The sequence below is a fragment of the Microbacterium jejuense genome (assembly GCF_019511665.1).
Classification (GTDB): Bacteria; Actinomycetota; Actinomycetes; order Actinomycetales; family Microbacteriaceae; genus Microbacterium; species Microbacterium jejuense_A.
In genome coordinates, this window is the sequence record NZ_JAEUAW010000006.1 from 225457 (window position 1) to 281327 (window position 55871).

Here is a 55871-nt window from a genome sequence, read left to right on the forward strand (position 1 = left end):
GTCCGCGCGGACGCAGGGCGAGGTCGGCGGCGATGGCGGGCGCGCCGAGCTCTTCGAGCGAGTACACCCTGTCGGGGATGTACCGCAGGGCGATCGCGATCGACCCGAGCTGGCGGAAGACGTTGGTGCGGAACCGGCCGATGCCCGGGGTGGCGTGGGCGAGGTCGACCTCACCGTTCTCCAGGAACTCCCGACGCTGCTGCTCGCTCATGAGGTCGAACGCCGTGCGCTCGACCCACTCCGCCGAGAGCGCCTCCGGGTAGCCGGGCACCGGCACGAGGTCGCCGTCGATGCGCAGCAGGGGCGGCGCGCCCGCGGTGACGTGCACGTCCGACGCCCGGTGGCGCGCACCCCGCGCCAGGAGAGTCTCGAAGTCGAGGTCTTCCATCGTCATCGCCCTCCTTCCGAGCTGCTCACGCCGTCCACGTAGGTCAGCGCCGTGATCTGGAGGGCCACCGTGCCCTCGCCCGACTGCGTCGAGGTGGCGGTGATGCTCGACAGCAGGCGGGGTCCGGCGCGCAGCGCGTCGAGGAACGCGGTCGCCTGCGCCATGTCGCCGGCGGTGGCGCTGATCGTGAAGTCGACCTGCTGCCGCGAGTCCGTGGCCGTCGGGGGCGCCGGGGTGGCGGCATCCCCCGTCGCCGTCGTGTCGGCGGCGGCGTCGGTCGCGGCGGGCGTCGGCTCGGGGGCCGGCGTCGCGGCGGCGTCCGGATCTTCGACGCCGGTGCGTGCGACGAAGGCCACCTGCTCTCCGGCGGTGACAGCGGTGAGCTGCACGCCGGTGTCTTCGGCGGCGCGTCCGACGACCTCGAAGACGTCGTCGAGCTGGCCGTCGGCCGGGATCTGCGCGCGCAGCTGCGCGACGTCGGCGTTGATCTGGTCGAGGTTCTGCTGCTGCTCGGTGAGGCTGTCGACCTGTGCCTGATAGATCGTGTTGGTGTTCGCGACGGTGGCGGTCTGCGCGTCGACGCCGACCGCCTGGAAGTACAGCGGCAGGGCGACGAGGAACACCCCCAGCGCGATGACGCCGAGCGACACGATGAGGCCGATGGCGGTTACCAGGTGCTTGGGCATCACTCGCCTCCTTCCGTCGCCGCGTACTCGTTCGAGTACACGGTCTGGTCGAACTGCACGGTGAGCTGGTACGCGTACCGGCCTTCGGAGATCTGGCTCGAGGTCACCGACTGGCCGTCGGCGAACAGCACGCCCTCGACATCGCGCAGCGACCGGATGATCGCGACGATGTCGAGCGGTGTCGCGCTGTCGATCGAGATCGTGCCGACAAGGCCCTGCTCGGCGGCGGGATCATCGCCCTGCGGAGCGCCCCCGACCGCCAGGTCGAAGCCCGTGAGGGTGGCGTCTGCGGGAAGGATGCCGGTGACCTCGGCGATCACCGGCGACCAGGCGAGGTCGGCGGCCATGGCCTCGGCCCGGAACTCCGTGAGTTCGGACTGCGTCGACAGCGCCTGGCTGACGTCCGAGAGGGCGGCGATCTCGCCGAGGAGCGCGTTGGTCTTGGTCTGCTCGGCGACGAGCCGCTGGTCGGCCACGAACTTGAGCGCGAACGCGCCCGCGATGATGAGCAGGGCGACGACGATCGCGCCGAGCACGATCCACACCCAGAGGTTGACGAGCTTGTCGCGTTCGCGTCGGGCGACCTCGCTGCGCGGCATGAGGTTGACGCGGGGAGCGCCCGCGAACGGAACAGGGATGGCGGTCATCAGTGCACCTCCCCCAGTGCGATGCCGACGGTGCCGACGAGGTTGAGGGCGACTTCGCCGGCGGGCGGCGGCGTCGACATCGAGATGACATCGCCGACCGACACGACCTGCAGGGGTGTGTCGATGGCGGCGGACAGCGCCGGCATGACGCCGTCGACGATGGCTCCTCCCCCGGTGACGAACACGCGCGAGAGTGGCTCCGACGTGGCGCGGCCGGCGAAGAAGGCGAGCGTCGAGCGCAGGCGGGCAGCGAGGTCCGAGACGCCCGGCGGCGTGTTGGCGCGGATCGCGCCGCGCGTGCGGCCCTGCGTCGCGAGCCCCGCGCCGTTGCCTGCGGGGCTGCCGACGGTGCCGCCTGCGGCTGCGCCGGCGACTCCGCTCCCGACTCCACTCGCGACGGTGGCGAGCTCGAGTTCGGGAGTGGATGCCGCCACCGTGTGCCTGCGGACGGCCGCGGTCGCCACGTCGATGGGCAGCAGGCGCACGAACTGCGGTACGCCGCGGCGCGAGATCACGACCTGCGTCGTGTGGTCGCCGATGTGGACGGTGGCGACGGTCTCTTCGGCTGCCGCGAGCGGCGCCGTGACGCGGGCGAGTCCGAACGCGGCGAGGTCGACGGCCTGCGCCTTGACCTTCACCTTCGAGAGCGTCGAGATGATCTGCTCGATGTTCTCCGACACGGCGGCGACGAGCAGGCCCGACACCTGGTCGCCGGTCTGCGAGAGCGGAAAGAAGTCGAGCACGGCCTGGCTCGCGGGCACCGGGAGGAGGTCCTGCACCTGATACGGAAGCGCTTCGCGCAACAGGTCGGGGCGCATGGCCTGCGTGGTGTACTCGCGGACGAGGATGCGTCTGCTGGCGACGCCGAGCACGGCATCCTTGCTCTTGAACTTGGCCCCGGTCCACAGCTGGCGCAGGGCGACGGCGACGGCACCGGCATCCAGCACTTCGGAGTCCTTCGCGGCGTCAGCCGGCAGCGGCACCTCGCCGTAGGCGATGAGCTGGGGTCTGCGGCCGAGCGAGAGTTCCGCTGCGCGGACGCTCTCTTCGGTCACCTCCAGCCCGACGATCGTCTTCCCCATGATTTCCCTCTCCCCAAGGTTCGCCGGTCAGGTCCCGACGAAGAGATCCACGTACCATCGCCCGACGGCTTCGCCGGCGAACACTCCCGTCCAGGCGCCGAGGATCATCCACGGTCCGAACGGGATGGCGGTCTTGCGTCCGGCACGGCGCAACAGCATGAGCGCGATGCCGAACACTCCCCCGTACAGGAACGCGGCGAACGCTCCGACGGCGAGTGCGCCCCAGCCGATCCAGCCGAGGTAGATGCCGACCACGCCGGCGAGCTTGACGTCGCCGCCGCCCATGCCGCCCGGCCGGGCGAGGCGCAACAGCGCGTAGAACGCGTAGAGCACGGCCATGCCGATCGCCGCGCGCAGCAGGGATCCCCAGTCCCCGGTGAGTGCAGCCGCGACCGGGAACAGGATGCCGGCGACGAGGTAGCTCGGAAGCACGATGCTGTTCGGCAGCCGGTGCGTGTCGAGGTCGATCAGCGTGAGGACGATCGAGATGGCGGCGAAGTACAGGAACGCGACGATGATGAGCGCGAGCGCGATGCCTTCGGTCGTCGAGCCACCGACGGTCTCGGTCGTTGAGCGACCGACGAAGGAGGAAGACGAAACGCCCAGGACCGCCGGATACGTCAGTCCCACCCACGTGATGAGCGCGAACGCGACGCCGGTGACGGCTTCGACGATCGGGTAGCGCGGCGAGATGGGCGCCTTGCAGTTCGCGCACCGCCCGCGGAGGACGATCCACCCGACGACGGGGACGTTGTGCCACGGCTTGATCGCCGCGTCGCAGTGCGGGCACCGGCTCTCACGCATCAGCGACACCTTCGCCGGTACGCGATACGCGACGACGTTGAGGAACGACCCGATGAGGAGGCCGAACACCCCGGCGATGACGACGAGGAAGATGATGAAGGACTGCATCCGCTACTGCTCTGACTGGTAGACGAGGTCGCCGAGACGGTACACCTTGACGGTCTCGGTCACGACGTCGTCACCTTCACCGCGCACCTTGCACCCGAGTTTCTCGAATGCCGGCGGCCATTGCATCAGTGCGCATGTGTAACTCGCTGCGCCGATGAATGTCACGCCACTCGTGTCGTTTGAATAAAGCTGTCCCTTGAAGCTTGTCTTCACGTTGCCATTCAGGCCGCAAGGCGAATAAATCATAAGACGGGCGTTGAGCGTGAGGCCCGCGTCGACATCGAAGTTGTCACGCTGATTCCCGTTGCCGCACGTGGGTGCGGTGTCTCCCGCGACGAGATCGCGGCTGTTGTCTTCGTGGAGGAAGACGAGCTGACGATCACCCGCGAGACTACCCTTGACTGTGATGTTCGAGACTTTCGCTGGGGGCATGAGGAAAGCCGCATCGCGCAGCAAGTCGTAGCTTCCCGTCGGCAGCGTGACATTCGTATGGACGGACGAGCAACCCGTGTAATCGAACACGACGGGATCCGCGCTGCCCGCCGCCGTGAGTCGGCTCATGATGTCAGCTGAGGTCAAGGAACACGCCACGACGGGACTGGCGCTCCAGCCTGAGGCGCGGTCTAGGTCCATCCAAGCGGTCACCGTCCGGATGAATTCGAGTGTCGGATCGAAGGCCGGTGGGGCAGTGGAGGGCGACCGAACCGCTGTCGGATCCACGACCCACTTGCTGCCGACGGAGATTGTGCCGCCCGCCGTCATGTCGCCCCAGACGTGCCCGTCCGTCGAGCCCGTGTTGGTCAGACTGATGTTGCGGCTCGCTTCGATCTTCCCGGAGTCCGGATCTGCCGAGGTGCCGATCGTCGTCCCGTTGGCGGTGAACGTGACGTCTGCAGGGTGGGTGCCGCCCGTCACCGCACCGCCGGCCTTGACGTTGCCCGTGATCGTGATCCGTTGCGAGGACCCGTCAACGTCGCCGTACGTCCAGACGTCGCCCAGGACAGTGCAATCTCGACTGAATGTGGCGGTGCCTCGCGTCACGTAAAGGTCGCCGTTCAAGGTGCCGTCGGCCGCGCACGTGTAGTCACCGCTGCGGACCACGATGTCACCCGCGTACGTACCCCGGAGACTCACGCCGTTGGCGTAATAGGCCAGCACGCCGCCGGCTTGCTGTTCCCAGGACACAATCCACGGGTACACAGAGTCGATGGTCGCGGTCGACCCGTCCAGTCCGGTGCCGATCGAGCGGATGACGACCCAGCTGTTCTCGGTCGGGCACGCAGTCCCCGTGATGCTGTCGTAGTCCGTCGGCTGTGTCCCTGTCGACGTACGAACTGCATAGGTGAACTGCGGTGTCGAGCCCGACCCCGACAGGTCAGTCGCGACGCACCCGTCCTTCAGCGCCGCAACGGCGGCATCACGGCCGGATTCGGCGGCGATGAAGGCCTGCGTGTTCGACTTGTTGTCCGCATTCGCCCGAATCGAGAACAGCACAGTGGCGGCAATAATAGTCGCGACGACGAATCCCACCAGCATCACGACCACCACCGTGACCAGCACGGCGCCTGAGTCATCGCTCGGGCGGCGCGACGGCGATCGGAAGAATCTCACCAACATGGGTTGTCGGCCTCCGCTCCTGGAGTTGACCGCACAGACGCTTCTCCATTGAAGCGAACCGGTGCGGATTCCGTCCTGATATCGAACGTGTATGTCACCGTCTTGCCAGGCACGGTTTCCGCGAAGACGGCGACAGGACCGGCCCCACCACTGCGCTGAACTACATCCTGTTCCCACGAAGCCCATGACGACGATGCGCCGAGCGGTCCGGCACCTTCGCTCATGAGCGACTCTCCCGGGGCCAACCGAAAGCCCTGACACGAACGCGCTCCGCCAAGGGACGTCCACACCCAAAGCTCGGTCCCGCCGGATCCGGCGACCTTGAATCCCAGCGCGTTTCTCATCGCTTTCTCAATGCTCGAGCCGATGAGTTGCCCGCGGGTGGTGGCCTCCGATGTCGTCGTCACGTCCTCCTGCGCGAGCCACGCGTTGATAAGGACAGTCCCGACGCCCGTGAGCACCAGTAACGAAACCGTCATCGCCACGATCAGTTCGATGAGACTGAGGCCGCGCTGGTCATTGGTCATGAGCACGTGAGTGCCGCCTTTGCGCCATCGACGAAGATCAAGGCGTCGACGGCTGCCAGCTCACGCCCCGCCTGAACCGCCGCCAGGTGAAGCGAGATCGTCGTCCCCGCCGCGTCAGGACAGCTGACGCACAACCCCGGTGTACCCGAAGTGGTGAAGTCTCGGCCACCGCCATCTTGGTACACATGGCTACCGGCTGCGGCGCCGATCGAGGTGCAGGACCCACCGTCGCGCGCCTGCTCGACGAGGGCGTTGAGTTGACGAGTCGCCGTCGCGACTGTCGACTGTTGCGAGGAGAAGACGATCCCCTGCCAGAGCACGGGAATGAGCGCAATCGCAATGATTCCCAGAATCACCATCGCGATCACTACTTCGACAAGGCTGAACCCCGCAGCGTCCGCGCTACGACCCCTCATCCGCCCACCTCCCCAAGTGGCAGAATCCCCAATCCCCGTCATGCCTCTGGGGCCGAAGGGTCAGCGCCCTCGGCCCCAGGGTGAGCGGGACTAATTCAGTCGCAGCCTGGACCGCTAGAAGCTTCGACTGCCGCGTCGTCGACGCTTGTGGCGGTCACACACAGCGTGTCGAGGTCATCGCCCACGATTTCGAAGGTGAACTCATCGTTGTTCAGGTCGGCTGCCACCGGAAGTGTTTCATCATTAGCGATCGCCGACGCCACTGACGTCGCGCCGTTCGCGGCTGCGGCGGCCGTCGCGTTGACCAGTGCGGTGTGCTGAAGGTTGCCAATGATCGGGATGGCGATCGCGACAAGGATGCCGAGGATCACCACAACGATGATGAGTTCGATAAGCGAGAAGCCGCCGTCGCGACCCTCCTCCTCGCGGCGAGCGCGCTCAGCCTCGAGGTAGTTCTTGATAGTTGCACGCATGGCGTGTCTCTCCCCAGTGTGAGTTGATTGGTCAGCTCTAACCGACCGGCACCCCAAGTGACGGTCCCCAAACACCCCAGTTACAAATCCCAGACTCTGTTAGAGCTGGGCTTGAGACACACGCGCAGGCGTGAATCCCCTCCCACGTCAGAGCATCACGGACGCTGTGCCGCAAAGTCAATGACGACGCATGCAGTCTTCCCTCAAGACTTGCTCAAGGGGCCCGTCGCCGGCTCGCGCGGGCACCCGCCTGAGCGCGGCTTCGCCGGCAGGTACGAATCGCACATACCCGCGAATGTCGGAGGCCCGGCGTACCTTGGACTTGTGAGTATTTCATCGAACCACGAGGACGACCTCGAGTGGCGCGCCGAGCATTCTCACGACTGGATGTACGCTCCCGATCCCCGAGAAACCGCGCCCACGCACCCCGACGATGCCCTGTTCGCGCTGGAGTCAAGCGGCGAGGCGCACGTCGTCGCCGCGGTCGCGCTCGAGGGGCTGAACGTGCGGGCACGCGTGCTCATCGCAGACCAGTTCGCGGCGATCGCAACGATCCTGAGGGATGCCGCCGCCTGCCCCGATCCGTGGGTCGGACCCGATCCGACCCTTGATCCCGCGTGGCGCGACCCGCAGGAGCGGACGCCGGCGCAGGTGCGCGCCGAGCGCAGCGACATCGCCGTGCGCGCGGCTGCGCTCGACCTCTCGGTGAGGCTGGGACTGTCGGAGGCGACCATCCGCAGACGCGCGCACGACGCCGACACCCTGCAGCAGCGCTGTCCGAAGGTGTGGGCGGCCTTCCGGTCGGGCGCCGTCACCGACCAGAACGCGACCACGGCGGCCCAGCACGCCGCCACCCTCCCCGCCGACGACGCCTCCAGCTGGAGCGCGTTCGACGAAGCCGTCGAGCAATCCGCCCGCACCTCGACGCCGGCGCGGTTCCGTCTGCGCGCGAGGATCGTCCGCGAACGCGTGCACCCCGAGCACATCGATGTGCGCCACCAGCGCGCCGCCGCCGATCGCACCGTCTGGCTCACCGGCGAGCCCGACGGCATGGCGACGCTCAGCATCTTCGGCACCGCTGCCGACCTGCACCGTTCGCACCAGCTCATCGACGACCGCGCACGGCACCTGCGCGCTCAGCCCGACGAACAGCGCACGCTCGCGCAACTGCGCGCCGACGTCGCCGTCGACCTCCTGCGGGACGGCGACATCGAGGCCGCCGGCATCCCAACCGGAGCGATGGATGCCGCCGACCCGAGCCGCGACGACTCCTCGAGCGCCTCCCACGCCCGCCCGCGCCCGCGCGACGCGACCCGCCCCGCAGGCCGCCGGCGCGACGGTGTGTCGGTGGCGATCACGATCCCCGTCATGACGCTGCTCGGCCACAGCGACGAACCGGCCACGCTGCACGGCTACGGTCCGATCGACACCCAGACGGCGCGTCGGCTCGCCGGCGAGGCATCCAGCTGGGTCCGGATCCTCACCCACCCGATCACCGGAACGGTCCTCGATGTCGACCGAACCACCTACCGGGTGCCCAAGGCGCTCCGGCGATGGTTGGGCGTGCGCGATCCGGTCTGCATCTCACCGGGATGCACACGCCTCGCCCGCGACTGCGACATCGACCACCGCCTGGACTGGCAGTACGGCGGAACGACCGCCGACACCAACCTCGCGCCCCTGTGCGAACGACATCACGTCGTCAAGACGAAGAGCAGGATGAGGCTCTACCGCGACGACGTCACCGGAGCACGGTGGTGGGTGACACCGACCTCGCTGACCGTGCCCGTCGAACCCGCGCCGTTCTGAACGTTGACGCCTGACCGCGCTGATTAACGTTAGTGCTGTTAAAGTTAATTTGACCCCGAGGAGCACGACGGTCAGGAGGTGCGCACATGCCCACGTACGTCGAGCGCCTCTGGGACGCGCGCGATGCCACCCACCTCGGCCGCCGCGATCGCGCGGCCGGGCGCTACCTCGCGTTCGTCCCCGACGAGCTCGGACGCGAGCTGCCGCCCGTCGGTCCCGAGGCGCAGGCAGCGGCCGAAGACGCCCTCACCGTGCTCGCCCGCGCCGACGAGCGCATCGGCGCGCACGGCGCGTACCTGAACCACCTGCTCATCCGTTCCGAGAGCATCTCGTCGTCATGGATCGAGGGCAACCGCATCACCCCGAAGCGGCTCGCCATCGCCGAGACACTCGACACCGGCACGCGCGTCGCCCTCGACGTCATCGGCAACGTCCGCGCCACCGAAGCGGCCGTCGCCGCCCTCGCCGACCGCGAGCGCGCCGTCACCGCCGACGACATCGTCGCGCTGCAGCACGTCATCGAGCCGACGCTGCCGCCCGGCCTGCGCACCCAGCAGAACTGGGTCGGCGGCCCCGGCTGGAGCCCCCTGCGCGCAGACTTCGTCCCGCCGCCCGAGACCGAGGTGCGCCGACTCGTCGACGACCTCGCCGCCTTCGTCACCGAGACGACCGGCAACCCCGTCGTCCGCGCCGCCATCGCCCACGCCCAGTTCGAGACGATCCACCCGTTCATCGACGGCAACGGCCGCACCGGCCGAGCGCTCATCCACACGGTCCTGCACCGCGCCGACGCGCTGCGCGGCATCCTCATCCCCATCAGCACCGTCTTCGCCGGCGACACCGACGCGTACATCTCGGGACTCACCGCGTTCCGCGCCGACCCGCCGCGCCTCGACGACTGGATCATCGGGTTCGCTCAGGCCACAGAGCGCGCCGCGTCGAACGCCGTGCAGCTCGCCGCCGACGTCGCCCGCCTCGACGAGCAGATCCTCGCCGAACTCATCGCCTACCGCCGCAGTCGCGGCGTCTCACCGGCCGCCCCGCGCCGCGACGCGGTCGTGCTGCGCATCCTCGCCTCGCTCGCCGCCGACCCCGTGCCGACCATCGAATCGGTCGCGCGCACGCACGGCGTCTCGACCGTCGCCGCGCATCGCGCACTCACCGAGCTGGCGGATGCCGGCATCCTCGGGCGCACGAAAGACCAGCGCGGCCGCCTCATCTGCTGGACGGCCGACCGTCACCTCGCGCTCGTCGCCCTCACCGAGCGCAGCAACCGCGTCGGCGGCGGCGACACGGACCATCACCGCCCCACCGGCGGGCCTGCTGTCCCCGACGCCGCACACGTCGGACGGCTGCGCTGACGACCGGAGGCACCCCGGCGCGCCCTCCCCGGATCAGCCGTCGAGCACTTCCAGCCGCACCGACACCGGACCACCGTCGACCAGTCGTTCAGCCGTGCGCACGGCCTTCTTGAGCGGCAGCACGTACTCCCCCGACGAACTCGGGAAGATCGACGTCCGCCACTCGCTCCCGCCGATGCGCGCCTGCACGCGCACCGAGCCGAACCCGCGGAACGGCCGAGGGATCTCACGGATCTCGGCGCTCAGCTCCTGCGGCACCGCCGTGAAGAACCACGCGGCGTCCTCCCGAGCCGCCCACCGGAACACGTCGCCGTCGAACTCGACGATCACTGCAGCCGCTCCCCCGGCGCACCGCCGTGCCGGTCGACGAGTCGCTGCAGGCAGTCCGCCCAGCCCTCCACGTGGTTCTGACGTTCCGCCGCCGTGGCGAAGCCGCTGTGACGCACGATGACGCGCGTCGCGGAGTCGGCGGCGGGTTCGAGCGCGATGCCGACGTCGGTGGCGGCATCCTCCCCCGCCCAGCGCCACTCCAGTCGCAGCGAGCGCGGCGCATCCACGGCGAGCACGACGGCTTCCACGGCGATGCCCGCCGGCTCGGACCGGACCTGCCAGCGCCCCAGCTCGCGCAGCTCGACGAGGGCGGTGGGCTGCATCCGCGCCGGCCAGAACCATTCGGCCAGCGCCCCTGAGCGGGTCAGGTCCCGCCAGACCTCGTTGACGGATGCCGCGACCAGCGCCTCTTCGGTCAGCTCATGCATAGCGCAAACCTACGCCGCGCCGCCGACACCGGCGACCTGGTCAGCTGCCGTACTCCGGCGTCCATTCCTCGCCCTCGGAGCCCCATTCGCCGGCGGCATCCACTCGGCCGCGCTGCTCGCCCTCCAAAGCCGCGCGGCGCCACGCGGCGCCCTCCGGCCAGCTCGCGGCGAAGGTCGAGGCCACCTTGAACACGCGGCGCGAGAGTCCGCCGAGGGTCTGCACCGGGCGCGCCGACACCGGCATGCGCAGCTGCGGGTCGTACCTCACGCCGTCCGACGAGCGCAGCCGGATCGTGAGGTCGAGATCGTCGTGGATCTTCGCGTTGCCCCGATCCACCTGATCGCGCACCCTCTGCCAGACCCGCGTGCGCATCGCGAAATTCGAGCCGAACACGAGCGGGATGCCGAGCCATTTGCGGATCCAGTAGTGCCCGCCGCCGATGTACCACCGCTCGCCGAGATAGTTCTGCAGCGGCGAGCCGCCGTAGAACTCCGCACCGCCGGTGAGCACGCCGAGCGTCGGATCCGACACGAACGCCCGCACGAGCCGCGCCACCCAATCGGGATGCGGGCGCGAGTCGGCGTCCAGACGCGCGATGATGTCGGCGCCCTCGAGCGCCTCGTCGTAGCCGCGGGCCGCCGCCGGCCAGATCCCGACGGCCGGCTCGCTCACGACGACCGCGCCGAATCGCCGCGCGACGTCGGCGGAGGCATCCGTGCTCGCATTGTCGACGACGATCACACGATCAGCGGGGTGGGTCTGCGCGGCCAGCGCGGCCAGGCACGCTTCCAGGTACTGCGCATCGTTGCGGCACGGAATGACCACGGCGACACGAGGGGCGAGGGGCACAGCGACACCCTACTCCCGACCGCGCGGGACCTCGGGGAACCAGCAAGCGCTCTCCGCGAATTGCCTCTTGAGACCGCTCTCACGTTTGGTTACAGTCCGGTAAGTAAGCGGCACGGACGCCGCCCCACCTCGACGGAGAGGACTTCGCATGCCCACCCCCGTTCGTCGCCGGACCCTGCGGCTCGGCGCACTCACCACCGGCGCCGCACTGATCGCGAGCGCCCTGCTGGCGGCACCCGCCGTCGCCGCGCCACCACGCGCGGTCGATCCGCTCCACCCCGACTTCGGGCCGAACGTGACGATCTACAGCCCCGACACGCCGGTGTCGCAGATCCGCACCGAGCTCGACGCCCTGCACGCGCAGCAGGTCGACGCCGAGATGAGCACGGTCCGCAAGGCCGTGTACTTCCTTCCCGGCCAGTACGGTACGGCCGCCGACCCGCTGCAGGTCAAGGTCGGCTACTACACCGAGGTCGCCGGACTGGGCGCGTCGCCCGACGACGTCACGCTCACCGGCGGACTCGAGGTCTACAACCGCTGCCTGGCCGACGGCGGCACCGGCAACTGCCTCGCGCTCGTCAACTTCTGGCGGACGATCTCGAACCTGCACGTGGCCGTCGCCAAGGCCGGCCAGGACGGCTGCCGCCAGAGCGCCAACTTCTGGGCGGTGTCACAGGCCGTCTCGATGCGCCGGCTCGACATCACCGGCGCCAACCTGTCGCTCATGGACTACTGCACCGCCGGTCCGCAGTACGCCAGCGGCGGGTTCATCGCCGACTCGAAGCTGCCGTACGTCGTCAGCGGCTCGCAGCAGCAGTGGCTCACGCGCAACAGCGAGGTGGCCGGCTGGTCGAACGGCGTGTGGAACCAGGTGTTCTCGGGCGTCGTCGGCGCCCCCGACGACGCCGGGTTCCCGAACCCGCCGTACACGACGATCGGTCAGACTCCGATCAGCCGTGAGAAGCCGTACCTCTACGTCGACGCCGACGGGCGCTACAACGTCCGCGTACCGGACGCGCAGCGCGACAGCAGCGGTGTCAGCTGGGCGGACGGGCAGACGGCGGGCCGCAGCATCCCGATCACCGACTTCTTCATCGCGAAGCCCGGCGACTCGGTGCAGCAGATCAACAACGCCCTCTCGCGCGGGCAGAACCTGATCCTCACGCCCGGCGTGTACGACATCGCCCAGACCATCCAGGTCAAGCGCCCTGGCACCGTCGTCCTGGGCCTCGGCCACGCGACTCTCACCGCCGTCGGCGGCGCCGTGCCGCTGGAGGTCAAGGACAACGACGGCATCGTGATCGCCGGCGTCACGATCGACGCCGGCGCCGCGCTCTCGCCGGTGCTGCTGCGCGTCGGCGCCGCCGACAGCGACAAGGTGCTCGACGCGGACGACCCGATCACCCTCAGCGACGTGTACTTCCGCGTCGGCGGCCCGCACATCGGCAAGACCACGACAGCGCTCGAGGTCAACGCCGACGACGTGCTCATCGACCACATCTGGGTGTGGCGCGGCGACCACGGCGTCGAGGGCTTCGACCCGAACGACGGCGTGAACGGCGACAACCAGCGCTGGGCGACCAACACCGGCACCAACGGCGTCATCGTGAACGGAGACAACGTGACCGCGACCGGCCTGTTCGTCGAGCACTTCCAGCAGTACAATACGCTCTGGAACGGCGACGACGGCCGCGTGATCCTCTACCAGAACGAGCTGCCCTACGACCCGCCGACGCAGGCCGACTGGACCCAGCCCGACGGCACGCTCGGCTACCCCGGGTACAAGGTGGCCGACGGCGTCACGACGCATCGCCTGGACGGCGCCGGCGTGTACGTGTTCAACCAGAACAACCCGTCGATCCTCACCGCGAACGGGTTCGAGGTGCCCGAGACGCCGGGGGTGCGGCTGCATCACATCATGACGGTCAACCTGTCTGCCGGCACCGTGCAGCACGTCGTCAACGGCGTGGGCGGCCAGGCCGACAACTCCAACACCGGCACGCCCCAGTTCGTCGTGGACTACCCCGCGCCGTGACGGAACCCCCGGTCGTTGAGCGAAGGGCGCTCTAGCGCCCGAAGACGAAACGCGCCTGACTTCCTCGAGAGGTCAGGCGCGTTTCGTCTCGCTTCGCTCGCTCAACGACCGAGGGCCCGTTCACCAGAGCGGGTGGATCGCCTCGCGCAGGTCGCGGTCGTAGACCTCGTGCACGACCCGGTCGAATGCGGCGACGTCGAAGTCGGAGCCGCCCTCGCCCGCCAGCAGCGCCGCCGCGGCGGCGTTGGACTCCGCCTGCCGCACGTTGCGCGCACCGGGGATGACGCTCGTGACGCCCGGCTGCGACGCGATCCACGCGAGCGTGGCGGCGGGCAGCGACACCCCTTCGGGCAGTGCGACTCCGAGCTCGGCGGCCGCCGCCAGGCCGACCTCGAAGTCGACGCCCGAGAACGTCTCGCCGCGGTCGAACGCCTCGCCGTGACGGTTGTACGTGCGGTGGTCGTTCTCGGCGAATGTCGTCTGCGCCGAGTACTTGCCCGACAGCAGGCCCGACGCCAGCGGCACGCGGGCGAAGATCGCGACGCCGGCCTCCGCGGCCGCCGGCAGCACGGCGTCGAGCGGCTTCAGGCGGAACGGGTTGAAGATGATCTGCACGTTGGTCACGTTCGGGCGCGCGATCGCGGCGAGCGCCTGCGCACACGTCTCGACCGAGACGCCGTAGGCCGCGATGGCGCCCTCTGCCACGAGGGCGTCCAGCGCGTCGTACGTCGCATCGGCCTCGATGACGGCGCTCGGCGGGCAGTGCAGCTGCACCAGGTCGAGCGTGTCGACGCCCAGGTTGCGGCGCGAGCGGTCCGTCCAGGCGCGGAAGTTCTCGGGCGTGTAGTTGTCGGGCTCCTGCTCGAGGCGACGGCCCATCTTCGTCGCCACCGTGATGCCGTGATCCGGCCGGTCCGCGAGGAAGCGGCCGATGAGCGACTCGCTGCGTCCGTCGCCATAGACGTCGGCGGTGTCGAACAGGGTGACGCCGCGCTCGGCGGATGCCGCGAGCACCGCCTCCGCATCCGCTTCGCTGACGGCGCCCCAGTCCGCGCCGAGCTGCCAGGTTCCGAGTCCGATCGCCGACACCGTGCGTCCGGTGCGGCCGAGTGCGCGCTGTTGCATGAGCCCCAGCATCCCACGCTCCGCGGCTCGCGCTAACCGAGGTGGACCCCCGGCGCAACCCGCATAGGTGAGATCGCGCCGGCGGCTAGTTTGGCGGCGAGGGAGGACCTGTGACCGCTGAGCGCACCCCACCGCTGCGCCGCGCCGTCTCGTACACAGCGCGCCTGGCGAACCAGCCGCGCGTGCTGCTGGCGGTCAAGACGTCGCTGGCCGCCGTGCTGGCCTGGTATCTCGCGCCGCTCATCCCCTTCACCGAGGACCAGTACTCGTACTACGCACCGCTGGGCGCACTCGTCACGATGCACCCGACGATCGCGCGGTCGGCACGCGTCGGAGGCCAGGTGCTGATGGGGCTCGCCCTCGGCATCGGCGTCAGCCTGTGCGGCATCGCGGCCTTGCACCTCGGCGTGCCCGGCGGTGTCGTGCTCGGCATCGTGATCGGAGTCGGTGTGCTGCTCGGCGGCCTGCGCTGGCTGGGGGCCGGCGGCGACTGGGTCGCGCTGGCGGCCCTGTTCGTGCTGCTCGCGGCGGGCGGCGACCCCGAGGGCTTCTCGATCTCGTACCTCGGCACGACCGCGTTCGGCGTGCTCGTCGGCATCGCCGTCAACCTGCTGATCGTGCCGCCGCTGTATCTGCGGCGCGCGAGCGAGCGCCTGTCTGCGCTCCGCGACACCGTGACGGACGTGCTCACCGACGTCGCCGACGCCGTCGCCCGCGACGAGATCGACGCCGAGCGCATGACCCGCGCGCTCCAGACGCTCGACGAGACCGGTGCTGCGGTCGCGGGCGATGTCGACGAGGCCGAAGAGAGCGCCCGCGCCAATCCGCGACGGCGGCGGCACCAGCACGTGCGTGAGCAGAACGCGCGCCGCATGCCGGCGCTGGAGCGCACCGCCTTTCTCACGCGCGACCTCATCGACCTGCTGATCGAGCTCCACGCCACGGATGACGGCACCCTCGCATCGGCGGTGCGCGACGAGCTCGCCGAGGCGATCCGGCGCGCTGCCGACCTGGTCGCCGCGCCCGTCGGCGACGCGCGGGCGCCCGAGCGGCTGCGCGCGGCGGACGACGCGCTCGGGGCGTACCAGCGCGCTCTGGGCGATCCACGCCCCGGGCACCGGGCCGACGTCGCCACCGGCGCCGCCGTCGAGCTGTGCCTGCGCCGCATCATCGACGTGTCGCGGCCGTTCGTCTGACGGAACGGCAGCGTGACGACATCCATTCATTCAAGGGAATGGATGCCGTCACGCTGCGGTTGAGCACGACATGAGCGAGATCGAGTTCGGGCTGGACACCTTCGGCGACGTCCCCGAGGGCGACGACGGCACGCTGCTGACGTACGGCCAGGCGATCCGGCAGGTCGTCGACGAGGCCGTCCTGGCTGACGAGCTGGGCGTCGACGTGTTCCTCGTCGGCGAGCACCACCGGCCGGAGTACGCCATCTCGGCGCCCGAGACGGTGCTGGCGGGCATCGCGACGAAGACCGAGCGCATCCGCCTCGGCTCCGGTGTCACGGTGCTGAGCTCGGACGACCCGGTGCGGGTGTTCCAGCGGTTCGCGACCGTCGACGCGCTGTCGAACGGCCGTGCCGAGGTGATCCTCGGCCGCGGGTCGTTCACCGAGTCGTTCCCGCTGTTCGGCTACGACCTCGCCGACTACGACGTGCTGTTCGAGGAGAAGATCGAGCTGTTCGCCGAGCTGCTGAAGGAGCAGCCCGTGACGTGGCAGGGCACGACGCGCGCGCCGCTGGTGGACGCCGACGTGTTCCCCAAGACCGATTCGGGGCACCTGAGCACGTGGGTCGGCGTCGGCGGATCGCCGCAGTCGGTCGTGCGCACCGCGAAGTACGGCTTCCCGCTGATGCTGGCGATCATCGGCGGCGACCCCCGCCGCTTCGCCCCGTACGTCGACCTGTACCGGCGTGCGAGCGAGCAGTTCGGCATGACGCCGCACGCGGTGGGCATGCACTCCCCCGGCTTCATCGCCGACACCGACGAAGAGGCGCGCGAGATCGTGTGGCCGCGGTACAAGGTCATGCACGACCGCATCGGCGCGCAGCGCGGCTGGCCGCCGCTCAGCCGCGGCCACTTCGAGCAGGAGGTGCGCACCGGGTCGATGTACGTCGGCTCGCCCGAGACGGTCGCCCGCAAGATCGCCAAGGCCGTGAGCGCCCTGGATGTGGGCCGCTTCGACCTCATCTACACGTCGGGCTCGACGCCCGCTCGCGCGCGGCTGCGCTCGGTGGAGCTGTACGGGTCGAAGGTCGTGCCGATGGTGCGCGAGCTGCTGGCCGAGAACGCCGCGGTGCCGGCGGCCGAGGCCACGGCATGAGCCTCGATACGCTGGCGGGCGTGGATGCCAGCGGTTCGGAGGAACGGGATGCCGCCGTCCCGCGCATCGGGACGCTCGGCATCCTGGGTGCCGGCAAGGTCGGCACGATCCTCGCGCGTCTGGCCGCGGCCGCCGGATACCGCGTGCTCGTCGCCGGTTCGGGCGACCCCGCCCGCATCGCCCTGACGATCGACGTGCTGGCCCCCGGCGCGACGGCGGGTGAGGCGTCCGCCGTCGCCCGCGAAGCGGACGCCGTCCTGCTCGCGCTCCCCCTCGGCAAGCACCAGACCCTGCCGGTCGACGAGCTGCGGGGCAAGCTCGTCATCGACGCCATGAACTACTGGTGGGAGGTCGACGGACTGCGCGACGACCTCAACGACCCGCGCACGTCGACGAGCGAGATCGTGCAGCGGTTCCTGCCCGACTCCCGCGTCGTGAAGGCCTTCAACCACATGGGGTACCACGACATCGACGAAGAGGCGCGCCCTGCCGGAGCGGAGGGACGCAAGGCGATCGCCATCGCCGGCGACGACCCCGCCGACCTGGCTGTCGTCGCCCGCCTCGTGGACGACCTCGGATTCGACCCGGTGGTCGCGGGCGACCTCGCGGCGGGCATCATGCTGGAGCCCGGGGCGGAGGCGTTCGGCGCCGATGTCGAGGCCGACGAGCTGCGCGCGATGCTCGACCGGTTCGCGACCTCGCAGCGCGGCATCGTGGTCGCCCGTGCCCGCGCGGCGGCCGACGGCGACCGCTAGGGCGTGATCATCACCGGCGTGCCTGGTGGCAGCGCCGACAGCCGCGTGATCGCGTCCGGGTCGACGCGGATGCATCCGTTCGACACGGGACCCGACCGCGTGTCGTGGTAGTGGAACGCCGCCGGCGCGACGTCGGCACCGTCGAAGCCCTCGAGCGTCGGCGACTGCACGGCCCAGTACACGATCGGGTGCCCGCGCGTGTACGCGTACTCCGGAACCGTGCGCGTCGTCATGACGAACGTGCGACCGACGGGCGTCGGGGTGGCGTCGGCGCCCCACGCGAAGTCGTTCGCGATGCGCTCGTGCGCGCCGTCGGCATGCACGATGTCGATCGTGCGGTTCGCGATGCTCACCACGACGCCGAGTCCCGCTGACGGGGTGACGTCCACGTCTGCGGTCCGCAGCCACCCCGTCACCTGGCCCGGGTCACCCGCCGACGGCATCGCCCGGCGGCCGGTCAGCAGCACCTTCACCCAGTGCTCCTGCCGCTCCACCACGGGCAGCACCGTGCCCCCGTACGGATACTCGTGCGGCACGTACGCGACCGGCTCGTCCGCCGGATCCGCCCACACCGGCGCCCCGACGCCACGGGCGACGGCCGTCTCGGTGAGCGGCATCGTGAACGGGTCGTCGTCGACGGGCAGCGCAGGGATGACCGCGAACACGTTCACCTGCGGCAGGGTCGTCACGTCGTAGGTCGCGGTGTTCGCCGCGTAGCCGTCAGCGGTCGGCGTCGGGGTCGAGGTGCGCTCAGCGCTGGTCGTCGGCGTCGTGGTCGTCGTCTCGGAGGGAGTGGATGCCGCCGGCCCCGGCTGGCGGTTCACCAGGGCGATCCCGATCCCGGCGACCACGAGCACCGCGGCGAGCGCGGCGACGAGCCACACCCATCGCCGGCGCTCCCCCATGTCTTCCATGGTCGGCGGGCCATCGGGCTGCCGCAACCCCGTCCGAGCGTTTCGTCTGCGGGCGCCAGAGCGCCCTCCGCTCAACGACCACGACCCCCGGTCGTTGAGCGAGCGAGGAACGAGCGAGACGAAACGCCTCAGCCGTCGGTCGGCCTCCGGCGGGCCCACGCGGCGTGGATGGCCGCCAGCACGGCGATCGTCACGACGTACACGACGAGGTCGCGGGCGTCGAACACCGTACCGAGCGCGAGCATCGCCGGCGGGAAGCGGGCGCCCCACTCCAGCGGCAGCCCCGTGAGCTGGAAGAGCTCCACGCCTGCGCACCACGCCGCGGCGATGCCGCCCACGCCGAGCGCGGGCAGCGCGGGCGCGATGAGCACCACGGCGAGATAGGCCGCCGCCGCGTACAGCGCGTCTCCGGCGATGTCGGTGGCTGCCGAATCGGGCAGCGCCGCGTGCACCAGGAGCCCCGCGGCGACGACCGCCGCGAGGAGCACGGCCGCCGGCATCCGTCGACGAACCGGGGGCGGGAGCATCCCCTCAGTCTCGCTCATCGAGACCGAGGAGACGCGCCGCGCGTCAGCGTCCCGCGCCGTGCGCCGGTTCGAGATGGAACTCGTTCGAGGCCGACCCGTCCGGGCGCGGCGCCGACGAGAACACGAACTCGAGCCCGCGCTCGTCGAACGCGGCGAACCAGTCGTCCCACGTGACGGGGGTCAGGTCTTCGAGGTCGTTGCCGAAATCGAAGTCGAGCCGGAGCTCTCCGACCTGATCGCCCTCCCGCGTGCCCTCGACGGTGGCGGGCTCGGCGTGGCGGTCCTCCGCCCAGGCGCGGATCACGTCGTGATCGCTCGTCGCGGTGAGGTCTGCCGGCTGCGCTGCGTCCAGGTGCTCTTCACGATCGTCCATGACTTCCTCCTCTGCGTAGCTGCCAGCATGCGCGCCCCACTGCGACGGCGGGGAGGGGGTTGCCGCCCGTGCCGTCGCGCGCTAGACCTGCGCCGCCATCAGTGAGACGAGCTCATACACGACGTGGCTCGCCGCGATGCCGGTCAGCTGGGCGTGGTCGTACGCGGGCGACACCTCCACGACGTCGGCCCCCACGACCTGGCGGTCGCTCAGCGCGCGCAGCATGCGCAGCAGCTCGCGGCTCGTCATGCCGCCCGCCTCCGGCGTTCCCGTCCCCGGCGCATGGGCGGGATCGAGGACGTCGATGTCGATGGAGATGTACAGCGGCTTGTCGCCGATGCGGCGTCGCACGCGTTCGATGGCCGCGTCGATGCCCGCTTCTTCGATGTCGACGCTCGACACGATCGCGAAGCCCAGACGCTCGTCGTCGTCCAGGTCCTGCTTCGAGTACAGCGGGCCGCGCGTGCCCACGTGACAGCTCGCGGTGAGATCGATGAGGCCCTCTTCGCTCGCCCGCCGGAACGGGGTGCCGTGCGTGATGGGAGCCCCGAAGTACGTGTCCCACGTGTCGAGGTGCGCGTCGAAGTGCAGCACCGCGACCGGGCCGTGCTTCTTCGTCACCGCACGCAGGAGCGGCAGCGCGATGGTGTGGTCGCCGCCGACCGTGACGATGCGACCGGCCCGTTCGCCGAGCGCCACGGCCGCGCTCTCGATCTCGGCCACCGCCGCGCCGATGTCGAACGGGTTGGCGGGGATGTCGCCGGCGTCGACGACCTGCGCCGCAGCGAACGGCGACACGTCCTGCGCGGGGTTGTACGGACGCAGCAGTCGCGACGACTCCCGCACGTGCGAGGGGCCGAAGCGCGCGCCGGGCCGGTAGCTGACGCCGGCGTCGAAGGGGATGCCGACGACGGCGATGTCGGCGCGCGGGACGTCCTCGATGCGCGGCAGTCGCGCGAAGGTCGCGATGCCCGCGTAACGGGGGTGGACGGACGCGTCGATCGGGCCGACGGGCTCGTGGTGCTCGGTCATGACTCGCCTCTCGGAGTGGACGGCCCGGCGCCGTGGACGCCGTGGTTCTGGGGGATGTGGACGAGCTGCACGCCGCCGGCCGCGATCGCGGCGACGAGGGCGGGCTCGATGTCGGCCGTGGTGTCGGCGCGTCGTCCGGTCGCGCCGAACGCGTTCGCGAGGGCGACCCAGTCCGGCTGCACGAGATCCACGCCGACGGGAGCGATGCCGCGATCGACCTCGTTCTGCTTGATCTCGGCGTACCCGCCGTTGTCGACGCACACCACCGTGAGGTCGAGACGCTGCTCCACCGCGGTCACGAGCTCGTTGACGCAGAACATGAGCGCGCCGTCCCCGACGACCGCCACGACGTGACGGCCTCCCAGCGGCTGCGCGACGCACGCGCCGATCGCGGCGGGGAGCCCGTAGCCGAGGGTCGCGTACGTCGGCGTGTAGAGCAGCGAATGCGGGCGCGACTGGCGCAGCACGTTCGCGAGCGCCATGTACACGATCTGCGACGAATCGCCGGCGACGATCGCGTCGTGCGGCAGGGCCGCGGCGATCACCTCTGCGAGCGCGACCGTGTCGGGCAGGGCGGCGGCCGTCTCGTCGGCGATCGCCGCACGCTCGGCGGCGAGGTCGAGCAGCCGACGCGGCTCGCCGGGCAGGCCGGCGAGAAGAGCTTCGACGACGACGGCGCAGTCGCCCACGATGCCGACCGCGGCCTGGAGGTTCTTGTGCAGCTGAGCGGCCGAGATGTCCACGCGGATGACCGCGCCCCGGGCCTCCAGGCGCGGCGCCCACAGTTCCGCCTCGCCGAGCTTCGATCCGAGCACGAGCAGCACGTCGGCGCCCTCGGCGACCCGGCGCGCCGCGTCGAGCCGCAGGTTCGATCCGAGCGAGAGCGGATGGTGCTCGTCGACGGTCGCCTTGCCGTTGAGAGTCGTCACGACCGGTGCGCCGAGCCGCTCGGCGAGCGCGGTGATGGCGCGGCCGGCACGCGTCGCGCCCCCGCCGGCGACGATGACCGGGCGTTCGGCGTGCGTCAGGAGGGCGACCGCCTCACGCGTCGCGGCGGCGTCGCCGCGCGCAGGCGCCGGCAGCGGACGCGCGGCACGGGCGGCGGCGGGCACGTCCGCGGGGCCCTCGAGCACGTCGAGCGGGATCTCGATGTGCACGGGGCGCGGACGCCCGGTGCGGAACAGCGCGAACGCGTCGTGCACCGCGTCGACGGCATCCGTCCCGCTCGTCACGCGACGCGACCACTCGGCGATCGCGCCGACCATCGCGGTGGCGTCCTTCGTCTCGTGGAGCGTCCCGATGTCGCGGAACTCGGCGCCGCGCGGCACGCCCGGCGAGATCACCAGCAGCGGCCGTGACTCGCAGAACGCCGTGCCGATCGCGCTCATCGCGTTCTGCAGGCCCGGGCCGGAGGTCGTGATCACGACACCGGGCAGTCCCGTCTGCTGGGCCCAGCCGTCGGCGCCGTACCCGGAGCCCTGCTCGTGGCGATTCGTCACCGCGCGGATGCCCAGGTCGGCGAGCGGGCGGTACAGCTCGAGATTGTGCGTTCCCGGGATGCCGAACACGGCGGTGACCCCGTAGTTGCGCACCGTCTCGAGGACCGCCCGCCCGGTGGTGTCGGCGTACTGCGCGGCGATTCCGTCGGACGCGCTCATCGTGCCGGCACCTCCGCCCGGACCGCCGCGTGGCGGCGCACGCCCCCCACCCACGTCTCGAGCACGGGGATCTGCGCGATCTCGGCCGCGTCGACGGTGAGGGGGTCACCGCCGAGCACGGCGAAGTCGGCGTACTTGCCGGCTTCGAGCGAACCCAGGTCGTCCTCGCGACCGAGCGACACGGCGCCCTCGTAGGTGTGCGCCCGCAGCGCCGCCGCCGCCGACACCCGCAGCGAGTCGGGCCCGAGCCTGTGCCCCCGACGGGTCACGCGGGTGACGGCGGTCTGGATCGCCTCGAGCGGAATCGGCTCGGCGACGGGCGCATCGGACGAGATCGTGAACGGGACGCCGGCCGCCTCGAACTCGCCCAGCGGGTTGAACCGCTCCCCCGGAGTGCCGATCGCCTGCTCGACCCCCTCGCCCCAGTTGAAGTAGTGCTGCGTCTGGTTGACGGGGCGGATGCCGGCGGCGGCCATGCGCCGGATCTGCTCGGGCGTCGGCAGCCCGCAGTGCTCGATGCGGTGGCGGGCGTCGTCGTCGGGACGCTCGGCGAGCGCCGCCTCGATCGCCGACACCACCATCTCGATGGCCGTCGGCGACTGCGCGTGCGTCGCGGTCTGGAGCCCGGCGGCGTGCGCCCGCCGGATGAGCACCGCGTACTCGGCGGGCTCGTGGTACAGCTGCCCGGTGCGGCACGGGTCGCCCACGTAGCCGTCCGGGAAGTACGCCGTCCAGCCGCCCAGCGTGCCGTCGGCGTACAGCTTGATGCCGGCGAAGCTCAGGTGGGCGTTGCCGAACTGGCCCACGAGTCCCATGTCGAGCGCCTCGTCGAGGAGGTGCGACAGCAGGTACATCGACACGCGCAGCTCGAGGCGTCCGGCCTCGGCGAGCCGCAGGTACATGTCGAACTCGCGGCGCGACACCTGCGCGTCGCCGATCGTGGTCACTCCCCCGGCGAGGAACCGCTGCGTGGCGGCATCCAGCTGCCGCAGATGCTCCTCCGGCTCGTCGGCGAGGTGGAAGTTGGGGCCGTGGTGGCCGATCTTCACCCCGTGCACGCCGGTGAGCATGTTGCACGCGGCATCCGAGATCTCGCCTGTCAGCTCGCCGTCGGCGTCGCGGAAGTACTCGCCGCCGGCGGGGTTCGGCGTGTCGCGGTCGACGCCGTTGAGCGCGAAGGTGTGCGAGTTCACGACCCCGCCGTGGCCGGACGCGTTCATCAGGTACACCTCGCGGTCCGTCGCGACCTCGTCGAGCTCGAACCGGGTCGGATGCCGCTGCTCGGCGAGGTTCCGATGCTCGTAGCCGTACCCCCGCACGGGCCGGCCGGCCGGCAGGTCGGCCGCCGCGGCCTTCAGCAGCGCGACGATCTCGGGGATGCTGCCTGCCTTCTCGGGCCCGCAGTCCACCCACGTCATGAGCTGCCCGTACATGAGCGGGTGCGCGTGCGCGTCGACGAACCCGGGGACGACGACGGCGTCGCCGAGGTCGACGACCTCGGGATCGATGCCGGCCGCGCGTGCGGCATCCCGGCACTCCTCCACCGTGCCGACGGCCACGATCCGCCCGCTGTCGGTGAGCATCGCGGTCGCCGTCCGGTCGGTGGCGTCGACCGTGTGGATCACGCGGGCCGTCACCAGGCGCGGGGTCTGCTGCGCGGGGCGGTCGAACGGGGCGAGCTTTCTCATGGTGTCCTCACGGTGGGGAGAGTCGGGATGCCGGGGCCGGCGTCAGACGGTGCGGGCGGCGGTCGTGTCGGTGCGCGGCGTGAACGAGTCGGTGACGGGCGCCTCGTCGGAGTGCTGCGGCGCCAGCCACGTGCACAGTCCCGCGAGCAGGGCCATGCCGACGAACATCGCGATGACCGACCAGATGCTGCCCGTCCACGCGATGAGCATCGTCGCGAACCAGGGCGAGAAGCCGGCCCAGATCGCGGCGCCCACGCCGTACGACAGCGCGATCGACGTGTAGCGGGCCTGCGGGCGGAACATCTGCGCGAGGATCGCGGCGATCGGGGCGTACGTCGCGCTCATGGCGATGCGCACCAGCGAGGCCAGCAGGAAGATGACCGGCTCGATCTTGCCGGGCAGCACCAGCATGAACGGCACGAACGTCAGCACCGAGGTCACGAGGCCGATGTACATGATGTTCTTGCGGCCCCACTTGTCGCCGAGCCATGCCACCGGCAGCGTCACGACGAACTCGATGAACGACGCGATCGTCATGGCGTCCAGGATCAGCTGCGGGCTCATGCTGATCGGCTCGCCCGTCGCGTAGGCGGTCGCGAACGTCGTGGCGAGGTAGTAGCCGCCCGTCGAGATCGGCAGCAGGCCGATGCCCAGGAGGATCGGCTTCCAGTTGACGCGCAGCGCGAACGCGAGCGGCATGGTCTGCTTGCGCCCCTCGACCTTCTGCTCGAAGACCGGGGACTCCTCCACGCGGTAGCGCACCCAGAAGCCGACGCCCACGAGCACGATCGACAGCAGGAACGGGATGCGCCAGCCGCCGTTCATGATGAAGTCGTCGCCGAAGCGCGACATGATCGCGAAGATGCCCGAGGCGAGCAGAGCGCCGGCGGGGTTGCCCAGCTGAGTGAAGCCGCCGTAGAACGTCTTCTTGCCGGCCGGCGCGTGCTCGACGCTCATGAGCACGGCACCGCCCCACTCGCCGCCGACAGCGAGGCCCTGCAGCGCACGCAGCAGGATCAGCAGCACGGGGGCCATGAAGCCGATCGCCGCGTACGTCGGCAGGCAGCCGACGAGCACCGTCGAGACGCCCATCAGCAGCAGCGTGATCACGAGCGAGACGCGCCGGCCGAGCTTGTCGCCGATGTGTCCGAAGATGATGCCGCCGAGCGGGCGCACCAGGAAGGCGACGGCGAAGGTCGCGAACGCCGCGGCCGTCTGGGCGAGCGGGTCGCCGCTCGGGAAGAACAGCGGGCCGAACACCAGCGCGGCGGCCGTCGCGTAGACGTAGAAGTCGTACCACTCGATGGTGGTGCCTACGAACGCGGCGATGCCGGCGCGCCGCGCCCTCGCGGTGGTGGTGGAAGTCATGGCCGCTCCTTTGCGGGAATGTGTCGGGATGCGATGGATGCTAGAAGCCCGGGATGCCGGCGGCAAGGGCATAACTCCAGCGCAGGCGCGCTTGGACTGGTGTTCTGCTCGATCCGGCTGCAGAATCCCCTGTCACGTCACGCCGAGTCACGCCTAGACTGGGATTTCGCACGCGGAGGAGTGCGTTCTCGGGAAACTGGGCGGATCGGGGAATCGCGGTGGATTTCGATGCGGAGCTGATCCGCGAACTGCAGGTGGACGGTCGCGCAAGCGTGAACGCGCTCGCCGGCCGGCTCGGCCAATCGCGTGCCGCGGTCTCGGCGCGGCTGCGCGCGATGATCGCGGACGGCACCGTGCGGGTCGTCGCCGCCGTCGACCCCGTGTTCCTCGGCCAGCATGTGCTCGCCCACGTCTCGATCCGCACGCGCGGCGGCGTCGAGCCGGTGGCGCAGCACCTCCGCGGCAGTCCCGAGACCGTGCTGGTGTCTGCGGTGGGGGGCGCCCACGACCTCGTCACGGAGGTCCGTGTGGCGTCGATGCCCGCCCTTCATGAACTGCTGGGCCGCATCCGGGCCCTTCCCGGGGTGGCCGACATCAACACCCTCATCTACACCGACGTGGTCAAGGGGTTCTTCGTGTCGGAGTACCACGGCGACATCACCATCGACGCGATCGACGCCGCGCTCATCGAGCAGCTGCAGCGCGACGGACGCACCAGCTACCGGTCGCTCGGCGAGACGGTCCGCCTCTCGCCGTCCGCGGTCACCACGCGGGTGCAGCGGCTGATCGACGCCGGCGTCATCAAGATCAGCGCGGTCGAGGCTCGCGGGCTCGCCCACCGTCAGCTGTCGATGGGCGTGGGGCTCAACCTCGCCGGCGCCGACGACGAGGTCGCCGAGGCGCTGCGCACGTGGCGGGGCGTGGACTTCGCGGCACGGACGCTCGGCCGGTTCGATGTCGTCACGACCCTCGTCGAGCCCTCGGCGGGGGCGCTCTACGCCAGCCTCGAGCGGCTGCGATCGATCCCCGGCGTCTCGCGGGCCGAGGCCTGGTTCCACCTCGCGGTGCTGAAGGAGGACTACGCGCGGACGTTGCGCCCCGCCGGCGGGGGCATCCCCCAGCCCCTCGGTGCCACGCGCGGCTGAGGCTCCTACTCCGGATCGTTGCCCGAGTCCCGGCCGAGCCGGAACGGCGTGGTCACGCCGACGTACGCGAGGTGCGTCATGAGCCCCTCGGCCGCGTGCGGCAGGTTGTGGCAGTGGTCCATCCAGATGCCGGGGTTGTCGGCGACGAAGGCGACCTCGTACGTCTCGCCGTGCTCGACGTTCAGCGAGTCGACCCACCACGGCGAGCCTGACGACGGCACGCCGTCGCGCGAGAGCACCAGCAGGTGATGACCGTGCAGGTGCATCGGATGCACCTCGCCGCTGCTGTTCGAGATCGTCATGACCGCGACATCCCCCTCACGCACCATGTACATCGGCACGGCGGGGACGATCCCGCCGTTGATCGTCCACCAGTAGCCCGGCACGCCGTCGAGGAAGCCGGGCATGCGGCCGATGTCATACCGGAAGCGACGGTCCGGCTGCGCCGGATCGAAACCTACGTCGGCCGGCTCGCCGTAGTCGAGCAGGTCCAGCTCCTCTCGCGGAGCAGGAGAAGTGGATGCCTCGGCCCGGTCGGGTCCGACCACGAGCGATGCCCCGGGCACCTGCACCCGCACGGCGCCGGTCGCGGGCACCGTCACTTCGAGATCGGCTCGTCCGCCCGCGGTGAGCGGCACAGCCCCGCCGTCGATGGGCGTCGGGCGGTTGAGGTCGGTGCCGTCCACCGCGAGCACGCGGAATGCCGACCCGGTGACCCACGCCGACGTCGGGGTGCTGTCGGTGTTGATGAGCCGAACCCGCACGGTGGCGCCCGGCTCCGCCGTCTGCCGCACCTCGCCCGCGGCGCCGTTGATCGTACGCTGCCCGCCCGGGTACGTGTGCACGGTCGCGACGGCGTCGGCGATCGTCGCAGGGGCGGCTGCGGCATCCCCCGGCTCCAGGATCAGCGCGCCGTACAGTCCCCCCACGACCTGCGGATGCGACGCCTGGTGCGAGTGGTACCAGAACGTGCCGACCTGCTCGGCGACGAACCGGTAGGTGAAGCTCTCGCCCGGCGGCACGGCATCCTGCGTCACCCCGGCCACGCCGTCCATCGCGTTCGGCACGTCGACGCCGTGCCAGTGCGCCGTCACTCCCGCCGGGACGTCCTCGTTGCGCAGCACGACCTCGACGAGCTGCCCCTGCTTCGCGCGGATCGTCGGGCCGGGCGTCCGGCCGTTCAGCGTGAAGCCGTCGAACGGCTCACCGCCCGGGGGCGAGACGCGCTCCGCGCGCGCCACCAGTTCCACGCGCACGTCCGCGGGACGCGCGGGGTCGATCGCCAGCGTCGTCACGCTCGTCGCGGCGACCGTGCCCCCCGCGGCCGCGGCCTGTGCGTGGCCGTGACCGGCCGCGGCGTGCGAGGAAGCGCCCGGGCCGCCGCCGAAGTCCGGCGAACCCATGTCCATGACGGAATACGTTCCGGGCAGGACGCTGCCCCACCACGCCCAGCCCGCCAGGGCGAGTGCGATCACGGCCGCCACGACGGCGAGCCGGCGGGCGAACCACGCCCACCGGCTCGCCGCGGGCGCGGTCCTAGACGGCGGCACCGGCCGGGACCGAGGGCGCCGACGCGGCCGCGGCGGCGGCCTCTTCGACGCGGCGCTTCGACACGTTCAGCGCCGCCAGGAGCGCGGTCGTGAACAGCAGCAGCGCGTTGACACCGTGAAGGAAGCCGAGCAGCGGGATGCCGTGCCCGAACAGGCCGAGCGTCACCTGCAGCGCCACGAGCGCGAGCACGCCGCCCGCGAACGCGACGGCGCGCGGCGCCTTCACGAAGAACGAGATGATGAACAGCAGGATCGCCAGCGTCGGGATCACGAACATGCCGTTCATGCCGTGGATCATGAACCCCAGGGCCTCGGCGAACGGCGGCGGGCCCTCCTGGGCCGAGGCGTCAACGACGCCGCCCTCGGCGATGTACAGGCTAAGGCCGGCCGACGCCCAGGCGTGAGAAGCGGCCTGCAGCGCGACGAGCGCGCAGATGGCGAACGAGAAGATGCGATACGCGATGCGCATGTGTTGCTCCTTGGTGTGTGTTCGGCCACGAAGACCGATGACACGTCAGAGCGCCGCCGCAGCGCGGTGATACATCCGCTACGAGCGCAGGCCCACCTTCGGCTTCGCCCACGAGCGTCCGCGGGTGTCCTTCAGGATGTCGTACTCGACGTCGACGTGCGGCTCGATGGCGCTGTACTTGTCGTTGGGCGCACCGATGACGAGCTGGAAGCCGAGGCCGCGCCACGCGCCGATCGCGCGCTTGGTGAAATGCGCGTCGGCCTTGATGAGGGCCTCGTCCATGAACACCGGGGCATACCGCGGGCGCTCGGCCCCGGCATCGCCCAGCTGATACCGCAGGGCAGCGCCCACGATGAACGCGATCAGCTCCTGCGACTCACCGCCGGACTTCTCGCCGATGTGGTCGTACAGCGCGACGTGCTGCTTCGTGGCCGCCTCGATGCGCTCGGCGCTCACGCGCACATGGTTGCGTACGTCGACGAGGTCGCCGAAGTCCGGCGCCGTGCGGCGCATGCGCCCGATCAGACGCGCCATGCGACGGTAGGCGTTCTCGCGCTCGTCGTCGGTCGACGCCGCCTCGATGAGCCCACGCACCTCGCGCAGCTCGCGGCGGAACCGCTTGCGCGGCTCGGACTGGTTCTCGCGCGTCGTGATCTGCAGGCGGTGGGCGTCGTCGTAGAACGGCAGGTCCTGCATGATGCGGTTGATCGGCTCGATGCGGTCGCGGATCTCGCGCAGCGAGCGGCTGAGCGTCGCGTCGAGGTTCGTCAGATCGTTGCCCGAGAGCTTCAGAAGGCTGTCGCGCCAGTCCGCTTCGAGCTCGTGCAGCCCGCTGGTCTGCAGCGCCAGCAGGATGCCCTCGAAGTCGTCGATCGACTCATCCGGGTCGGCGAGCAGGTTCGGGTTCGGCCAGCGCTCCAGGAACCCCGTCATGATGCGGCGGACGGCCTCGCGCTGCTCGGCGTGCGACGCGACCGCGGCGGCGTGGTCCTCCTCGAGACGCTGCGCCGCCGTCGCGAGCGCGGCGTCGAACCGCGTGAGCACGACGGACGGGTTCGCGGCAGCCGCCAACTCCCGCAGCGTGAAGCGCGCGTCGAGGAACTCCTGCTGCCCCGCGTCGAGCACGCGCCCCGCGTCCTCGGCGGCGTCGATGATCGTCTGGGTCGCGTCGACGTCGTCGATCACATCGGCCCAGCGCGCCTCGAGCTGCTCCCGCTCCAGCTCGGTGCGCCCGATCTCTTCGCGCAGGCGCGTCGCCGTGCCCTTCGCCGCCGCGATCTGACCCTGCAGGCGGGCGATCTCGGGATTGGACGCCGTCACGTCGTCCTGCACCGCGGTCCAGCGATCGCGCTCCGCCGTGACGGCGTCGACGTCGAGCTGCTCCCACGTGAGCTCGACGAGCCTCGCGTACACGGCGAGCCTCGCGTCGACGGCATCCAATCCCGTCTCGGCGGCCTTCGCGGCCTCGGCGGCACGCAGCACTCGCGCACGGGCGGCGTCGAGGCGGTCGGCGAGGGTGAGCAGCCGGCGTTCGTTCGAGAAGCCGAGCACGTTCTCGCGGCCGTGGCCGCCGTGCGCACCGCGGTTGCCGTCCGAGGTCTGGCCCGTGATGGTCAGCGCCTTGCGGTGACGCGAGAGGTCGCGCGGCGCGTCCACGCACACGAAGCCGAACTGGCTGTCGAGGCGCTCCTGCAGCCACCCCGTGAACGGCGAGGCCTGATAGTCCAGACGCCCCGGCAGGGTGTCGACGTCGCGCCCGCCGTTGGCGTCCAGGCCGGTGTGAACACCCTCGTAGCGCACGCGCACCGGTGTGCGCACGGCGTCGATCGCCGCGCGGAACGCCGGCAGGTGCGCGACGTCGATGAGCAGCGTCGTCGCGAACCCGCCGAGCGCCAGGTTGAACGCCTCGCGCCACGGCTCGAACTCGGTGCGCACCTCGACGAGCTCGCCGACGAACGGCAGCTCGTCGGGGTCGATCCCCGCCGCCTCGGCCAGCAGCTCGCGCGATTCGTGCAGCGGTCGCGGGATGTTCCCGCGGCGACCCGTCACGCGACGGATCTCACCCTCGAGCTCGGCGACCTCGCGCTCGGCGGCCTTCAGCTCCAGCGCCGCCTCCGAGAACGCGTTGCGGGCCGTGCGCTTGGCGTCGGCATCCGCAAGTCCCGCGCGCGCACGCGTCACGAGCGCGTCGAACTCCTCGCGAGTGGATGCCGCCTCACCGAGCCCTCGCAGGTCCTCGTCGAAGCGCACGCGGTTCAACTGCACGCTCGTCAGCCTCCGCTCGACCTCGCGCAGCTCGCGCTGCGCCGTCTCGAGCCGGTCGCCGCCGGACTGCCTCAGCACGTCCGCGAGGCCCTCTCGCTCGATCTCGGCGGCGTTGGCCAGCGCGCGCTTCTCGCGCAGCGTCACATCGGCGTCGCGCTTGCGGTCGCGAAGCTCGGTCTCGACCTCGCGCAGCAGTTCGAGCCGGCGGTTCGCTCGCCACAGCGTCGCGAGCGAGTCCGGGTGCGAGAAGTCGCCGATCTCGTCGATGATCCGCACGCGATCGGCCGCCGAGGCGATCTTCTCGCGCAGGTCGCGCAGCGGCTCGAGCGCGCTCACCTGCTGGCGAGCCGTGAGCATGCGGGTGCGCGTGCTCTCGAGCTCGTCGAAGTGCGCGACGACCGCATCGGCCGTCGCCATCGTCTCGGGCTCTTCGAGGACGAGCCGCTTGTACAGGTCGTCGACCGTCGTGATCTGCTGCCCCGCCTGGATGCGGGCGAGCAGGCTCATCGCCTTGGCGCCGGCTCCGGCCGCGCCGATGCCCAGCACGGCGTGCAGCCGCGCCGAGAACTCGCGGTCGGTGCCGACCGGGTCGAGCCCGACGGACTTCAGCGAGGTGTCGGTGAACCGCTGCGCCGCCGCCTGCTCCAGCGCGGGCAGGTCGAACGCGGCGTCCGCCGTCGCCCGCACGCGCACGGTGTCTTCGAGCACGCGCGCGCCGGCGGGGATGTACCACGCGCGCACGGCGGTGAACCGCGAGCCGTCGTGGTCGACCCACGTCATCGCCACGGCCGTCCAGGTGTCTTCGCCGTCGCCGCGCAGCACGCGCATCTTCGTGCCGTCCTCGGTGCGCGACTCGTCGAGCTTGCCGCGCGCGTACGACAGGATGTTGCGCTGCTCGTCGCCGCGAGGACGCCCCGTCACTCCCCCGTTGGAGGCGCCGTTGAACGGCGTGGTGTGCGGCATCATGAGTGCGATGTACGCGTCCATCAGCGTCGACTTGCCCGACCCGGATCCGCCGCACAGTAGGGTCGCCTCGGGCGAGAAGCGCACGCGGTGCGCGCCGTCATAGCCGCCCCAGTTGACGAGCTGCAGGTCTTCGGCCAGCCACTGCTGCCCGCGCGAGGCCGCCGGGATGAGCCCGAACAGCGTGTCGATCATGGTCACGGTGCCGCGTCCTCCACGGTGGTCTCGTCGTCGATGCCGGTCGCGTCGGTGTCGGTCTCGTCGGTGTCGGTCGCGTCGGCGTCGTCGAGGTCGGGCAGGGACTGCTGCGCGCGCAGCCAGTCGCGCAGCTCGCGCAGCTTCTCGGCGCTCAGCACGATCTCGACGAGCGGACTGATGCGGAAGCGGCCCGCCGACTCCTCGTCGACGATCCCGTCGCGATCGAGCCGGTCGAGCGCCTTGCGGATCGCCCGCTGGCGCCGCGCCGTGTCGCCGTCCGATTCGGCGAAGTAGCTGAGGACGGTCTGCTCGACGTCCTCGATGTCGACGCGCGCCGACGGCTCGCCGGCGGCGGTCTCGCGCTGGTACACCGTCCGCAGGTGGACGAGCACGAGGGTCTCGGCGCGCGAGTACGGCGAGTCGCGCAGCAGGATCGGCACGTCGAACTCGTCCGACCGCACCTGCTGCTTGTACGCCACGCCGCGGTCGTGGTCGATGATGAGCCGCACGAACAGGTCGTTCAGACGCGACTCGATGAGTCCCTGGTTGTCGAGCAGCAGGGTCCACTGCTCGCGGTGGCGGTCGGCGAGCAGGAAGCGGCGCTGCAGCACGTGCACGAGCACGCGGCGGACGTCGGCATCCAGCACCCCGCGGTCGCCCGCGAACAGCTCGTCGGGATCGTCCTCCATCGCGACGGGTTCGATGAACGGCTGGATGCCGGCGGCCGAGGTCGCGGCACCCGCACTGAGCGAGGAGCGAGTCGAGGTGTCCACGTTTTCGATCGCGGTGTCGAGGTCAGTCATCGTCGCTCTCCCTGGAGGTGCGGGCGGTCACGGCGCCGAAGGCGAACCGGCGCGTCGTGCCGTCGGGGCGCACGGCCTCGACGACCGAGACGGCCTCGCCCTCGGTCATGCCGTTGCGGTGGGCGATCTCGAGCAAGCCGAGCAGGTCCACCGGGCGCCTGGTGTCGTCGGCCGTGCCCTCGAAGGCGGCGGCGAGGTCGAACTCGTCGCCGAGGCCGGCGACGTACGCCTCGAGCTCGGCGTACCTCGGCCCACCCCAGGCCCGGGTGTCCGCATCCACGAACTCGGCGTCGTCCGCGGCGTCCGACAGTGGCGCGGGGGCCCCGGGCGGCCGGATGTCGCTCGCCGACTGGCGCAGGTGTCCGACGGCGGCCATCGGCAGGCTGCGCACCGGGTCGACGGGCGCCTCGGCCGACGAGGTGCTGGTCCAGGCCTGCAGTCCCGACATGACATCGCGCAGCAGGTCGTCGACCTGGCGGTCGCGCACCGGATCGTGCGTGCGCACCTGGCCGGTGATCACGTGCGACGCCCGGCGCTGCGCAGTCAGCACTTCGAGCACTCCGAGCTCCACCCGACGGCCGATGGCGTCCAGCTCGGCACGCTGGTCGGCGTCCATGAGGCGCGCGAACGGCTGGGCGAGCACGGTGTGCAGCTGCTCGGCGAGGTCGTCGATGCGCTCGGGATCGCCCAGCAGTCGCAGGGCGCCCGCGAACGCACGGCCCTCGGGGGTCGACTGCATCACGTGCTGACCGCGTTCGAGATACTCGCGCAGAACTTCGCCCGTGGGCCGCACGTCGCGTCGCAGATCGGCCACGACGTCGCGCTGCATCGCCTTGATCGACTCCGCGACGCGCGCGAAGTCGGCCGGCAGCTCGCGGGCGAGGTGCAGCACGTTCTCGGCCTCTTCGAGCAGCTGCTCGTCGTCGACGGGAGCGGTGCCCTCGGCCTGGATGCGGAGGATCTCGGCATCCAGCGCGTCGCGCTCGGCCGTCAGGCGGGCGATACGCGCCTGCGGGTCGGTCTCGGCGTCGGCCGCCAGGCGTTCGACGGCTTCGAGCAGTGTCCGCACCCGCGAGTTCGACACGCGCGTGCGCCCGCCGCCGGTGCGACCCGTGATCTCCAGCGCGCCCACCGCGTGCGCGGTCAGACGGTACACCTCGACGTCGCCGTCGATCTGGGGCACGAGCCAGCCCACGCGCACCCAGTGACGGCAGATCTCGCGGGCCGTGCCCGACGGCAGCGCGCGCTCGTCGTCGTCGTACCCGGCGGCACGGAGCTCGTCGAGGATCTCGGCGATCTCGGCGTGCGCATCCGCGACGGCCACGGCCGGGCGGTCCACCGTGAACACGATCGACAGCACCGCGACCACGAACGGCGCATAGCGCCGATGCAGCAGGTCGAGCGTGGGAGTCCGGAACGCCGCCACGGAGCGCAGATACGCCGCCTCGGCACGCGTGTTGGTCATCCCCACCAGCGTACTGGGCGCCGGGTCAGGGGATGTGCCGCCGCACAGCCTCGAGGAACGCCGCCGGGTCGTCCGCCGACACGCGCACAGCCGAGACGGTCACGTCGCCCTGCGGCAGCCGCAGCGCCGTCGGGCGCTCCAGCGTGATCTCGATGTCGGCGAAGTCCTGCACGACCTGGTTCAGGACCTGCTCGTCGCCCTCGCCGGTGAGGCTCAGGGCCGGAGCACCCGACAGCCCGATCCGCCGCCTCTCGACCGACGCGATCGCCTCCCACGGCAGCTCGAGGTCGACCTCTCCCCCGTGGCGGACGCGGATGCCGGCGGGTCCGACCGCGTGCGGACGGCTGACGTATGCGCACAGCATCCCGACGACGGTGAGGACGCCCCAGACGCCCAGCGCGAGCATCGGCCAGCGTACGGCGGGGATCCCGCGGAACAGCAGATCCATGATGGGGATCTCGACGAGCGACAGCACCGCGAAGACGATGAGCACGGTGCGGACGGGTCGGTCGTATCCGATCGCCGTCGCTCCGGCCGGCACGCGCGGACGCCGCGCGAGCACTCGTCCCAGGCTGCGCCACCCGGCCGCTTCGGCCGCCAGCGCACGGCGGAGGCCGTGGCGGATCCGGTCGGCGCCGTGCCGCTCGGCGCCGATCCGTCGTGGGGCAGGCGCCGTGTCTGCCCGCACGAGTGGCTGCGGCATCCCTCGTCCTTCCGTTCACATTGCAGTTGTAATGTAACCGCGCGCGGCGGCGCTTGTCAATACGACTGCATTGCGAAAAGCTGTCGTCATGCCGAAACGCGTCGACCATGACGAACGGCGGCGCGAGATCGCCGCGGCGGTCTTCCGCGTGACCGCGAGGGACGGATTGGATGCCGCAAGCCTGCGCCACGTCGCGACCGAGGCCGGTGTGACCGCGGGCATGGTGCAGCACTACTTCCCGTCGAAGGACGCGATGCTGCGCTACGCGATGGGCGAGGCGCGTGCCCGCTACGAGGAGCGGATGACCGCCGCGATCGAGGCCCTCGGGCCCGACCCGACGCCGCGCGCCGTGCTGGGCACGATGCTGCAGAACCTCATCCCCCGCACCGCCGCCGAGATCGACGACGGTCGCGTCAGCCTCGCGTTCCAGGCGCATGCGGCCACCCACGCGGAGCTGTCGGCGCAGCTCGCCGATGACGACGCGCTGCTGCTCGGACACGTGGCGCAGCTGGTGACCGCCGCAGCGGGGTCCTCCACCGACGCATCGGAGGCGACCGTCGTCGCGACCGGGCTCCTCGCGACGGCCGAGGGCCTCGGGCTGAAGGTGCTGAGCGCGGGCCTGGACCCCGCGGCGGCGGTCCTCGCCCTCGAGCGTCAGCTCGGGCTCGCGCTCCCGACGCGGTCACACAGCTGATCCAGCAGGCACGGTGACGGGCGATCCCTCTAGGGTGCTGGTCATGCCGCATTTCACGCCACGCTCCCCAGACGACTCGCGCGCCGGCCAGGTGGCCCTCGTCACGGGCGGATCGTCGGGGCTCGGCGAGGCGATAGCGCGCGCTCTCGCGACGACGGGCACCACGGTCGTGATCACCAGCCGCGACGCCGACCGTGCCGACGAGTCCGCCCGGCGCCTTGCCTCGGACACCGGGGCCGACGTGCGCGGGCGCGCGTGCGAGGTCACCGACGAAGAATCCGTCGAGGGGCTCGGCGCGTGGATCGGCTCGGAGTTCGGCCGGCTCGACGTGCTCGTCGCAAGCGCCGGACGTCAGGCGCGCGGCTCGATCGAGAGCCTCGATGTCGCGGCCCTGCGCGCCTGCCTCGATGTCAACATCGTCGGGACGTGGCTCGCGTGCCGCGCCGCGTTCCGCCTCATGAAGCCGGCGGGCTACGGACGGATCGTGACGCTCGCCAGTGCGCTCGGACTGGTCGGAGCCGCCGACCGCTCGGCATACGCTGCGAGCAAGGGCGCCGTCGTGCAGCTGACGAAGAGCCTCGCGGTGGAGTTCGCCGGGGCGGGCGTGACCGTGAACGCGCTGGCGCCCGGGCCCTTCCGCACGCCGCTCAACGCCGGCGTCGACGACGACCCTCAGGTGCGGCGCTTCCTCGAGCACGAGATCCCGGCCGGTCGATGGGGCGACCCCTCCGAGCTGACGCCGGCCGCGATGCTGCTGACCAGTCCCGACGCGGGGTTTCTCACCGGCGCCGTGCTGTCGGTCGACGGCGGCTGGGTCGCCCACTGACGCTCAGCGCGTCGACTGTCGCTCGATGAGCCGGAAGTCGACGACGACCTTGCGCGGAGCAGGCTGGTGCTCGCGGGCGACGCCGTCCAGCCGCAGTCGGATCCGCTCTTCCAGCAGCGCGACGGCCTGGGCGGCGATCTCGTCGCGACCGGGGTCGATCGTGGTGAGCGGAGGGAGCGAGTACGCGGTCTCTTCGATGTTGTCGAAGCCGACGAGCCGCACGTCCTCGGGAACGCGCAGTCCGCGATCGGTCAGTGCCGCCAGAGCGCCCAGCGCGAGCGTGTCGGCGAAGGCGACGACCGCGTCGGGCACGACGCCGCGATCGAGGATCTGCGCCATGGTCGCCGCGCCCGTGGAGTGGAAGTAGTCGCGCACGCCGATGACGGCGCGCGGATCGACGTCGAGGCCATGCGCGTCGAGTGCTTGGCGGAACCCCTGCATGCGAAGGGTCCCGCTGCTGGCGGACGGATCGTCCTTCGCCCCGAGGGGGACGATGCTCTTCGCGCCCCGCGCGATCACGTGTTCGACCGCAGCCCGGGCAGCTTCGACGTTCTGCATCGTCACGTGGTCGACGCCGGCATCGAAGATGCGCTCGCCGAGCAGCACGAGGGGGAAGTCGACGTCGAACAGCCCGGCATCCTGCTGCCCCAGGGCCAGCGGCGAGAAGATGACGCCGTCCACGAGGGAGCGATAGCTGCCGTCCAGGACCTTCAGCTCGCGGGCTCGTTCGTCGTTGGTCTGCTGGATGAACACGGTGAGACCGACCTTGGCGGCCTCGCGCATCACCGCGTCGGCGAGCTCGGCGAAGTACACGCCGCGCACCGCCGGGAGGACGAGGGCGATCACGCCCGTCCGCCCGCGGCTGAGGTTCCGCGCCGAGACGTTCACGTGGTAGTCGAGATCGCGGATCGCCTTCTCGACGCTCTCACGCGTCTCGGGGCGGATGTACGGATATCCGTTGAGGACGTTCGAGACGGTCTTGATCGACACCCCCGCGACCTGGGCGACATCGCGGATCGTCGCCGAGCCGCTCGCCTTGCGTGCCACGGTCTGTGCCGCCTCCCTCGGATCAGTCGTCAGGGTACAACACCGCGGCCCGTGCTCCACGGCCCCGCGCGCGCCCGTGAGGCGCAGAGGTGGGGGCCGGCGTCCGCCGGCCCCCACCTCATCGCTGGTCGCGACTACCGGAACAGCGTCGGCAGGAAGTCCGACAGGCCCTGCCACCACACGTCGAACCCGTGCGGACCGGGAACGATCGTCTTCACGGTCGGGATCCCGTTCGCTGTCAGGTTGGCCTCGACGCCGTTGATCGCCGAGACGGCGCCCGCATCGACGTCGCCGGCGTAGAGCGTGACCGACTTGGTCGTGGCGATGACCGTCTGACCCGCGGGCGTCGACGGGTCCAGCGTGGCGGCCGTGAACGGCGGCGAGAACATGCCGAAGTAGGCGAAGTTGCCCGGGTGGTTCAGCATCGCCCCGTTCGTGAGGAATCCGCCCCACGACAAGCCGGCCATCGCCCGCTGCGACGGGTCGTCCGAGACGTTGTACTGCGCGCTCACCAGCGGCATGACGTTGCCCGACAGGTCGGGCCAGATGTCGAACGGAGCGCCGGTGTACCCCGGCATCACGACGACCATCGGCGTGATCTCGCCGCGCGCGTAGAGGTTGTCGAGGATCTGGGCCGCCCTGCCGACCTCCGTCCAGCTGGCGTAGTTCTGGGCGAACCCGTGGTACAGGTACAGCACCGGGTAGGCCTCCGCACGCTCCGGGTCGTAGTCCACCGGCGTCCACACCTTGAGCTTCGAGGCGCCGAACGCGCCCGTGTAGCTCAGCGTCGAGACCTGACCGGCCTGATCGGCGGGCACGTCCGCCAGCAGGGGGGTGCGCTCGCCGCCGGGCACGAAGAGCTGGCTCTCCATGTTCACGACGTTCGTGGTGTCCTGCGGGTCGTGGAAGCCCACTCCGTTCACCTCGTACCGCCAGTAGTAGTAGCCGTCGATGGGGCCGATCGTGGTGCGCCAGCGATCGCCTTCCTTCGTCAGCGGGATGCGGAACCACTGCCCGTTGGGAGCCCAGTCGCCCCACAGCACGACGTCCTTGGCGTCGGCCCACTGGGTGCCGGTCTCGAAGGTCACCATGCCGTCGGCGTCGATGTGCGGCGTCGTGATCGTCCCGACGGCCGGCGCCGTGTACGGCGCCGACTGTTCCCGGTGCCCCTCGCTCGGGCCGTGATCCTTCACGTGGGGCTGGAAGGCCCGCGACGCGAAGTCCCGCAGGTTCTCTCGCCACGTGTCCCACACACCGCCGGTCTCGGGGTGGACGCCGTCGAACTCCACACGCACGCCGGCCTGCTCGAGCGACTCCCGGGCCTCGTAGGTCCCGTTGTAGTGGGCGTCGACACTGTTCCCGACGTAGAACCGCAGCAGGTCCGTCTTGGCGTTGAGCTTGCGGGCCTGCGCCGGCGTGACCGCGGTGTCGTCCGAGAGGTACCCCGAGAGCGACCCGACGGACCCGAAGACGCCCGGGTCGCTCACCGCGAGCTCGAGCGCCTGAGCCGCGCCCCGCCCGATGCCGGCGACACCGGTGTCCTTGCCCTTGCCCGACACGTTGTACGCCGATCGCACCGCCGGGACGATGGCATCCATCAGCTCCGCGCGGAAGTCCGCGTCACCGGCGTCGGCCATGACCACGACCATCGATGCGAGGTCGCCGTCGACGGCGAGGTTGTCGAGCACCTGCGAGGCGCGTCCGAGCTCCAGCCACTCTCGGGCGGACTGCCCCTCGTCCGCGAGCAGGTACAGCACGGGGTAGGCGTGCGCCGGCTTCGTGCTGTAGCCGGGAGGCGTCCACACCATGACGGAGTGCTCGCTGTCCGACACGGCCGAGTCGTACGTGAGCTCAGAGACCGTTCCGCCGCCGGACGCGACGTCATCCATCCACGCCACCTCGGGTCCGGGCACGAACAGCGTGTTCCAGTCGGGGTGCGCGGTGACCTCCACCGGGCTGTCGGGATTGCGGAAGGGCACCTTCGACCGGTCGGGCATGGTCGCCACGTACTGGTAGTAGTACAGGCCGGGCTCGAGCGGCCCGATGTTGGCGGCGCAGTTCGCGCCGCTCCCGTCGAGCCCCATCGCCGCCCACGTGCGCGAGGGTCCGAAGTTGCCCTCGATCTCGGCGCCGGCGCCCGTCGAGTTGCCGCACGCGTTGGACGGCACCTCCGACTTGGGGACGGTGAAGTAGTGGTAGATCCCCTTCTGCGACTCCCAAGGGTCGGGAGCGGCCGCAGCAGGGACCGCGGTCGCGATCGAGATCGCCGCAGCGACCACGATGCCGGTCGCCGCCAGGGCGCCGGTCGAGCGAGGCCTGCGAGCCCGCTGGTCAATCCTCATTGAAGAACCTTTCGTCGGTAGTACACCGGTGTACATGACGCAATCTACAACGGTGTAGAACCGCGCGACAAGGAATTCGTGGGCAGAAACGACAAAACCCTGGCGGATCCTCCGATCCGCCAGGGCTTCTCTGTCGGGATGACAGGATTTGAACCTGCGACCCCTTGACCCCCAGTCAAGTGCGCTACCAAGCTGCGCCACATCCCGATGTTCAGTTGTCGTGCCCGGCCTGCGCGCGGACAACTCGACCATCCTACCCGGTCCGCGGAGGCCTCGCGAACACGGCGACCGCCGGGCGTGGCATCCCGCTGCCTTGTCGATGTCGCCGGCCCGCAATAGCGTCGCGTCATGGCGAACATCACGATCGAGCCCGCGACGGCAGACCGCTTCGACGACGCGCAGCACGCGCTGAGCGGCGGTGGCGACGGGCGCGGCTGCCAGTGCCAGTGGTGGACGATCACGAACGCGGAGTTCAACCGCACGACGCTCGACGAGCGCCGTGAGCTCCTGCGCGACGAAGTGGCCGCCGGTCCCCCGCCGGCGCTCATCGCGTACGTGGACGGCGAGGCCGCCGGCTGGGTGCGCGTCGGACCGCGCACGCGGCAGGTCCGGCTCGCGCGCACCCGCAACTTCGCCGCGTCCGAAGAGCCGTGGGACGACCCCGGCGTGTGGGCGGTCAGCTGCTTCGTGGTGCGCAAGGAGCACCGCAACCAGGGACTCAACGCGAGGCTGCTCGAGGCGGCGATCGACTACGCCCGCTCGTCCGGCGCGCGCGTCGTCGAGGCCTACCCGCTCGACACCGACGCCGGCAGGAAGATCCCCGTCAACGATCTGTACCACGGGGTGCTGTCGACCTTCCAGGCCGCGGGATTCCGTGAAGTCGCGCGTCCGCGACCTGAACTCGCGATCGTGTCGCTCGACCTCACACGCTGACCGCGCGGGTGGCTGTGCCCGCCTGATCGACTTCGAGCACGATCACGACGCCCACCAGCAGCGCCGCGGCCACGACGTACTCGTTCGAGGGCAGCAGGCCGCTCAGCGCGATCAGCACGGCGCCGGCGAGGACCGCCACTGAAGCCCAGCGCGCCAGCGATGCCCGCAGCAGCACGATCCACGCGCCGACCACGACGATCGCGATGGGCACCGTCAGCGCGAGGCCGGCGATCGCCGGCGGCACCGACGTGTGCCCGGTGATCTCGTCGATCTCCACCTCGACGCCCGCCGACACGGCTCCGACCGCCGCGAAGATCGCGTAGTGCAGATACCCGAAGCGGAAGGCCGATCGCCGTCCCTCCAAGCGGCTGTGCTGCTCGCGCGCGAAGTAGACCCACCAGATGCCCGCCGTCACGATGATCCCCGAGATCGCGAGGGTCAGCAGCTCAGGCACGTGCTCGCCCTCCCCCAGTGCATCGAAGATGGCGTTGGCCGACGCGAGCAGGCTCTCGCCGAGCAGCAGCAGCGTGAACAGTCCGTACCGCTCCGCGATGTGGTGCGGGTGCCACGGCGTCCGACCCGCGGCCTCGCCCCACACGGGCACCAGCAGCTCGAACGCGACCAGCACGAAGAAGGTCCAGAACTGCGCCTGGTCATCGAGCAGGTAGATGCGCGCGACCCACAGCACCTGCACCGCTGACACGCCGAGCGCCATCCGCAGCGCCGTCCGGCGCGATGCGGGATCGGATGCCGCGGCCCGCAGCCACTGGGCGACCAGCGCCAGGCGCATGATGACGTAGCCCCACGTGACGACCACGTAGTCGAACGACACCATCGCGTCGTGGATGCCCGCGGCGAGCACGAGGACGCCGCCCATCTGCACGATCGTGAGCACGCGATAGAGCCAGTCGTCGGTGTCGAACGCCGATGCGAACCACGTGAAGTTCATCCACGCCCACCAGATCGCGAAGAACACCATCAGGTACGAGAGCACGCCCTCCCCGACGTGATCGTCGCTGATGAGGTGGTGGAGGTTCTGGGACGCCTGCGACACCGCGACCACGAACACGAGGTCGAACAGCAGTTCGAGCGGCGTCGAGACACGGTGCGGGGTGCCGTTGTCGCGGGCGGACATCCGGATGAGACCCATCCGGGCGAGCACATCGGTCATGCGACGATTATCGTGGCCCTGCACATCGAGGAGGATCATGCGTCGGCTCTGGATCGCGTTCGGCCCGTTCATCGTGCTGTCGATCGTTCATGTCGCGGCACTCGCGGCGGACGCGGACGCGCTCGCAGCGCCCACCAAGCTGACCCTCATGCCGCTGCTCGCGTTCGCCGTCGTGTGGGGCTCGCGCGGCACCCCCTGGACAGGGTCGCTCACGCTGCTCGTCGTCGCGATCGGCCTGTCGTGGCTCGGCGACGGCGCGGGGACGTTCTTCCCCTTCGCGCCGGAACTGCCGATGATGCTGCTGTTCTTCGGCCTGGCGCACGTCTGCTACATCTGGCTGTTCTGGCGAAGGCTGGCGGTACGCCGCGTCCCGCCGTGGGCGGCCGTGTACGCCGCCTGGTGGGTGGTCCTGCTGGCCGTGCTGTGGCCGCACCTCGGCGGCCTCGCGATCCCGGTGGCGGTCTACGGCCTGGTGCTCGGCGGGACGGCGGTGGCGGCATCCCGCTGTCATCCGCTCATTACGTGGGGCGGCGTGTTCTTCTTGGCGTCGGACTCGGTGCTCGCGTTCCGCCTGTTCCTGCCCGACGCGATGCCGGGCTGGACGAGCCCGGTCGTCATGCTGACGTACACGCTCGGGCAGGGCCTCATCGCGGCGGGCGTGCTCTCCGCGGTGCGAGCCGGGCGCCCCGCGTCGACGCGGACGCCGGTGGCGGCATGACCGACGCGTCCTCGCCGATGCGTCCGGTGCGGGTGGATGCCTGGCTCTGGGCCGTCCGCATCTACAAGACCCGCTCGGCGGCCACCACGGCGTGCCGTGCGGGACACGTGCGCGTCGGCGGCGAACGCGCCAAGGCCGCGCAGCTGCTCAAGCCCGGCGACGAGGTGCGCGTGCGCATCGACGGGTTCGACCGCATGCTCGTCGTGCGGCAGACGATCTCGAAGCGCGTGGGCGCACCGCTCGCCGCGGCCGCCATGGAGGACCGCACTCCCCCGCGCGACCCGACGCCCGTCATGGCGCAGCGCGATCGGGGCGCCGGGCGCCCGACCAAGCGCGAGCGCCGAGAGATCGACCGCCTGCGCGGACGCGATCAGCCCGGCTGGGACGACGACGGCAGCTGATCCACCAGCCAGCGGGTTCCGCGGACGGCACCGCCGGCATCCACGATCCGCTCCGAGAGCCCGCGGTCGCTGGTGACGACGGTGACGGACCGCCCGGATGCCGCCAGCCGGCGCGTCTCGGCGACGATCGTGTCGTCGCCCTCGCTCGCCGCGCGCACGACGTCGATGCCACCGGCGTCCACGGCGGAGCGCGCCTGGCCCTCGAGGACCGCCGTCCACTCGGGGTACCAGACCTGCTCGGGAAGGCCGAGGGCCGATGCCGCCACGCCCTGCGTAGCGAGCTCCGCGAGCCGCGTCAGCAGTCGGGACGCCGCACCGGGCCGGTCGCGCCACCAGCCGTCCGGCACCGAGCCCATCACGTTCGCGACGTCGACGACGACGGCCGGGCGGACCTCGAGCAGGCCGCGCAGGCGCTCCCAGGACGCGGCGAACCCCGGGTGCAGCGGGTAGTCGGCGACCGCGTCGGCGCTCACCCACGCGAGCTCGCGGCTCTCGGGATCGCTGATGACGGGCTCGAAGGGCACGACGACGTCGCCGACGACGGTCGTGTAGCTCCAGTAGCCGAGGTCGAAGACGCTCAGCAGACGGGGGCGGATCGCCGCGTCGGGCACCCCCGCCTCTTCCGCGGCCTCGCGCAGCGCGCCGTCGCACGCCGACTCGCCCTCGTGACGCGCTCCGCCCGGCAGCGCCCACGTGTCGCCGAAGTGGCTCCACGACACGCGGTGCTGCAGCAGCACACCGCCCTCCGCGTCGACCGCGAGCAGGCCGGCGGCGCCGAACCGGCCCCAGTACCGCTCGCCCGTCGGGGCGACCACCCACGCGTCACCGGGGTCGCGCGGGCCGTGCGGGCGGCGCGGCTCACCGGGTGCGGGAGGCTCGATCGTCACCCGCCCAGCCTGTCACACCGGCAGGCCACAGGCTCGCGACCGGCACGTCACCCGTCACGCGGCGACTCGCCACAATGGTCCCCATGCACGACGACGCCGGCACCGAATACGACCTCGACGACGATCCCGCACGCATCCAGCCCGACGTGGTGTGGGACTGGCTCTCGACGGAGGCGTACTGGGGGCGCTGGCGCTCGCGCACCGACGTCGAGACCCAGATCGCGAACGCATGGCGCGTCGTGGGCGCCTACCGCCGCGACACGGGCGAGCAGGTGGGGTTCGCGCGGGCCGTGTCGGACGGCGTCGGCTTCGCCTACCTCGCCGACGTCTTCGTGCTGCCGGAGCATCGCGGCCACGCACTCGGCAAGCGACTGGTGCAGCTCATGATCGACGACGGGCCGGGCGCCGACATGCGGTGGACGCTCTTCACCGGCGACGCGCACGGCCTGTACCGGCAGTTCGGCTTCGCAGAGCCCGACGCGACCGCGATGGTGCGCCCCTCCCGGCGATAGCCCCGGCTCAGCGCTGGCGGCGCTCGCGCACCCGCATGTTGATGACGATCGGCGTGCCCTCGAAGCCGTACAGCTCGCGCAGGCGCCGCTGGATGAACCGGCGGTAGCCGGGGTCGAGGAATCCGGTCGTGAACAGCACGAACGTCGGCGGACGCGTCGAGGCCTGCGTGCCGAACAGGATGCGCGGCTGTTTGCCGCCCCGCAGCGGGTGCGGGTGCTCGGCGACGAGCTCGGTGAGGAACGCGTTGAACTTGCCCGTCGGGATCCGCTGATCCCATGACTCCAGCGCGGTCTCCAGCGCGGGGACGAGCTTGTCGAGGTGCCGGCCGGTGCGCGCCGAGATGTTGACGCGCGGCGCCCACGCCACGTGCGCGAGATCCTGCTCGATCTCACGCTCCAGGTAGCGGCGGCGGTCCTGCCCGTCCATGTCGTCGTCGTTGAGGCGATCCCACTTGTTGAAGGCCAGGACGAGCGCGCGGCCGGACTCGAGCACGAGGTCGATGATGCGGACGTCCTGCTCGCTCAGCGGCTGCGTGACGTCGAGCACGACGACCGCGACCTCCGCCTTCTCCAGCGCGGCCGACGTGCGCAGCGACGCGTAGAAGTCGGCACCCTGCTGCAGGTGGACGCGACGGCGGATGCCCGCCGTGTCGACGAAGCGCCACAGCTTGCCGCCAACCTCGACGATCTCGTCGACCGGGTCGCGCGTCGTGCCGGCGAGTTCGTTCACGACCACGCGCTCCTCGCCCGCCGCCTTGTTCAGCAGCGAGGACTTGCCGACGTTCGGCCGCCCGAGGATCGCGACGCGGCGCGGGCCGCCGATCTCGTGCTTGGCGACGGCCGACACCTCGGGCAGCACCTTCACGACCTCGTCGAGCAGGTCTGCCACACCGCGGCCGTGGATGGCCGAGACGGGGTGCGGCTCGCCGAGACCCAGGTTCCACAGAGCCGCTGCCTCGGGCTCCTGGCGGGCGTCGTCGATCTTGTTCGCGACGAGGAAGACGGGCTTGTTCGCCTTGCGCAGCAGGCGCACGACGTGCTCGTCGGTCGACGTGGCGCCGACCATGGCGTCCACGACGAAGAGCACGACGTCCGAGAGGTCGATGGCGACCTCGGCCTGGAGCGCGACCGAGCGGTCGATGCCCTTCGCGTCGGGCTCCCAGCCCCCCGTGTCGACGAGGGTGAAGCGGCGGTCCATCCACTCCGCCTTGTACGTGACGCGGTCGCGCGTCACGCCCGGGGTGTCCTCGACGACGGCCTCGCGGCGGCCGAGGATGCGGTTGACGAGTGCGGACTTGCCGACGTTGGGGCGACCGACGATCGCCACGACAGGAAGGGCGGGCAGGAACTCGATGCCGTCCTCGCCGCGGACGAGGCCGGCGAGCAGCTCGGCGTCCTCCTCGTCGAGGTCGTAGTCCTCGAGGCCCTGGCGCAGGGCGCTCGCCCGCTGCTCGACGAGCTCGTCGTCGAGGGCGGCCAGGTTCTCGGCGAGGCGGTCGTCTCCCGCCTCGAACTCGTCGAAGTCGGAACGGTTGTCAGCGGCCATCTCAGGCTCCCGTCTGTGCGGTGTCCGCCGTGGGGGCCGACAGAGCGGCTGCGATCACGCCGAGCACGGCGTCCACGGTCTGGTCGAAATCAAGGTCGGTCGAGTCGACGACCTCGACGCCGGGGGCGGCGGTGAGGAAGTCGACGACGGCCGAGTCGGATGCGTCGCGCTGGTGGAGCGCCGCGGCGACGGCCGCGGCATCCTGAGTCGTCAGCTCGGCGCTGCGACGCGCGGCGCGCACCTCCGGCGCCGCCGTCAGCAGGATGCGCACGGGCGCGTCGGGCGCGACGACGGTCGTGATGTCACGGCCCTCGACGACGACGCCGGGGCGTCCCGACTGCGCCACCAGGGCGCGGAACAGGGCGTTCACCGACTCGCGCACGGCGGGGACGCGGGCGACGCCGCTCACGGCGTCCGACACGCGCGGCTCACGGATGGCGTCCGTGACATCCGTCTGGCCGACACGCACCCAGTACTGGTCGGGGTCGAGCGAGATGGCGTAGTCGAAGTCGCCCGACACGTCCAGGACGGCGGCCGCGTCGGACGTGTCGATGCCGTGCTGCAGCGCGTGCCACGCCAGCGCGCGGTACGCGGCGCCGGTGTCGAGGTAGCCGAAGCCGAGTCGACGGGCCGTCTGCTTCGAGACGCTCGACTTGCCGCTGCCGGCCGGGCCGTCGATCGCGACGATGGTGACGTCAGTCATTGGTGGTGCTCGCAATCTTCCAGCCCCGCGCTTCGAGACCGTCGACGGCGCGGCGCACCGCGCTCGGGACGACGCTGATCTCGGCGAGGCCGAACTGGGCGCCGGGAGAATGCTCCAGGCGCAGGTCTTCGACGTTCACGTCGAGCTCGCCGAGCTCGCCGAACAGGCGTCCGAGCTGACCGGGCGTGTCGTCGACCATGACGACCACCTGCTCGAAGCGGCGGTTCTGGCCGTGCTTGCCCGGGAGGCGCTCGACGCCGTCGTTGCCGCGGCGGATCGTGTCGGCCACCGCACGGCGGGCGCCGGGGGCATCGGGGTCGCGCAGCGCGTCGGCCACCGTCGTCAGGTCGGCCGCGATGCGGTCGAGCACGTCCACCACGGGCGCGGCGTTGGCGCCGAGGATCTGCACCCACAGTTCGGGGGCGGATGCCGCGATCCGGGTCGTGTCGCGCACGCCCTGGCCGGCGAGCCGCAGGGATCCGTCCGGCGCGTCGACGAACCGGCCGGCGAGCAGGCTCGCCACCAGCTGCGGGACGTGCGACACCAGCGCCACGCCGCGGTCGTGGTCTTCGGGCGTCATCTCCAGCGGTGTCGCGCCGAGATCGAGCGCGAGGCCCTCGACGAGGGCGAGGTCGGCGGCCGGAGTCTCGCCGTCACGACACACCACCCACGGGCGGCCGACGAAGATGTCGGCGCGGGCAGAGATCGCTCCCCCGCGCTCACGGCCGGCGAGCGGGTGCGAGCCGATGTAGTGCGTCAGGTCCACCCCGCGTTCGCGGAGCGTGCGCAGCGGCTCGAGCTTGACGCTCGCGACGTCGGTCACGACGGCGTACGGGTAGCGCGCCAGCTCGCGCTCGATGACGTCGGCGGTCACATCCGGCGGCACCGCCACGACGACGAGCGTCGGGTCGTCGTCGTCGGTCGCCCGGCGGCCCGCTCCGTAGTCGACGGCCAGCCGCAGCTGCGACGGAGACGTGTCGTCGAGCGCCACGTCGACGCCGTGCGCCCGCAGCGCGTGCCCGATGCTCGCGCCGAGCAGCCCGGTGCCGACGATGCGCACCGTGCCGTGCACGCGCGACGCAAGGACGGGCTCACTCATCGGGCGCCTTCCTTTCGACGGTGTCGCTGTTGCCGGTGTCGCGGCGCGCGAGAGTCAGCAGAGCGCCCTGCTCCACTTTAGTCAACTCGCGGGCGCGCCCGGCTGGCAGCGTTCCCAGGTGCAGGGGCCCGAACTGCCGGCGGACCAGCTCGACGACGGGATGCCCCACCTCGGCCATCATGCGGCGCACGATGCGGTTGCGCCCCGAGTGCAGCGTGAGCTCCACGAGCGATCCGCCGCCCTCGGCCGAGGCCGACAGCAGCCGCGCCTTGTCGGCCGCGATGGGGCCGTCTTCCAGCTCGACCCCGCGCAGCAGGCGCTGGATCGTCTGCGGCGCGACCTTGCCCTCGACCTTCGCGATGTACACCTTCGTCACGCCGAACGAGGGATGGGCGAGCACGTGCGCCAGTTCGCCGTCGTTCGTGAGCACGAGCAGGCCACTGGTCTCGGCATCCAGTCGCCCCACGTTGTACAGGCGCTCGGGCCAGTCCTTCGTGAAGCGGCGGAGGTCGGGGCGCCCGCGGTCGTCCTTCATCGAGCTCACGACGCCGGTGGGCTTGTTGAGCATGACGTAGCGCTTGGACTGGTCGAACTGCACCGCGGTGCCGTCGACGTCGACGAGGTCCTTGTCGGGATCGATGCGCGAGCCGAGCTCGTCGACGACGCGGCCGTTCACGCGCACGCGCCCCTCGACGATCATCTGCTCGGCCACGCGACGCGAGGCGACGCCCGCGTTCGCCAGCGCCTTCTGCAGCCGCACCCCTTCGCCTTCTGCCGGTCCCTGAGCCTGACGAAGGGTCACCGTCGTCCTCCTTCTTCTGCGCCTTCGGCGACCTCGTCCGCTCCGTCCAGGAGCGGCGAGATGTGGGGCAGTTCGTCCAGCGAGTTGATGCCGAGGTGCTCCAGCAGCGCATCCGTCGTGCCGTAGTTGATGGCTCCGGTCTCGGCATCCGCGAACAGCTCGGTGATGAGTCCGCGCGCCAGCAGCGTCCGCACGACGGAGTCGACGTTCACGGCGCGGATCGACGCGACCTGGCTGCGCGTCACCGGCTGCTTGTATGCGATGACGGCCAGCGTCTCCAGCGCGGCCTGCGACAGGCGCGACGGCGCCTGCCCGCCGACGTACTCGCTCACGAGGTCGTCGAACTCCTCGCGCACGTAGAGGCGCCAGCCGCCGCCGACCTCGCGCAGCTCGAATCCGCGCGCCGGCCCGCCGGAGCGCCCGTCGTAGTCGTCGACCAGGGTCTCCAGCGCCTGGCGCACCGCGGGCACCGGCGCCGAGACCGCCGTCGCCAGGCTCACGAGGCTCTGCGGCTCCTCGACGATCAGCAGGATGGCCTCCAGCCGCCGCGCGACGTCGTCGGTGTCGACGACCACCGGCTCCCTGTCGGTCGCGATGGTCGGGTCATTGGTCATAGTCGGCTCCCAGGGTGGCGAGGTTCTCGTCGCTCCAGCGATGCGCGCTCCAGCGCAGGGTCAGCTCTCCCAGCGGCTCCAGCTGCTCGAACGAGAGCGCGGCGTGGCGGTACAGCTCCAGCACCGACAGGAACCGGGCCACGACCACGCCGGTCTGGCTCACGCCGGCGATGAGCTCGCGGAAGGTCAGGGAGCCGGCATCCCGCAGCAGCGTCACGACGATCGCCGCCTGCTCGCGGATGCTCACCAGCGGCGCGTGCAGGTGGTCGAGGCCGACCGTCGGCAGCTCCTTCGGCGTCATCGCCAGGAGCGCGAGTGCGGCGAAGTCCTCGGCACTGAGCGACCACACGAGCTCGGGGACGGCGTTGCGGTACTTCTCGTCGAGCCGCACCGATCGGGCGTGGCGGCGCTCCTCACGGCGCAGGCTCCGCTCGAACCACGCCGACACCTCTTTGAACGCCCGGTACTGCAGCAGCCGGGCGAACAGCAGATCCCGCGCCTCCAGGAGCGCCACCGACTCGGCGTCCACCAGCTCGCCCTGGGGCAGCAGACCTGCGACCTTCATGTCGAGCAGCGTCGCCGCCACGACGAGGAACTCGGATGCCTCGTCCAGCTCCTCGTCCGGCCCCACCTCGCGCAGGTACGCGATGAACTCGTTGGTGACGAGCGACAGCGACACCTCCGTGATGTCGAGCTCGTGCTTGGAGATCAGGCTCAGCAACAGGTCGAACGGGCCGTCGAAGTTCGACAGCGACACGCGGAAGCGGGGCTCGGGCTCAGGAGTCGTCCCCGGCTCCCCGGTCGCTGGGCTTGTCGAAGCGTCAGGCGACAGCACCACGGGCGACCAGCTCCCGCGCCAGTCGCAGGTAGGCCTGCGCCGCGGCGTGCTCGGGCGCGAACTCGGTGATCGGCATCCCCGACACGGAGGCATCCGGGAACTTCACGGTGCGGCCGATCACGGTCTCGAGCACGTCGTCGCCGAACGCGTCGACGACCCGCTCGAGCACCTCGCGCGAATGCAGCGTGCGCGGGTCGTACATCGTCGCCAGCACGCCGTCGAGGGCGATCGTGGGGTTGAGGCGATCGCGCACCTTGTCGATCGTCTCGATGAGCAGCGCGACACCGCGCAGGGCGAAGAACTCGCACTCGAGCGGGATGACGACGCCGTGGCTGGCGGTGAGCGCGTTCACGGTGAGCAGGCCGAGAGACGGCTGGCAGTCGATGAGGATGACGTCGTAGTCGCCCTGCACTTTGCGCAGCACGCGCGACAGCGTCTGCTCGCGGGCGACCTCGTTGACGAGGTGCACCTCTGCCGCCGAGAGGTCGATGTTGGCCGGCAGCACGTCGAGGTTCTCGACACGCGTGTGGACGATCACCGAGTACGGGTCGACCTTGCCGTCCAGCAGCAGGTCGTAGATCGTCGGGATCTCGTGGGTCTGGATGCCCAGGCCCGCCGACAGCGCGCCCTGCGGGTCGAAATCGACGGCCAGCACCTTGCGGCCGTAGCCCGCGAGCGCGGCGGCGAGGTTGATCGTGGTCGTCGTCTTGCCGACGCCGCCCTTCTGGTTGCACAGGGCGATGATGCGGGCGGGGCCGTGGCCGTCGAGCTTCGGCGGCGTCGGAAAACCCTGGTAGGGGCGGCCGGTCGGCCCGATGGGGACGTCAGACTCCGCGACCTTCGCCGTCTTGGTCTTCGTCGTGCTGTCAGCCACCGTGCTCCCGCTTCCTCGTGCTCGCTCGATCCTAGTCGGCTGTAGGGGAATCGTTCATCGGGCACGCGGATGACTGGTGGCGTAGACGTCGCGCAGCGCGTCCACCGACACGTGCGTGTAGATCTGCGTCGTCGCCACCGACGCGTGCCCCAGCAGCTCCTGCACCACGCGCACGTCGGCGCCGCCCTGCAGCAGATGCGTCGCGAACGAGTGCCGCAGCGTATGGGGCGAGACGTGCGCGGTGAGGTGCGCGCGCTCGGCCGCCGCCTGGATGATGAGCCACGCGCTCTGGCGCGACAGCGGCGCGCCCCGGGCCCCGAGGAACAGGCGCGGGGTCGCGTGGCCGCGGCGCGACAGTTCCGGCCGTGACCGTGTGAGGTACGCGTCGACCGCCGCACGGGCGTACGAGCCCACCGGCACGATGCGCTCCTTGGAGCCCTTGCCGCGCACCCGAAGCACATCGCCGTGGGCGAGGTCGTCCACGGCGAGCTGCACGATCTCCGACACGCGCGCGCCCGTGGCGTACAGCAGCTCCAGCAGCGCGCGGTCACGCGCACCGAGCAGGTCGTCGGCGGGGCCCGCGGCCTCCAGCAGCGTCGACACCTGGTCGATCGTGAGAGCCTTCGGCAGCCGCCGCGGCTGCTTCGGCGGCCGCAGGTGCGAGGCCGGGTCGGCGGGCTCGATCCCCTCGCGCGCCAGGAAGCGGTGCAGCCCCCGCACCGAGGACTGCAGCCGTGCCAGCGACGATGCCGCCATGGGCGGCTGCCCCGCCGCCCGGTCGGCGACGAAGCTCGCGAGCATGACCGGCGTCACCTCCGCGGTGTCGTCGACACCCTGCTCGCCGAGCCAGGACGCGTAGCCGGCCAGGTCGCGTCGGTACGCCGCGACGGTGTTCTCCGACAGCCCGCGCTCGATCGAGACGTGCCGCAGGTACGACTGCACGGCCTTCTCGATCTTCATGCCCCGGCCCTCAGGCTCCCGTCGTCAGGCGCGCAGCCGTTCGGATGCCGCCAGCACGCCTGTCGCCAGGATGCCGTTGCGCATGCGCCCGGCGAAGACCGCCGCGACGACCTCGGTCAGCGGCATCCACTCGATACGGATGTCGGCCTCCTCGTCCTCACGCGTGTGCGTGACGCTGGCGGCCGACAGGCCGCGCGCGAGGAACAGGTGCACGATCTCGTCGTTGCCGCCCGGCGTCGTGAACACGCTCACGAGCGGCTCCCACGACTCCGCCACCAGGTCGGCCTCTTCGGCCAGCTCGCGCTGCGCGGTCTGCAGCGGGCTCTCGCCGTCGACGTCCAGGAGCCCCGCAGGCACCTCCCAGTCACGGGACCGGATGGGATGCCGGTACTGCTGGATCAGCAGCACGCGGTCGTGCTCGTCGAGCGCGACGACCGCCGCCGCCCCCGGATGGTCGACGTACTGTCGCACGATCTGCCCGTCGCCGTACGCCACGGTGTCGCTGCGGACGTCCCACACATGCCCCTCGTACACGAGTTCGCTGCGCAGGACGGCCGCGTCGACGGGCTCGTCGGCGAGAGCCTGGTCCCCCGTCATCAGTCGCTCTCGACCTCGAACAGCTCGCTCGAACGGTGACGCTCCAGCGCCGCACCCACGAGCCCCCGGAACAGCGGGTTCGCGTTCGTCGGCCGCGACCGCAGCTCGGGGTGCGCCTGCGTGGCGATGTAGTACGGGTGCACGTCACGGGGCAGCTCGACGTACTCGACGAGGTCGAGGTCGGGGTTGATGCCCGAGAACACCAGGCCCGCCTCGGCGATCTGGTCGCGGTAGCGGTTGTTCACCTCGTAGCGGTGGCGGTGGCGCTCCGACGCCCGGTTCCCACCGTAGACCTCCGCCGCGATCGAGCCCTCGGCGAGGTCGGCCGGGTACAGGCCGAGGCGCATCGTGCCGCCGAGGTCGCCGTGGTCGATGATGTCGACCTGCTCCTCCATCGTCGCGATGACGGGGTGCTTGGTGTCGGGGTCGAACTCGCTCGACGACGCGTCCTCGATGCCGGCGACGTGGCGCGCGTACTCGATGACGATGCACTGCAGGCCCAGGCAGATGCCGAGAGTCGGGATGCCCTGCTCGCGTGCGAACTTCAGCGCACCGATCTTGCCCTCGATGCCACGGATGCCGAAGCCGCCCGGGATGACGATGCCGTCCAGCGGGCTCAGCGCCTTGGCCGCGCCCTCGGGGGTCTCGCACTCGTCCGACGGGATCCAGCGGATGTTGACGTGGGTCTCCTGCGCGAAGCCGCCCGCCTTGAGCGCCTCGGTGACCGACAGGTAGGCGTCGGGCAGATCGATGTACTTGCCGACGAGGCCGATCGTGACCTCGTGCTTGGGGTTGTGCACGGCGTTCAGCACGCGCTGCCAGCGCGACCAGTCCACGTCCTCCGCCTTCGCGAGGCCGAGGGCGCGCACGATATAGGCGTCGAGCCCCTGCTCGTTGAGCATCGAGGGGATGTCGTAGATGCTCGGCACGTCGACGGCGTTGACGACGGCATCCTCGTCGACGTCGCACATGAGCGCGATCTTGCGCTTGTTCGACTCGGTGACGGGCCGGTCGCTGCGCAGCACGAGCGCGTCGGGCTGGATGCCGATCTGACGCAGCGCCTGCACCGAGTGCTGGGTCGGCTTGGTCTTCTGCTCGCCGGAGGCGCCCATGTAGGGCACGAGCGACACGTGCACGAAGAACACGTTGTTGCGCCCGAGTTCGTGGCGGATCTGGCGCGCCGACTCGATGAACGGCTGCGACTCGATGTCGCCCACGGTGCCGCCGATCTCGGTGATGATGACGTCGGGGCGCGGCTCCTCGGTGGCCTGCAGCCGCATGCGCCGCTTGATCTCGTCCGTGATGTGCGGGATCACCTGCACGGTGTCGCCGAGGTACTCGCCCCGGCGCTCCTTGGCGATAACCTGCGAGTAGATCTGGCCGGTCGTGACGTTCGCCGCCTGGCTCAGCTCGATGTCGAGGAAGCGCTCGTAGTGGCCGATGTCGAGGTCGGTCTCGGCGCCGTCGTCTGTCACGAAGACCTCTCCGTGCTGGAACGGGTTCATGGTGCCCGGGTCGACGTTGAGGTAGGGGTCGAGCTTCTGCATCACGACGCGGAGACCGCGGGCGGTGAGCAGGTTCCCGAGGCTGGCGGCGGTCAGACCCTTGCCCAACGAAGAAACGACACCACCGGTCACGAAGATGTGCTTGGTGGTGTCGTTCGAAGAGTCGCCGCGGAGAGAATCAGAAGTCTGCATCACGGGCTTTTATCCTATCAGTGGACTTCGGTGCGAAGGCTGAGCAACTCGCGTGCGTGGGTGAGAGCCGCCTCCGAATCGGGCATGCCCGACAGCAGACGGGCCATCTCGGCCTCGCGGTCGGCGCCGTCGAGGCGGCGCACGTCGGATGCCGTGACCGAACCGTCGTTCGCCTTGACGACGGTCAGGTGGTTGGCCGCGAACGCCGCGACCTGGGCCAGGTGGGTGACCGCGATCACCTGAGACGACTGCGCCAGCCGTGCCAGGCGCCGCCCCACCTCGATCGCCGCGGCGCCGCCGATGCCGGCATCCACCTCGTCGAAGACGAAGGTCGGCACCGGGTCGACGCCCGCGATCACGACCTCGATCGCGAGCATGACGCGGCTGAGCTCCCCGCCGCTCGCGCCGCGCGACACCGGGCGCGGCTCGGCGCCGGGGTGCGGCGCCAGCAGGATCGCGACGTCGTCCCGCCCGGAGGCCGATTCCGCTCCGGGCGTGACCGCGACCTCCAGTCGTGCGTCGGGCATCGCCAAGGCGCGCAGCTCGGTCGTGACGGCCGCCCCCAGGCGCCTTGCGGCCTCGGTGCGGGCCGCGGTGAGCGCCGCGGCGGCCTCGTCGAGAGTGGATGCCGCGGCATCCCGCTCCGCCGTCAGCCGCTCGATGCGGTCGGAGTCGTCGTCGAGCTCCGCCAAGCGCGCCGAGCCGGTGTCGAGCAGTTCGATGGCCGCATCCAGCGTGCCGTGCGTGCGGACGAGGGACGCGAGGATCGCGCGGCGCTCCTCGACGGCGGCGAGCTCGTGCGGACCGGACTCGTCGAGGTCGGCGAGGTAGCCCGCGAGGGCCGCGGCGATGTCGGCGGCGCGATAGCCGAGCTCGGCCACCTGGCCGGCCAGCTCTTCGAGCACCGGGTCGCTGACCCGCTCGAGCGCACGGCGGGCGTCCGACAGCAGCGATCCCGCGTCGGGTCCGTCGGCTTCGCCCGACAGCGCGTCGTGCGCCGTGGCGGCGGCCAGGCGCAGCTCTTCGGCGTTGGCGAGGCGCTCGGCGCGCGTCGCGAGGTCGGCGTCCTCCCCCGGCTCCGGCGCGGCCTGCTCGATCTCGGCGAGCTGCGCGCGCAGCTCCTCCGCCTCGCGCGCACGGGCGTCACGGTCGTCGGTGAGTCGCGACAGCTCGCGATCGATGCCGCGCCAGTGCTCGTACGCGCGGCGGTAGGTGTCGCGTGCTGACTGCACCGGCTCGCCGCCGAAGCGGTCGAGCGCGTCGCGCTGTGCGGCGGCGGACTTCAGCCGCAGCTGGTCGGACTGGCCGTGCACCACGACGAGGTCGTCGGCCAGATCCGCGAGCACGCCCGCGGGCGCCGCACGGCCGCCCACCGAGGCGCGGCCGCGGCCCTCGCTGGAGATCGAGCGGCCCACGTAGAGTTCCGCGCGCCCTCCGCCGATGGGCTCGACGTCGCCGCCGGCCTCGCGCACGCGTTCGGCGACCGCGCCGTCCTCGGGCACGATCCAGACACCGTCGACGGTGGCCTGCGAGGCACCCGCCCGGACGGCGCCGGAGTCCGCGCGCTGACCGAGCAGCAGGCCCAGCCCCGTGACCACCATCGTCTTGCCCGCGCCGGTCTCGCCGGTGATCGCGGTGAATCCGGGGCCGATCGGCAGCGTCGCCTCGGCGATCACGCCGAGGTCGCGCAGACGCATCTCTTCGATCACAGGGCGTC

At 71.0% G+C, this 55871-nt stretch carries 55 protein-coding genes and 1 tRNA gene (2 of these 56 only partly in view); 13 read left to right on the plus strand and 43 right to left on the minus strand.

Going from position 1 to position 55871, the window contains the following annotated elements; translation table 11 throughout:
* The 9 genes in view from JNB62_RS10300 to JNB62_RS19495 are tightly spaced (at most 53 nt apart) and all read right to left on the minus strand, a layout consistent with a single transcriptional unit that may run on beyond the window.
* Positions 1 to 394 carry the beginning of a type IV pilus twitching motility protein PilT gene (locus tag JNB62_RS10300; RefSeq protein ID WP_220300782.1) on the minus strand. It extends 893 nt beyond the left edge of the window, so only the first 394 of its 1287 coding nucleotides appear in the window; it begins with the start codon at positions 392 to 394; the stop codon falls past the left edge of the window.
* Entirely contained in the window at positions 391 to 1074 is a 684-nt protein-coding gene (gene pilO, locus JNB62_RS10305) for a type 4a pilus biogenesis protein PilO (protein ID WP_220300783.1), read from the minus strand. Before pilO ends, JNB62_RS10300 begins: the two co-directional genes overlap by 4 nt.
* Entirely contained in the window at positions 1074 to 1721 is a 648-nt protein-coding gene (locus JNB62_RS10310; RefSeq protein ID WP_220300784.1) for a hypothetical protein, read from the minus strand. The genes pilO and JNB62_RS10310 overlap by 1 nt, the downstream gene beginning before the upstream one ends.
* Complete coding sequence (pilM, locus tag JNB62_RS10315) at positions 1721 to 2803, minus strand: type IV pilus biogenesis protein PilM (RefSeq protein ID WP_220300785.1); 1083 nt, start codon at positions 2801 to 2803, stop codon at positions 1721 to 1723. The genes JNB62_RS10310 and pilM overlap by 1 nt, the downstream gene beginning before the upstream one ends.
* 27 nt (positions 2804 to 2830) lie before the next feature.
* On the minus strand, positions 2831 to 3715 hold the full coding sequence (locus JNB62_RS10320; RefSeq protein ID WP_220300786.1) for a prepilin peptidase: 885 nt from the start codon (positions 3713 to 3715) through the stop codon (positions 2831 to 2833).
* A 3-nt stretch (positions 3716 to 3718) separates the two neighbouring features.
* Positions 3719 to 5275: a hypothetical protein gene (locus tag JNB62_RS10325; RefSeq protein ID WP_220300787.1), complete on the minus strand. Its 1557-nt coding sequence runs from the start codon at positions 5273 to 5275 to the stop codon at positions 3719 to 3721.
* A 47-nt stretch (positions 5276 to 5322) separates the two neighbouring features.
* A complete protein-coding gene (locus JNB62_RS10330) occupies positions 5323 to 5859 on the minus strand; it encodes a PilW family protein (protein ID WP_220300788.1) in 537 nt (178 codons plus the stop codon).
* Entirely contained in the window at positions 5856 to 6317 is a 462-nt protein-coding gene (locus JNB62_RS10335) for a prepilin-type N-terminal cleavage/methylation domain-containing protein (protein ID WP_308291775.1), read from the minus strand. The genes JNB62_RS10330 and JNB62_RS10335 overlap by 4 nt, the downstream gene beginning before the upstream one ends.
* 53 nt (positions 6318 to 6370) lie before the next feature.
* Positions 6371 to 6748, minus strand: a complete 378-nt coding sequence (locus tag JNB62_RS19495) for a type IV pilin protein (protein WP_220300790.1) — start codon at positions 6746 to 6748, stop codon at positions 6371 to 6373.
* A gap of 324 nt (positions 6749 to 7072) precedes the next feature.
* On the opposite strand from JNB62_RS19495, the gene JNB62_RS10345 reads away from it, so the two are divergent.
* Together JNB62_RS10345 and JNB62_RS10350 are read left to right on the plus strand one after the other, a co-directional pair.
* Complete coding sequence (locus JNB62_RS10345) at positions 7073 to 8557, plus strand: HNH endonuclease signature motif containing protein (RefSeq protein ID WP_220300791.1); 1485 nt, start codon at positions 7073 to 7075, stop codon at positions 8555 to 8557.
* Positions 8558 to 8643: 86 nt separating this feature from the next.
* The gene (locus JNB62_RS10350; protein WP_220300792.1) at positions 8644 to 9918 is read left to right on the plus strand and encodes a Fic family protein; all 1275 of its coding nucleotides are present in this window, start codon (positions 8644 to 8646) and stop codon (positions 9916 to 9918) included.
* 33 nt (positions 9919 to 9951) lie between these two features.
* Here the strand turns inward: JNB62_RS10350 and JNB62_RS10355 are convergent, their stop codons facing one another.
* From JNB62_RS10355 to JNB62_RS10365, 3 genes are read right to left on the minus strand one after another with little or no spacing between them, the layout of a single operon-like run.
* Positions 9952 to 10248: a DUF1905 domain-containing protein gene (locus tag JNB62_RS10355; protein ID WP_220300793.1), complete on the minus strand. Its 297-nt coding sequence runs from the start codon at positions 10246 to 10248 to the stop codon at positions 9952 to 9954.
* Positions 10245 to 10676 carry an SRPBCC family protein gene (locus tag JNB62_RS10360; protein WP_220300794.1) on the minus strand — a complete coding sequence of 144 codons (432 nt, stop codon included), beginning with the start codon at positions 10674 to 10676 and terminating at the stop codon, positions 10245 to 10247. The genes JNB62_RS10355 and JNB62_RS10360 overlap by 4 nt, the downstream gene beginning before the upstream one ends.
* A 40-nt stretch (positions 10677 to 10716) precedes the next feature.
* Complete coding sequence (locus tag JNB62_RS10365; RefSeq protein ID WP_308291776.1) at positions 10717 to 11526, minus strand: glycosyltransferase family 2 protein; 810 nt, start codon at positions 11524 to 11526, stop codon at positions 10717 to 10719.
* A gap of 148 nt (positions 11527 to 11674) precedes the next feature.
* Between JNB62_RS10365 and JNB62_RS10370 the strand changes: the two genes are divergently transcribed.
* Positions 11675 to 13561 (plus strand): adenylyl cyclase, encoded by a 1887-nt coding sequence (locus tag JNB62_RS10370; RefSeq protein ID WP_220300795.1) that lies wholly within the window; start codon positions 11675 to 11677, stop codon positions 13559 to 13561.
* Between the two features lie 120 nt (positions 13562 to 13681).
* Here the strand turns inward: JNB62_RS10370 and JNB62_RS10375 are convergent, their stop codons facing one another.
* Positions 13682 to 14686: an aldo/keto reductase gene (locus tag JNB62_RS10375; RefSeq protein ID WP_220300796.1), complete on the minus strand. Its 1005-nt coding sequence runs from the start codon at positions 14684 to 14686 to the stop codon at positions 13682 to 13684.
* 110 nt (positions 14687 to 14796) lie between these two features.
* Between JNB62_RS10375 and JNB62_RS10380 the strand changes: the two genes are divergently transcribed.
* The 3 genes from JNB62_RS10380 (at position 14797) to JNB62_RS10390 (ending at position 17772) form a co-directional block, all read left to right on the plus strand.
* The gene (locus JNB62_RS10380) at positions 14797 to 15882 is read left to right on the plus strand and encodes an FUSC family protein (RefSeq protein ID WP_220300797.1); all 1086 of its coding nucleotides are present in this window, start codon (positions 14797 to 14799) and stop codon (positions 15880 to 15882) included.
* 70 nt (positions 15883 to 15952) lie between these two features.
* Positions 15953 to 17017, plus strand: a complete 1065-nt coding sequence (locus JNB62_RS10385) for an LLM class flavin-dependent oxidoreductase (RefSeq protein WP_220300798.1) — start codon at positions 15953 to 15955, stop codon at positions 17015 to 17017.
* Positions 17014 to 17772: an NADPH-dependent F420 reductase gene (locus JNB62_RS10390; RefSeq protein ID WP_223231057.1), complete on the plus strand. Its 759-nt coding sequence runs from the start codon at positions 17014 to 17016 to the stop codon at positions 17770 to 17772. Before JNB62_RS10385 ends, JNB62_RS10390 begins: the two co-directional genes overlap by 4 nt.
* Here JNB62_RS10390 and JNB62_RS10395 read toward each other — a convergent pair.
* From JNB62_RS10395 to JNB62_RS10425, 7 genes are all read right to left on the minus strand, one after another.
* Complete coding sequence (locus JNB62_RS10395; protein WP_222855922.1) at positions 17769 to 18677, minus strand: L,D-transpeptidase; 909 nt, start codon at positions 18675 to 18677, stop codon at positions 17769 to 17771. The two genes, JNB62_RS10390 and JNB62_RS10395, sit on opposite strands and share 4 nt — an antisense overlap.
* A gap of 137 nt (positions 18678 to 18814) precedes the next feature.
* Positions 18815 to 19213, minus strand: coding sequence for a DUF2809 domain-containing protein (locus tag JNB62_RS10400; protein ID WP_223231058.1), 399 nt, complete (start codon positions 19211 to 19213; stop codon positions 18815 to 18817).
* Between the two features lie 43 nt (positions 19214 to 19256).
* Positions 19257 to 19586: a hypothetical protein gene (locus JNB62_RS10405; protein ID WP_220300799.1), complete on the minus strand. Its 330-nt coding sequence runs from the start codon at positions 19584 to 19586 to the stop codon at positions 19257 to 19259.
* 81 nt (positions 19587 to 19667) lie between these two features.
* Positions 19668 to 20618, minus strand: a complete 951-nt coding sequence (gene speB, locus JNB62_RS10410; protein WP_220300800.1) for an agmatinase — start codon at positions 20616 to 20618, stop codon at positions 19668 to 19670.
* The gene (locus JNB62_RS10415; protein ID WP_220300801.1) at positions 20615 to 22276 is read right to left on the minus strand and encodes a thiamine pyrophosphate-binding protein; all 1662 of its coding nucleotides are present in this window, start codon (positions 22274 to 22276) and stop codon (positions 20615 to 20617) included. Before JNB62_RS10415 ends, speB begins: the two co-directional genes overlap by 4 nt.
* Positions 22273 to 23964: an amidohydrolase gene (locus tag JNB62_RS10420; protein ID WP_220300802.1), complete on the minus strand. Its 1692-nt coding sequence runs from the start codon at positions 23962 to 23964 to the stop codon at positions 22273 to 22275. Before JNB62_RS10420 ends, JNB62_RS10415 begins: the two co-directional genes overlap by 4 nt.
* A 42-nt stretch (positions 23965 to 24006) precedes the next feature.
* Positions 24007 to 25332 carry an MFS transporter gene (locus JNB62_RS10425; RefSeq protein WP_220300803.1) on the minus strand — a complete coding sequence of 442 codons (1326 nt, stop codon included), beginning with the start codon at positions 25330 to 25332 and terminating at the stop codon, positions 24007 to 24009.
* Positions 25333 to 25550: 218 nt separating this feature from the next.
* On the opposite strand from JNB62_RS10425, the gene JNB62_RS10430 reads away from it, so the two are divergent.
* Positions 25551 to 26477, plus strand: a complete 927-nt coding sequence (locus tag JNB62_RS10430; RefSeq protein WP_220300804.1) for an Lrp/AsnC family transcriptional regulator — start codon at positions 25551 to 25553, stop codon at positions 26475 to 26477.
* 5 nt (positions 26478 to 26482) lie between these two features.
* Here JNB62_RS10430 and JNB62_RS10435 read toward each other — a convergent pair whose 3' ends face one another.
* The 6 genes from JNB62_RS10435 to JNB62_RS10460 form a co-directional block, all read right to left on the minus strand.
* Positions 26483 to 27961, minus strand: a complete 1479-nt coding sequence (locus tag JNB62_RS10435; RefSeq protein WP_220300805.1) for a multicopper oxidase family protein — start codon at positions 27959 to 27961, stop codon at positions 26483 to 26485.
* Between the two features lie 52 nt (positions 27962 to 28013).
* A complete protein-coding gene (locus JNB62_RS10440) occupies positions 28014 to 28496 on the minus strand; it encodes a hypothetical protein (RefSeq protein WP_220300806.1) in 483 nt (160 codons plus the stop codon).
* A 78-nt stretch (positions 28497 to 28574) separates the two neighbouring features.
* The gene (locus JNB62_RS10445) at positions 28575 to 31925 is read right to left on the minus strand and encodes an ATP-binding protein (RefSeq protein WP_220300807.1); all 3351 of its coding nucleotides are present in this window, start codon (positions 31923 to 31925) and stop codon (positions 28575 to 28577) included.
* Positions 31922 to 32611 carry a DUF4194 domain-containing protein gene (locus JNB62_RS10450; protein WP_223231075.1) on the minus strand — a complete coding sequence of 230 codons (690 nt, stop codon included), beginning with the start codon at positions 32609 to 32611 and terminating at the stop codon, positions 31922 to 31924. The genes JNB62_RS10445 and JNB62_RS10450 overlap by 4 nt, the downstream gene beginning before the upstream one ends.
* Before the next feature lie 106 nt (positions 32612 to 32717).
* On the minus strand, positions 32718 to 34190 hold the full coding sequence (locus JNB62_RS10455; RefSeq protein ID WP_220300809.1) for a DUF3375 domain-containing protein: 1473 nt from the start codon (positions 34188 to 34190) through the stop codon (positions 32718 to 32720).
* 25 nt (positions 34191 to 34215) lie between these two features.
* Entirely contained in the window at positions 34216 to 34893 is a 678-nt protein-coding gene (locus JNB62_RS10460) for a hypothetical protein (RefSeq protein WP_220300810.1), read from the minus strand.
* Positions 34894 to 34981: 88 nt separating this feature from the next.
* Between JNB62_RS10460 and JNB62_RS10465 the strand changes: the two genes are divergently transcribed.
* Both JNB62_RS10465 and JNB62_RS10470 read left to right on the plus strand, forming a co-directional pair.
* On the plus strand, positions 34982 to 35587 hold the full coding sequence (locus JNB62_RS10465; protein ID WP_220300811.1) for a TetR/AcrR family transcriptional regulator: 606 nt from the start codon (positions 34982 to 34984) through the stop codon (positions 35585 to 35587).
* Positions 35588 to 35630: 43 nt separating this feature from the next.
* On the plus strand, positions 35631 to 36413 hold the full coding sequence (locus tag JNB62_RS10470; RefSeq protein ID WP_220300812.1) for an SDR family NAD(P)-dependent oxidoreductase: 783 nt from the start codon (positions 35631 to 35633) through the stop codon (positions 36411 to 36413).
* A 3-nt stretch (positions 36414 to 36416) separates the two neighbouring features.
* Here JNB62_RS10470 and JNB62_RS10475 read toward each other — a convergent pair whose 3' ends face one another.
* From JNB62_RS10475 to JNB62_RS10485, 3 genes are all read right to left on the minus strand, one after another.
* Positions 36417 to 37460, minus strand: coding sequence for a LacI family DNA-binding transcriptional regulator (locus JNB62_RS10475; RefSeq protein ID WP_220300813.1), 1044 nt, complete (start codon positions 37458 to 37460; stop codon positions 36417 to 36419).
* A 134-nt stretch (positions 37461 to 37594) separates the two neighbouring features.
* Complete coding sequence (locus tag JNB62_RS10480) at positions 37595 to 39802, minus strand: alpha/beta hydrolase-fold protein (RefSeq protein WP_220300814.1); 2208 nt, start codon at positions 39800 to 39802, stop codon at positions 37595 to 37597.
* 133 nt (positions 39803 to 39935) lie between these two features.
* A tRNA-Pro gene (locus JNB62_RS10485) sits at positions 39936 to 40009 on the minus strand.
* 141 nt (positions 40010 to 40150) lie between these two features.
* Here JNB62_RS10485 and JNB62_RS10490 point away from each other — a divergent pair.
* Positions 40151 to 40735, plus strand: a complete 585-nt coding sequence (locus JNB62_RS10490) for a GNAT family N-acetyltransferase (RefSeq protein WP_220300815.1) — start codon at positions 40151 to 40153, stop codon at positions 40733 to 40735.
* Here the strand turns inward: JNB62_RS10490 and JNB62_RS10495 are convergent.
* Positions 40725 to 41906: a low temperature requirement protein A gene (locus JNB62_RS10495; protein WP_220300816.1), complete on the minus strand. Its 1182-nt coding sequence runs from the start codon at positions 41904 to 41906 to the stop codon at positions 40725 to 40727. The two genes, JNB62_RS10490 and JNB62_RS10495, sit on opposite strands and share 11 nt — an antisense overlap.
* A 37-nt stretch (positions 41907 to 41943) precedes the next feature.
* On the opposite strand from JNB62_RS10495, the gene JNB62_RS10500 reads away from it, so the two are divergent.
* Together JNB62_RS10500 and JNB62_RS10505 are read left to right on the plus strand one after the other, a co-directional pair.
* Positions 41944 to 42624, plus strand: a complete 681-nt coding sequence (locus JNB62_RS10500; RefSeq protein WP_220300817.1) for a lysoplasmalogenase — start codon at positions 41944 to 41946, stop codon at positions 42622 to 42624.
* Positions 42621 to 43025, plus strand: a complete 405-nt coding sequence (locus tag JNB62_RS10505; RefSeq protein ID WP_223231059.1) for an RNA-binding S4 domain-containing protein — start codon at positions 42621 to 42623, stop codon at positions 43023 to 43025. Before JNB62_RS10500 ends, JNB62_RS10505 begins: the two co-directional genes overlap by 4 nt.
* Here the strand turns inward: JNB62_RS10505 and JNB62_RS10510 are convergent.
* Positions 42995 to 43912, minus strand: coding sequence for an NUDIX domain-containing protein (locus tag JNB62_RS10510; protein WP_220300818.1), 918 nt, complete (start codon positions 43910 to 43912; stop codon positions 42995 to 42997). The two genes, JNB62_RS10505 and JNB62_RS10510, sit on opposite strands and share 31 nt — an antisense overlap.
* Before the next feature lie 83 nt (positions 43913 to 43995).
* Between JNB62_RS10510 and JNB62_RS10515 the strand changes: the two genes are divergently transcribed.
* Positions 43996 to 44424 (plus strand): GNAT family N-acetyltransferase, encoded by a 429-nt coding sequence (locus tag JNB62_RS10515; protein WP_220300819.1) that lies wholly within the window; start codon positions 43996 to 43998, stop codon positions 44422 to 44424.
* Between the two features lie 7 nt (positions 44425 to 44431).
* Here the strand turns inward: JNB62_RS10515 and der are convergent, their stop codons facing one another.
* The 12 genes in view from der to JNB62_RS10575 are tightly spaced (at most 54 nt apart) and all read right to left on the minus strand, a layout consistent with a single transcriptional unit that may run on beyond the window.
* Entirely contained in the window at positions 44432 to 45970 is a 1539-nt protein-coding gene (gene der, locus JNB62_RS10520) for a ribosome biogenesis GTPase Der (RefSeq protein ID WP_220300820.1), read from the minus strand.
* A gap of 1 nt (position 45971) precedes the next feature.
* The gene (gene cmk / locus JNB62_RS10525) at positions 45972 to 46673 is read right to left on the minus strand and encodes a (d)CMP kinase (protein WP_220300821.1); all 702 of its coding nucleotides are present in this window, start codon (positions 46671 to 46673) and stop codon (positions 45972 to 45974) included.
* Positions 46666 to 47772, minus strand: coding sequence for a prephenate dehydrogenase (locus JNB62_RS10530; protein WP_220300822.1), 1107 nt, complete (start codon positions 47770 to 47772; stop codon positions 46666 to 46668). Before JNB62_RS10530 ends, cmk begins: the two co-directional genes overlap by 8 nt.
* Complete coding sequence (locus JNB62_RS10535) at positions 47765 to 48574, minus strand: pseudouridine synthase (RefSeq protein ID WP_308291777.1); 810 nt, start codon at positions 48572 to 48574, stop codon at positions 47765 to 47767. The genes JNB62_RS10530 and JNB62_RS10535 overlap by 8 nt, the downstream gene beginning before the upstream one ends.
* Positions 48571 to 49188 (minus strand): SMC-Scp complex subunit ScpB, encoded by a 618-nt coding sequence (gene scpB / locus JNB62_RS10540; RefSeq protein ID WP_220300823.1) that lies wholly within the window; start codon positions 49186 to 49188, stop codon positions 48571 to 48573. The genes JNB62_RS10535 and scpB overlap by 4 nt, the downstream gene beginning before the upstream one ends.
* Positions 49178 to 50026, minus strand: coding sequence for a segregation and condensation protein A (locus JNB62_RS10545; protein ID WP_374450762.1), 849 nt, complete (start codon positions 50024 to 50026; stop codon positions 49178 to 49180). Before JNB62_RS10545 ends, scpB begins: the two co-directional genes overlap by 11 nt.
* Complete coding sequence (locus tag JNB62_RS10550; RefSeq protein WP_220300825.1) at positions 50010 to 50900, minus strand: ParA family protein; 891 nt, start codon at positions 50898 to 50900, stop codon at positions 50010 to 50012. Before JNB62_RS10550 ends, JNB62_RS10545 begins: the two co-directional genes overlap by 17 nt.
* 54 nt (positions 50901 to 50954) lie before the next feature.
* Positions 50955 to 51860: a site-specific tyrosine recombinase XerD gene (gene xerD, locus JNB62_RS10555; protein ID WP_220300826.1), complete on the minus strand. Its 906-nt coding sequence runs from the start codon at positions 51858 to 51860 to the stop codon at positions 50955 to 50957.
* A gap of 24 nt (positions 51861 to 51884) precedes the next feature.
* Positions 51885 to 52457 carry an NUDIX domain-containing protein gene (locus tag JNB62_RS10560; RefSeq protein ID WP_220300827.1) on the minus strand — a complete coding sequence of 191 codons (573 nt, stop codon included), beginning with the start codon at positions 52455 to 52457 and terminating at the stop codon, positions 51885 to 51887.
* Positions 52457 to 54154, minus strand: a complete 1698-nt coding sequence (locus JNB62_RS10565) for a CTP synthase (RefSeq protein WP_220300828.1) — start codon at positions 54152 to 54154, stop codon at positions 52457 to 52459. The genes JNB62_RS10560 and JNB62_RS10565 overlap by 1 nt, the downstream gene beginning before the upstream one ends.
* Positions 54155 to 54171: 17 nt before the next feature.
* Positions 54172 to 55863 (minus strand): DNA repair protein RecN, encoded by a 1692-nt coding sequence (gene recN, locus JNB62_RS10570; protein ID WP_220300829.1) that lies wholly within the window; start codon positions 55861 to 55863, stop codon positions 54172 to 54174.
* Positions 55860 to 55871, minus strand: partial view of an NAD kinase gene (locus JNB62_RS10575; protein ID WP_220300830.1) — the 3' end only. Its footprint extends 996 nt past the window's final position; 12 of the gene's 1008 nt are visible here — the last part of the coding sequence; its start codon lies beyond the right edge, outside the window; the stop codon is at positions 55860 to 55862. Before JNB62_RS10575 ends, recN begins: the two co-directional genes overlap by 4 nt.

What these genes read in the sequence shown, in the direction of transcription:
- pilO (WP_220300783.1), bottom strand. Translation starts at nt 1,074, where the DNA reads ATGCCCAAGCACCTGGTAACCGCCATCGGCCTCATCGTGTCGCTCGGC.
- JNB62_RS10310 (WP_220300784.1), bottom strand. Translation starts at nt 1,721, where the DNA reads ATGACCGCCATCCCTGTTCCGTTCGCGGGCGCTCCCCGCGTCAACCTC.
- pilM (WP_220300785.1), bottom strand. Translation starts at nt 2,803, where the DNA reads ATGGGGAAGACGATCGTCGGGCTGGAGGTGACCGAAGAGAGCGTCCGC.
- JNB62_RS10320 (WP_220300786.1), bottom strand. Translation starts at nt 3,715, where the DNA reads ATGCAGTCCTTCATCATCTTCCTCGTCGTCATCGCCGGGGTGTTCGGC.
- JNB62_RS10330 (WP_220300788.1), bottom strand. Translation starts at nt 5,859, where the DNA reads ATGACCAATGACCAGCGCGGCCTCAGTCTCATCGAACTGATCGTGGCG.
- JNB62_RS10335 (WP_308291775.1), bottom strand. Translation starts at nt 6,317, where the DNA reads ATGACGGGGATTGGGGATTCTGCCACTTGGGGAGGTGGGCGGATGAGG.
- JNB62_RS19495 (WP_220300790.1), bottom strand. Translation starts at nt 6,748, where the DNA reads ATGCGTGCAACTATCAAGAACTACCTCGAGGCTGAGCGCGCTCGCCGC.
- JNB62_RS10350 (WP_220300792.1), top strand. Translation starts at nt 8,644, where the DNA reads ATGCCCACGTACGTCGAGCGCCTCTGGGACGCGCGCGATGCCACCCAC.
- JNB62_RS10360 (WP_220300794.1), bottom strand. Translation starts at nt 10,676, where the DNA reads ATGCATGAGCTGACCGAAGAGGCGCTGGTCGCGGCATCCGTCAACGAG.
- JNB62_RS10370 (WP_220300795.1), top strand. Translation starts at nt 11,675, where the DNA reads ATGCCCACCCCCGTTCGTCGCCGGACCCTGCGGCTCGGCGCACTCACC.
- JNB62_RS10375 (WP_220300796.1), bottom strand. Translation starts at nt 14,686, where the DNA reads ATGCAACAGCGCGCACTCGGCCGCACCGGACGCACGGTGTCGGCGATC.
- JNB62_RS10385 (WP_220300798.1), top strand. Translation starts at nt 15,953, where the DNA reads ATGAGCGAGATCGAGTTCGGGCTGGACACCTTCGGCGACGTCCCCGAG.
- JNB62_RS10390 (WP_223231057.1), top strand. Translation starts at nt 17,014, where the DNA reads ATGAGCCTCGATACGCTGGCGGGCGTGGATGCCAGCGGTTCGGAGGAA.
- JNB62_RS10395 (WP_222855922.1), bottom strand. Translation starts at nt 18,677, where the DNA reads ATGGGGGAGCGCCGGCGATGGGTGTGGCTCGTCGCCGCGCTCGCCGCG.
- JNB62_RS10400 (WP_223231058.1), bottom strand. Translation starts at nt 19,213, where the DNA reads ATGCTCCCGCCCCCGGTTCGTCGACGGATGCCGGCGGCCGTGCTCCTC.
- JNB62_RS10405 (WP_220300799.1), bottom strand. Translation starts at nt 19,586, where the DNA reads ATGGACGATCGTGAAGAGCACCTGGACGCAGCGCAGCCGGCAGACCTC.
- speB (WP_220300800.1), bottom strand. Translation starts at nt 20,618, where the DNA reads ATGACCGAGCACCACGAGCCCGTCGGCCCGATCGACGCGTCCGTCCAC.
- JNB62_RS10415 (WP_220300801.1), bottom strand. Translation starts at nt 22,276, where the DNA reads ATGAGCGCGTCCGACGGAATCGCCGCGCAGTACGCCGACACCACCGGG.
- JNB62_RS10420 (WP_220300802.1), bottom strand. Translation starts at nt 23,964, where the DNA reads ATGAGAAAGCTCGCCCCGTTCGACCGCCCCGCGCAGCAGACCCCGCGC.
- JNB62_RS10425 (WP_220300803.1), bottom strand. Translation starts at nt 25,332, where the DNA reads ATGACTTCCACCACCACCGCGAGGGCGCGGCGCGCCGGCATCGCCGCG.
- JNB62_RS10440 (WP_220300806.1), bottom strand. Translation starts at nt 28,496, where the DNA reads ATGCGCATCGCGTATCGCATCTTCTCGTTCGCCATCTGCGCGCTCGTC.
- JNB62_RS10450 (WP_223231075.1), bottom strand. Translation starts at nt 32,611, where the DNA reads ATGGAGGACGATCCCGACGAGCTGTTCGCGGGCGACCGCGGGGTGCTG.
- JNB62_RS10455 (WP_220300809.1), bottom strand. Translation starts at nt 34,190, where the DNA reads ATGACCAACACGCGTGCCGAGGCGGCGTATCTGCGCTCCGTGGCGGCG.
- JNB62_RS10460 (WP_220300810.1), bottom strand. Translation starts at nt 34,893, where the DNA reads ATGCCGCAGCCACTCGTGCGGGCAGACACGGCGCCTGCCCCACGACGG.
- JNB62_RS10465 (WP_220300811.1), top strand. Translation starts at nt 34,982, where the DNA reads ATGCCGAAACGCGTCGACCATGACGAACGGCGGCGCGAGATCGCCGCG.
- JNB62_RS10470 (WP_220300812.1), top strand. Translation starts at nt 35,631, where the DNA reads ATGCCGCATTTCACGCCACGCTCCCCAGACGACTCGCGCGCCGGCCAG.
- JNB62_RS10480 (WP_220300814.1), bottom strand. Translation starts at nt 39,802, where the DNA reads ATGAGGATTGACCAGCGGGCTCGCAGGCCTCGCTCGACCGGCGCCCTG.
- JNB62_RS10490 (WP_220300815.1), top strand. Translation starts at nt 40,151, where the DNA reads ATGGCGAACATCACGATCGAGCCCGCGACGGCAGACCGCTTCGACGAC.
- JNB62_RS10495 (WP_220300816.1), bottom strand. Translation starts at nt 41,906, where the DNA reads ATGACCGATGTGCTCGCCCGGATGGGTCTCATCCGGATGTCCGCCCGC.
- JNB62_RS10500 (WP_220300817.1), top strand. Translation starts at nt 41,944, where the DNA reads ATGCGTCGGCTCTGGATCGCGTTCGGCCCGTTCATCGTGCTGTCGATC.
- JNB62_RS10505 (WP_223231059.1), top strand. Translation starts at nt 42,621, where the DNA reads ATGACCGACGCGTCCTCGCCGATGCGTCCGGTGCGGGTGGATGCCTGG.
- JNB62_RS10515 (WP_220300819.1), top strand. Translation starts at nt 43,996, where the DNA reads ATGCACGACGACGCCGGCACCGAATACGACCTCGACGACGATCCCGCA.
- der (WP_220300820.1), bottom strand. Translation starts at nt 45,970, where the DNA reads ATGGCCGCTGACAACCGTTCCGACTTCGACGAGTTCGAGGCGGGAGAC.
- cmk (WP_220300821.1), bottom strand. Translation starts at nt 46,673, where the DNA reads ATGACTGACGTCACCATCGTCGCGATCGACGGCCCGGCCGGCAGCGGC.
- JNB62_RS10530 (WP_220300822.1), bottom strand. Translation starts at nt 47,772, where the DNA reads ATGAGTGAGCCCGTCCTTGCGTCGCGCGTGCACGGCACGGTGCGCATC.
- scpB (WP_220300823.1), bottom strand. Translation starts at nt 49,188, where the DNA reads ATGACCAATGACCCGACCATCGCGACCGACAGGGAGCCGGTGGTCGTC.
- xerD (WP_220300826.1), bottom strand. Translation starts at nt 51,860, where the DNA reads ATGAAGATCGAGAAGGCCGTGCAGTCGTACCTGCGGCACGTCTCGATC.
- JNB62_RS10560 (WP_220300827.1), bottom strand. Translation starts at nt 52,457, where the DNA reads ATGACGGGGGACCAGGCTCTCGCCGACGAGCCCGTCGACGCGGCCGTC.
- JNB62_RS10565 (WP_220300828.1), bottom strand. Translation starts at nt 54,154, where the DNA reads ATGCAGACTTCTGATTCTCTCCGCGGCGACTCTTCGAACGACACCACC.